The organism is Candidatus Aquicultor sp. (assembly GCA_036504445.1).
In the GTDB taxonomy this organism is placed as follows: Bacteria; Actinomycetota; Aquicultoria; order Aquicultorales; family Aquicultoraceae; genus DASXVE01.
In genome coordinates, this window is sequence record DASXVE010000030.1 from 57,672 (window position 1) to 115,342 (window position 57,671).

Below are 57,671 nucleotides of genomic sequence, written 5' to 3' on the forward strand. Positions count from 1 at the left end.
TCTCAACGTCCTCGGGGTCGACAACCGCCGGGTCGATTATAATCTCAACTACCTGCTGTTTCCCGGTAACGATCGCTTTAACAGCGCCGCCGCCGGCACTCGCTTCTACGTTAGTTTCGGCGAGCTCCTGGTCAACTTTGGCCATATCGGCCTGCATTTTTTGGACTTGTTTCATCATGTTGCCCATATTCCCCGGCATTTTCATCTATTTGTCCTCCTGGCTTTTTTCCATATTATCGATGGAAATATCCTCAACAATTTTGGCGCCAAATGTATTCTGCACTAGTTTAACATACTCGTCGACAGCCAAAGTGTGCCCTTCGGGGGCATCGGTTTCAACGACGGCAACGGTCTTGGTGCCGCCGTTTGCGAGCTCGCAGATAATCGGAACATCGATACCGCTCGCAACTTTTACCGCATCTCGCAAGAGCCGCATATTCTCGGGACTCTCGACAAACGTCTTATCGCTTTCTTTAAGCGCAAGTACCAACCGACCCTGCTCGATGCGCATGAGCTTAGCCGCTGCAAAGAAATTGTAGCGCGTTTTCTTCTTCTCTTTAATTATCTTTAGCACCTGCGGCCACGCTCGTTTCATCTCCCCTATATCCAGTGTCTCAATCGCAGGCGCTTCACCCGCGTGCGCTGCTGCGCCGCCGGTTTGCTTAGCGGTTGGTGTGCATTCCGTCTTTTTTGTCCGCACAGAAGCCGGTGCGCTGTCAGTCGCTGGCGCGTTACCCTTAACGGCTTGCGGTCCGGCAGCCTCCGGTGAAAGCTGTACGAACGCAGACGCCGTTGAGCTGGTTGCTGACGCCGGATTCTCGCCGCTTGCAAGTGTTGCTTCCAAACGCTCGATCCGGTGAAGCATCGACTCCGTCGAAACGTCATCGCTCGATCGCACCATCTTAAAGAGCGCGATTTCTAAGCTCAAACGAATATCGGCCGCCCATCTGGATTGGTTATATACCTCATTTAGGGTGTTGATAAAAAACATGAGCGAGCGCGGATCAACCGCCGCAGTCTGCGCTTTAAAGCGCTCGTAGAGTTCATCGGGTATGGCGCCGATGCGCCGGCCCGGAACGGTCTTGGTCAGGAACAAATCGCGAAGATGGCGCACGAGATCAAGCACGAACTGGCGCAGATCGGTTCCGCCCGCCACGAGCTGTTCGATTAGCACCAGACCGCCTGCTAAATCGCTGTTGACCAACATGTCGGTACACGAGATCAGCAATTGGCTGTCGGTTACACCTAAAAGCGCGGTGACATCGGCGAGGCTGATCTTTTCTTTCGAATACGATGCGAGCTGGTCGAGCACGCCAAGCGCGTCACGAAGCGCCCCCTGGGCGTGGTTGGCGATCAGCGTGATCGCATCATCGGAAATTGCAATTTGCTCCGCCTCGGCGACTGTCTTTAAGCGCTCTTCGATATCGGCTACGGAGATGCGCCTGAAATCGAACCGCTGGCAGCGCGATAATATCGTGGGAAGCACCTTATGGGTTTCGGTGGTTGCCAGCACGAAGACGACATGCTCCGGCGGCTCCTCCAGGGTCTTTAGCAGAGCGTTAAACGAGGCCGGTGAAAGCATATGAACCTCGTCGATGATATAGACCTTCTTGTTTCCTTCTGTGGCGCTATAAGGGATCCGCTCCAAAAATTCGCGGATCTCATCGACTTTGCTGTTTGACGCAGCATCGAGCTCAAGCACGTCCATCGAGGTGCCGTCGTTAATAGAGACACATGATGTGCATTTGTTACAAGGCGTAGTCGTCGGCCCTTGCTCGCAATTAATCGCTTTAGCAAGCACACGTGCCGTTGTTGTTTTGCCGGTACCGCGCGGCCCGCAAAAAAGGTATGCGTGCGCGATCCGGCCCTTTTCAATGGCATTCTTTAACGTCTGGGTGATATGGGGTTGCCCGGCGATCTCATCGAAGGTCTGTGGTCGCCATTTGCGATACAGTGACATATACGCCAAGGTAAGCCTCCGGTCGGCTCAAAGGTTGGACAAAAATACCCGCTCCGCAAGCGAATTTAAGAAAGAAAATATGACGACCGTGCACCTGCTGTTGACATCCGGCCCCAAGCGTTGCCGCGTAGTTGGCTCCAGCCAGGCTTCCCTGCGGCACACGAAATGGCCCGCTTACCGCTGCTTCCTCCCGGACCTCACGGGGTTCACGAGTTTTCGTTGCGCAGGACCCAGCTTTCAACACCACTTGCGCCACAACCGACCTTACAACCGGGTAGCCTCGAGCAGGAATTCAGCCTCGCTATAGCGGATTGCGAGAACAGGGCACCGCTGCCTCCCCACCTAGCACGGTCATCGGCGGAGAAGGAGGGATTCGAACCCTCGAGGCGGGGTTACCGCCAACGCGATTTCCAGTCGCGCGCACTAGGCCGAACTATGCGACTTCTCCGAACGCGAATTAAATTATTAAATTTACCACGCAATTTTATCATAGACAGCCTTGATTTCACATATCTTGGCAAGAGCTTGGCTGCCTTTCTGCCGCGGAAAAAAATAGAGAGACATAGTCTCCCTGTCTCTCTATTTTGCGGAGGAGGAGGGATTCGAACCCTCGAGGCCCTAAAGGGCCTAACGGTTTTCGAGACCGCCGCACTCGACCGGACTATGCGACTCCTCCAACATATAGCAGCGGGGCGATGCCACCGCCTCGCCCCGACGCGTAATAATTCTATCAGGTAATGTAGTGCAACACAATGACGCACGAACCGGTCGGTTATCCTTCCGGTTCTTCCTTTTTCCTGCGCTTTCGGAAAAAATCCTGAAGGAGTCGGACGTTTTCATCTTCGAGCACACCGCTCGTGACCTCAAGACGCCAGTTAAGACGCTCATCGTGAACTATATTGTAGAGCGAACCGGCGGCTCCTGATTTCTGATCGGATGGGCCGTACACAAGCCGCTTCATCCGGGCTTGAAAGATGGCACCGGCGCACATCGGGCATGGCTCCTTTGTCACGTAGATCGTGCAGTCGCTCAAGCGCCAGCGACCGAGTTTCTTCGAAGCCGCCTCAATCGCTAGTATCTCGGCATGAGCGGTCGCTACCTCACGCTCTTCACGTTCATTTCTAGCAACCGCTACAACCGCATCACCGCATACAACAACGGCGCCAACCGGCACCTCATCGGCTTCGGCAGCCATTTTTGCCTCATCAATGGCCATACGCATGTAGATAATGTCATCATCCATTTTGCACCCGTTTTCAACGCGCTCTGTCCTACCTTAGTATCAGCCGCATGTATTGTAGCGTTACCGCCCCTAGCGTATCACGGTCACGATTACGGTTCTACCCTTTGCAAAAGCTGTCGCAGCATCACCGGCGCCACACCCGGCTAAACCCTCGATACAAGGTAAATATGATCATAGAGCAACTGCGCGTAGCTTGACGCGAGCATGGATACAATTATTCTGCTTTGGGTAACGGTAACCGGAGGAGGATATCATGAGCAGATTACATCCATTCATTAGGTGGGTCGGCACACGGTTGGTTTTATCGGCATTTATCCTCGTGGGCGCCCAAAGTATCGCATGCGCCGATTCGGTCAGCCCGACAACCACGGACATACCCGGCCCGGAAGCCACAGACACAGTGACAGCGCCTGGAGCCATATCACCAGAAACGTCGGTATCACCAGCCGTTCCCATAGAGCCGCCCAGCGCGCCCCTACCACCTCCGATGACCGTACCGACAAAGCCGCCGGTATCGCCAGTTGCACCGTCATCGCCAAAGGTGCGCTCACTGCCGGAGCAGGCTACGCTAATCGCCAAGAAGTACAAGATTCCCCCGAAGCTATTTCTTGCGCTGGTGCGGCAAGAATCGAGATGGAACTACCGGGCGGTTTCAAAAAAAGGGGCTCTTGGGCTTACGCAGGTAATGCCGCATAATGTAAAAGCGCTTGGGTATAAGCTCTCAAGGTTCAAGACATCACCGGGCGCACAGCTCGAGGCAGGGGCCCGAATCTTAAACACCGAGTATAAGCGATTTTGTCGTTGGGATTTGGCCCTGGCGGCATATAATGCAGGATCCGGTGCCGTACGTAAATATGCGGGAATACCCCCGTATCGGGAAACCATAACGTATGTGCGCAGAATCATAGGTGCGGCGAGCTAGCCGTTCTCTACGCTAGGCGCAAAGACGGTTGTCATCCAAGAGAATTCGCTCGATCTGGCTGGCGGGTACCGGTTTGCTAAACAAGAAACCCTGCATCTCATGGCAGTGCAGCGACCGCAAGAACTCAAGCTGTTCGTGCGTCTCGACGCCTTCTGCGACCGCGCCAAGGTTGAGACTGCGCGCCATGGCCACAATCGCCGTAACAATCGCGGCGTCGTTATCACTGGTTTCAAGCGTACGGATAAACGACCGGTCGATTTTTAGTTTTCTGACCGGGAATTGTTTAAGGTAGCTTAGGGATGAGTAGCCGGTCCCGAAATCATCTATTGAGACGTGAATACCCATCTGGTCAAAGCATTTCAGAATCGCGATTGCTCGATCTGCATCACGCATAACAATGCTCTCTGTGATCTCGAGTTCGAGATATCTTGGGTCGAGGCCTGTATCGGCAAGTACCTGTTCGACCGTTTCCACGAGATCCTTCAGCTCAAATTGTTTTACTGAAAGATTTACCGATACCTTAATATCCGCATGGCCTTTATCCTGCCACTGCTTTAACTGTCCACATGCCTCGCGAAGTACCCACTCCCCGATCGGTACGATAAGACCGGTCTCCTCGGCTGCCGGAATAAAATCCATCGGCGGCACAAGACCTAATTCTGGATGATGCCACCGCAGTAGCGCTTCCATACCGAACATCTTACCGCTCATGATGTTGACCTGCGGTTGGTAGTAAAGGATGAACTCCTGATTCTCAAGGGCTTTGCGCAAGCTATTCTCAATCATAAACTGCTTGCAAGCCGATTCGTTCATCGATGATGCGTAGAAATGGTAGTTGTTTTTACCTTGCTCTTTCGCCCGGTGAAGGGCAGTATCGGCATTGCGTAACAGCGATTGTGCATCAGTGCCATCAAGCGGGTACAAGCTTATTCCGGCGCTTGCCGCAGTATATATCTCATGGCCATCTATCTCAAATGGCTGCTCGATCACCCCTAGCACATTTTGTGCTATTTTAGCTACACCTTCGGCATGCGCCACATCAGATAACAATAGAACATATTCATCGCCGCTGACGCGTGCAACGGTATCGCCCTCATGGATATATCCCGTGAGACGCTCGGCTATGTTTCTCAGAAGCTCATCGCCTGTGCTATATCCGAGCGTATCGTTTATAGTTTTTAGATTATCGACATCAAGACAAACTATCGCCAGCATGCCGCCGTCTCGCCTGCAATGCGCAATTGATAATTCGAGATGATCATTTAGAAGCATTCGGTTTGGCAAACCGGTTAATGCGTCATAATAGGCCATGAAGCTGAGCATTTCTTCTGCTTGCTTGCGATCGGATATATCTCGGACGATGCTTGCTATGACCGGTTTACCATTCCACTCCAGAGATCGAGCACTGACTTCAACCGGCATTACTGTTCCGTTTTTCCTTACATGCCCCGTTTCGAACACGTTGCCGCCGCTGGCATAAAGTTCATCCAGGTGCTGCTTCTTTTCGCCCTCTTCTGCCCGCGGCAAATTATCTAGGTGCTCTAGCGGCAAATTAAGAAGCTCTTCCTCCGTATACCCTCGTGTTGTGTACGCCGCTTCATTGACATAAAGCATATTACCATCAAGATCGTGGACGATTACGGAATCTGTCGCCGTATCAAGAAGCTTAGACTTAAATTTAAGCTCTTCCTGCGCTTTTTTGCGTGCCGAGATATCCCTAACCGACGCTAAGATATGCCTACGGTTGCCAATTGAGAACGGTCCGGCGTGAATTTCGACAGGTACCGTCTTACCGTCTTTTGTTCGATGTGTCGCCTCGACCCTCATCCATTCGGTCTCGATTACCTTGCGCCACGAACCCCACCTTGAAGCGCTTGGGCCTTTATGCTCTAAATCCTGAATACCAAGAGCGAGAAGTTCGTCGATTGTGCAACCATACATATCAGCGGCCTTCTGGTTCGCCGCAGCAATACGCCCACGCGAATCATCATGCGCCTCCAGGATAAATATTGCGTCGCCCGTCTTATCACATAAAAGTTTGTAGCTTGCATCAAGATCAAGTATAGCGCATGCTGCTAGATTATCTCGCATGCAGCCGGTATGCAGCACACCGTCGGCGCTTAAGCGTGTTCCACCGCTTGTGCCGGCAAGATCGGCATATGACTCGATCCGATTCCTGCCGCGGTGTTTTGCGCTATAAAGAGCAATATCCGCATATCTAATGAGATCTTCACTGGTTAAGCAATCAGCCGGGTACGAAGCGATACCAAGCGAGATCGTTAGCGCCCCGAGAGGCTGAAGCTCCTTACCATGAATATCCGCATTGTAAACGCGATCACGCAAACGCTCGGCTATTACACGTGCGCCCTCATTGCCGGTCGAGGGGAGGATCACGCATATCTCCTCGCCGCCGTAGCGATATACCATATCGGCCTCGCGAATAGCATCGCGTATAATGTCCGAGAGCCCACAAAGTAGGTGATCGCCCGCCTGGTGCCCGTTCCGGTCATTATAGTATTTGAAATGGTCGACATCGAGCATTATGAAGGACAGCGCGTCACCATAGCGGCGTGCCCGTGCAAGCTCTGCAGCAAGGTCACTGTATAGCTTACGACCGTTGAAGAGTTTTGTAAGCGGGTCGATCAGGGTTAATCGCTCGGTGTCCTCATGCAGGCGGCTTACCGCCCGGCCGATCCAAAGCCATCCGATTATAGCGATAAGTAATAACGGTATAAAAATTATTGCTTGGTGCGTGAGCTCCACAGCAGCGCGATCATGAACAACATTCTCGTCTACTCCGACCCGGGCGTACCATGGTGCTTTGGCTCCTGAGGCAAAGCCGACTATCCAGTCGATTCCGCCAAGCTGAGCGACTTTTCCAACACCCTCACGCTCGCGCACCATCTGTGCAAGGTTGACTTGCTTTGCCATGTTCTTGCCGATCCATTTTTGTGGGTCTTGGCTCCTTGCTAGAATGGTCCCGTTTTCGTCCAGAACTCCGATTACAAGTTTATTTGGCTTTGCTACCTGCATAATCTGGTCTTGCAACCTTGTAAGGTCAAACCCGGCCGCCACGAAACCGATTTTTTTGCCGGCATAATTAAATACCGGATAGGTAATATGAACAATCGGCCTTGTTTTATTGCTGCCAATGCTTTCAAAAACCGTACAACCAATCGAGATGCCGTTTCCTGCAATGCCCCGCTTATAGTACATCAGGTTGCGAACATTTTTTGGCTGCGGGCTGCTAGAATTGGCTGCGCCGAGTGTTGCAATTGCCTTGACGTCACCGTTAAGGCCGACAAACTGAATCACTGTAAAGCCGGGATGCCGGCCAATAATATTATTAAGTAAGTTAGTTACTTCCGGGAAGTTTTGCGTGCGCACTTCTTTGCTTTGAGCAATTGGTAATAATATGTCGCCTGTTGCCGTAACATAACCGTCAACCTCGTGAGCCAGGTTTTTCGCGATCTGTAAGTTCTGATCTTTCGCTTCCTGTTCAAATTTTTGGTGGATATCATAAGCCTTAAATATAAAAAATGCCACGAACGGTAAGACCGTTACCAGCAATAGTACGATTAATCTGATTCTTAATGAGAATAAATGCTTAGCCTTATCGCTCTGATTAACAGACACGCTCCCAGCTCCTTCCAACTGCATCTTTGTTACCTATCGGCATATGGTTGGATGCCTATGAGCACGTAATTTTAAATATCTTGTCAAAGAAAACGACGGTCTGCGTATTAAGCGCGTCATCTCAGTGAACTATGAATTGTGCGGAAGCTAATTAGAGGGCTAAACCATATAGTAATTATTATTGAAGTATGATTTGGCGGTACTTCTATCAACGCATTTGCGGTTTATGCTATGCGAGAGAAGATAAAAATAGAGGGCTGAAAGCCCTCTATTTGAAATCCTTTGGCGTGCCCGGAGGGATTCGAACCCCCGACCTCTTGATTCGTAGTCAAGCACTCTATCCGGCTGAGCTACGGGCACAGCTGTTCTGTTTTCACGCGAGGGTCGCCTCGCGCTGGCGGAGAGAGAGGGATTCGAACCCTCGAGGGAGTTTATAACCCCCTACTCGCTTAGCAGGCGAGCGCCTTCGACCGACTCGGCCATCTCTCCAATCAGGAAATTCCTGATGATTGACAGATAAATACTATACATGAGACTTTGAGTTTTGTCCACCCGCCATCGCGGCCACATCACTGCTCCCACGAGACGCAAATAAGCGTGCTACGTGCTCATCTTCCTGAGCCGTGCGATGCATTGCCCTGCGGCTTACGGCTTGGTTGTAGCGAACCGTTTTTTATCGTTGCGGCAGAGCACTTGTATAAGATTACGCCCGGTCATCAACCCGACCGGAACACCACCCGGGATCGACACCCATTGGCCTACCATGTAGAAGCTCGCGAGGCCGGGCAGCTTGTTGGGTATGCCCTTGCCCCAGGCGATTTTGTTGGCCTCGGGTGAATCAAACCAGCTCATAAACGAGCCTTTCCAGGTGCCGGTGTAGCGCGTATACGTAACCGGCGTCACTACGTCAACGGTCTCAATCTGCTCAGTGATCCCGGGGTAGCGTGCTTCGATTTCCCCGATAATCGCCTTAGCGATCGCTTCTTTAGCGGCTTGATACTTTTCATCACCGGCTGCTTTAAGCTTATCCCAGGAATCGTAATCGCACGGAATAATCGCGGTGATTACCGATTTTCCCGTCGGAGCCATAGTTGGGTCGGAGCAAAAATGGCGCATCATAAGATAGTCGCGGCGGGTTGCACCGACGACCAGCGGCTCGCGCAATGGGAAGACTTGGGAGTGCGGCTCGTTTGAGAGATCGCGTGCAATACCAAGTGAAATCTGCACTGCCGATTGGTATGGCGTGAGCGTTTTATAGAGGGATTGAATTTCGTCGCCCACGTACTTGCCGTCGAGCATGTCGAAGATCGTCGCCCGGCCGTCGGCGGCCGACACGACGATATCGGCCCGGTGCTCGGTGCCGTCGGCAAGACGCACACCGACCGCACGATCATCCTCAACGAGAATTTTTTCGACAGGAGATTTGTACTGCACATTACCGCCAAGGTCGAGATATCGCTGCTCAATCGCTTTGGAAAATTCAAGCGAACCCCCTACCGGATACCCTCCGGTTTTCAAGTTAAACGTTACCAAAGTCATTACCAGACCGCTCGCCGCCTCGTCTGCCACGCTGAAGAAGTTCAAGAACGCTTCGCGAACAAACTCGTTGGTAAAACGCTGTGCAAATTGTTCGAGCGTAATGCCGGTGTATTTATTGAACGCCCGGATATACGGAACACCGTCCGGCAACATCTTAATCATATCGAAGAGCCCCATCAACTCTCGCGGTTTGCCCATTGGCGGTACGTGCTTCGACATGGTTCGCACATCGCGGGCAAGCTCTTCGATAACGGCGCTATCCTCCGGCGCCAGCTCTTTGAGGTGCTGCTCGAATTTGTCGATGTCGCTGTAGACGTACATGACGTTGCCGTCGCGTCCTTCAAACCGGATAAAGTACTCGCTGTCGATGATGGTGCGGTTTTGCAACGCGCCGAGTTCGAGCCACCAATCGTAAAAATCCATTCCCGGACCGGAGCCGGTGAGCCAGTGAATACAACCGTCAAACGTGTAGCCGTTGCGTTTCCATGCCGTACAGAGACCACCCGGTTTGTTGTGCATCTCGAAAATCTGCGATTGGTAGCCGTTCATCTGCGCGTAACAACCCGTGCACAACCCCCCAATACCTGCACCGATGATAATTATTGATTTGTCCGACATAGCGACTCCTTACTTATGAGGCCCTCTACGATATATGTTGTGGTTGATACTCTGTAACATTGTCTATTCATTAGCGTAGCATAATCCCATGCTTATTCGATATGAATTTGAGGCAACGTAACAAGTGGAAAAAATAAAGCTCCCTTGCTAGAATCGGGGGCTTTATTAATATGGCGGAGAGAGAGGGATTCGAACCCCCGAGGGACTTACGCCCCTAACGGTTTTCAAGACCGCCGCATTCAACCGGACTCTGCCATCTCTCCATGTAGCGGCATGAAGCGCCGTATTTTTCAAACGGTAGTGTACCACATTTTGTCGTGGTTGAAAAACATATACCAACTGCGCCGGCACAAGTTTTCTTTCAGCCGCTCGTTTTTAGAACTTTTGCGCTCGGATGTGCTCGGCACCGCCCATATACGGTTTAAGTGCTTCCGGGATGAGAACAGTGCCGTCTTCTTGCTGGTAGTTCTCAAGCACCGCGGCAACGGTTCGCCCGATGGCAAGCCCGGAGCCGTTCAGCGTATGCACGAACTGCGGCTTTGCTTTAGGGTTCTCACGGAACCGGATGTTGGCACGGCGCGCTTGAAAGTCGGTAAAATTCGAGCATGACGAGATTTCCTTGTAACCGCCAAAGCCCGGCAGCCAGACTTCCAGGTCATACGTCTTGGCCGCTGAGAACCCTAAATCGCCGGTGGACAGCGCCACGACGCGGTACGGAATGTCGAGTGCTTGCAGGATCGCCTCGGCGTTATTCGTTAGTTTTTCCAGTTCATCGAATGATGTGTCGGGATGAACGAACTTTACCATCTCGACTTTATTGAACTGGTGCTGCCGGATAATACCGCGCGTGTCTCTACCGGCGGCGCCCGCTTCGCTTCTGAAGCACGGCGTGTAGGCGCAGTAGTGGCGCGGCAGATCGTCGCCCGAGAGCACCTCATCGCGGTGGATGTTGGTGACCGGAACCTCGGCGGTCGGAATCAAATACAGGTTATCGTCTTGAATTTTAAACAGGTCTTCCGCGAATTTCGGCAGCTGACCCGTGCCGATAAGGCTTGCGTCGTTGACCAGAATCGGCGGAAACACCTCGGTGTAACCATGTTTTTGCGTATGCATGTCGAGCATGAGGTTAAGAAGCGCCCGCTCCAGCCGTGCGCCCAAATCCCAGTAGACGACAAAGCGCGTGCGCGTAATTTTTGCCGCGCGCTCGAAATCTAAAATACCGAGGTCGATACCCAAATCCCAGTGCGGCTTTGGCGTGAAGCGAAAATTTTGTTTCTCGCCCCAGGTGCGCACCACTACATTGGCGCATTCATCCACACCGACGGGAACGCTCGCATCGGGAACGTTGGGAATATCGAACATGAGTTTCTTAAGCTTGTCCTCGAGTTCGGCAAGGCGGTCGTCGAGTTCTTTTATGCTGTCGCCAAGCTCGCGCATGGCTGTGATCTTTTCTTCGGCCGGTTGACCGGCTTTTTTCAATGTGGCGATCTCGCCGGTTACTACGTTTCGCAGGTTCTTAAGCCGCTCCACCTCAACGATAAAGCGGCGGCGCTCTTCATCGAGCGTGCGGAAACGGGTAAGGTCTAGATTCGAGTTGCGGTTCTTCAGCGCTTGTTGTACGGTATCTAAATTATCGCGGACCCATCTCATGTCTAACATTTATTCAGCCACCCCATTTGCCATTGGATACGATCCTAAAACCTTTACTTCCCGCACTTTGCAACCCAAGCACTTAAGCGCCGGCTTAATAACATCGTCTTCGATATGCCCGGCGAAGTCGATGAAGAAACAGTATTCGCCGAGCGCCTTTTTTGTCGGCCTCGACTGAATTTTTGTCAGGTTGATATACCGGTAAGAGAATTCCTGCAGGATAAGAAGCAGGCTGCCCGGCCGGTCTTCGTAGATAAAACAGACGATTGATGTTTTATCTTTGCCGGTGCGCTCTGCCGGCTCTTTGCCGACGAGAACAAAACGCGTCTGGTTGTCTTCAAAATCCTGAATGCCGATGTCGAGCACGGTAAGCCCGTAGATCTGGGCGGCGAGCCGCGGGCCGATTGCGGCTTTGGTGCCGCCATCTTCGGCGACGAGCTTTGCCGCACCGGCATTACTGCCTGCAAGCTCGATTGTCGCATGCGGTAAATTCTTTGAGAGATAATTGCGGCACTGCGCAATCGATTGCGGATGCGACACCACGGTTGTGATATCGGAGAGTGTAGCCCCCGGTTGCGTCATCAAGCTATGGTTGATCGGCAGGATAACTTCCTTTTCTATAACCAGATCGATGGCCTCGAACGCGAGCACGTCGAGTGTTGCCGTAACCGAGCCCTCGATCGAGTTTTCAAAGGGCACGATGCCCTTCTCGACCTCACCGCGCTCAATTGCGCGAATTACGTCGGCTTCAGTCGGGTATGGGACGATATCATCATCGCTAACCAGCATAAGTTTTAAAAGGGCTTCCTGCGTATAGGTGCCCCGCGGCCCCAGAAAGCCGATTTTCTTGCCCACTGTATTGCGCAAAAGCGCACATCCTTTCTTTATCCCTGCCCAGTCTAAGCCCTGTTCGGTACAGTGCCGAGCGCCTGAGAGATGGCCTGGCGTTCTTCACCCGAGAGATTATATTCCGAGTCGCCCTGACGAATCATCTTTGCATAGCATCTGCTTTCCTGGCGCCCGTTAATGGCGCAGATAACCATGCCGTCCCCATTATTATCGAGCAGTGCCGCCGCAAAGCTTAGCTTTCCGCCGGTATCCTCAAAGGCGTCGAAACGCACTACCCCGACTCGTTGTACCGCTCTTTGAAGCAGATGACTGAGCTCTACCTGTTCGGATTTTATAGCATCGAGCTCGGTGCGTACCGCGGTGAACTCGGTCAAACTCTGTTTAACCGCGCCGACAAAGTCCCCGTTCTCACCGGCTTGCGCGATAGCTTTTTCTCTTGTAGTAATCTTTCCTACACGTATACTAATGACAAGGATCCAGATCGCCAAAATTAGCCAGCCGGCTGCGGAGATTGTTGCAACAAGACTACCATTAATTGCTTCCATTGCCACCCCTTTGGTCGCAGAGACTATTACGTCATAATTGTCACAGATTATACACTAGATATCCGCTATTTGCATCATGGGAACTGGTATATAAGCAGCATAAGGCATACGTCAATTGGTAGGAGGCTTTTTAACATGAAAGTTGCATATATTGACTGTTTTGCAGGTGTGAGCGGCGACATGTTTGCCGGTGCGCTGCTTGACGCGGGATTGCCGATCGGCGTCCTCGAAAAAGAGCTCGCGAAACTCCCCGTCGGCGATTACGAGATATCGGCGAAAAAGGTGCTCAAGCAGCATATCAGTGCGACCAAATTTACAGTTACGGTCGGGGAACAGCATATCGTTCGAACGTGGCGCAATGTACGCGAGCTCATCGAAGCGAGTTCGCTCGATTACGCGATTAAGGTAGACTCGCTCGCCGTCTTTGCGCGAATTGCAAACGCCGAGGCGAAAGTGCACGGCAAACCGGTTGAACAGGTTCACTTTCATGAGGTCGGCGCGGTCGATTCTATCGTCGATATCGTCGCCGGTGTTGTGGGCGTACATCATTTAGGCATCGAGAAACTCTATTCATCACCGGTGGCAACCGGCACCGGCATGGTTAAGACCGAGCACGGCACTCTCCCCGTTCCTGCTCCGGCAACGCTCGAGATACTGGAAGGCGCGCCGATCTATGGCGGCGGTATCACCGCCGAGCTGACGACCCCGACCGGAGCGGCGCTGCTCATGCACTTCGCCACGTTTGTTGAAGATATCCCGCAGAACAAGCTTGAGGCCACCGGCTACGGCGCGGGCAGCAGCACGCTTGAAATACCCAATGTGGTACGCATCCTCGTTGGGGAAGAAGAGCGGGTCGCAGAACAAGACGTAGTGCTTCTTGAGACCAATATCGATGACGCACCGGCCGAAGTTTTGGGTTACACCATGCAGGCGCTCTTTGAGCTCGGCGCGCTCGACGTTTGGTTCATCCCGATTGAAATGAAAAAGAGCCGCCCAGCGGTGATGCTGAGCGCTCTTACCCCGATGGGCATCGAAGAGCAAGCCATCGATGTCATATTCGCCGAAACCTCGACGCTCGGCGTACGCGTACGCCGACAATCGCGACGGATTGCCGAGCGAGAAATAATAAGCGTGGACACGCCTTTTGGTAAGGTGCGAGCTAAAGTGGGCACATATAAGGGAAAAATTATCGCCGTTTCGCCGGAATATGAAGATGTAAGCAAGCTCGCCCTTGCAACAGGGCGTCCTTTCAAGGATATCTTTGACGCCGCCCGGCAAGCGGCGAGTTCAATTAGAAATAGGTGATCGTGTATGCCGGCATGGCATATCTTTATGGAGGCGGCAAAAACACTTGATGATGCCGGAATCGATTTTGTATTATGCGGTGGAATCGCGGTGCGGCTCTATGGTCGAGTTCGAGAAACCACCGATGTTGATTTTCTGATCAGCGAAGAGGACGTGGACCAAGCGCTCGAATTTCTCGGTGAAGCCGGGTTTAAGATAAAGCGAACCGATCCGAGGTGGCTGTTCCAGGCATTTAAGGATACCTCCAAGGTCGACCTCATCTTCGAGGCGATGGGTGCCGTTCGCCTTTCCGAGGAAGTCAGGGAGCATGCCAAACCGGCTGAGATTGAGGGCTACACCTACCGCGTTATCGCGCCGGAAGATCTGCTCATTATGAAGGCTCATTCGTTGAGCGAAGAGCGGCCGCGCGATCTGTTCGATGCGTTTTCGATTATTAAAGAGACCGATGGGAAATTGGATTGGCATTATTTTCTCGACCGCTCCCGCCCCCGGGCACAGCGGATGCTTGGCCTCCTGCTCTTTGCCAAATCCGAACATGAAATATCCGCATTTGTGCCGGGCTGGGTAATCCAGCGGCTGGTGAGCTATCTTCCTACGTAACGGCGAGTCATCGCCCTGCTCACTAATTATTTACTGAGGGGAAAGATACCGTACGGACGCCCCATGGTCGGCAAAGCGACATTTCGAACCGGCACGCCGCCAGCCGTAATACCCTTCTCGCTGCCGTAGTGCGCGTGCCCGTGAAAGACCAGGTCGGCCCCGAGTTTGTCGATCGGTTCGGCCATAATCGATGCGCCGAGGAAAGCGTACACCTCGGGGGGCTCGCCGAACAGTGTATCTTTGATCGGCGAGTAGTGCAGCAAGACAATGCGATAATCGCTCTCCAGAGACAATAAGCCACGACGGATGCGCTCCGCTTCGTTGACGCCTTCCCGATACATCAAGCGAAATATCTCTTCACCAAAATCGGGAAGCGCCCTGATACCGAACCCGCCGCCAAAGCCCTTGGTTCCTACAAATCCGATCGTTTCATTATCTACCTGGATAACGGTGGTTTGCCCGTCGAGAACGGTAATGCCCCCATCAAGAAGAACCTGGGCGATGTCTTCTTGTTGGCGCATATGGTAATCGTGGTTTCCCAGCACGGTAACCACCGGAATCCGTGCGTCCGCTAGGGATTCGACCAGATATTTTGCCTCGTCGGCAAGGCCGTGCGCGGTGAGGTCGCCGGCAATCGCCAGCACATCGGCCTTGGTATGAATATTTGTAAAGCCCGCCTGGAGCATTTGCACATTACCCCGCTGGGCATGCACGTCACCGACGGCGGCGATTCGCACCATACATTGCATTCCCCCACACAAATATTCCACTTCGTAAGCATATTAAGGCGTCCTGAGCGAAAACCGGCTAAAAAATATAGGCTTGCTCGAGGGTGAAATTACGCGTTAAAAAAGGGCCGCATGCGCGACCCCTGTGCGAGAAGGGGGACTTGAACCCCCACCCGGTTACCCGGACTAGACCCTGAACCTAGCGCGTCTGCCGATTCCGCCATTCTCGCGAGGATAACCTATGTAATAACCATTTACGAACTTGCGTTATGCTTGTAGCCTTTTGTTTCGTGTAGATTCTGCTAACATAGAAGCTGCGCAGATTAGAATATACCATTTTACCGACTTTCGCAATATGGGCAAGGACAAAGCCCTTATAACATCGAAGTAGTATTAGATGAACTCTAAGACGGACGACCTCCTACTAAACCGATACGAAATTATCTCTAAGCTCGGTAGCGGCGGCTTCTCCGATGTCTACAAAGCTTTTGATACCCGCATGGAACGAGAAGTCGCTATTAAGCGCATCCGGTTGCAGCGAAATTCTGCCGAGCGGGTATTGCGCGAGGCGCGAACCGTTGCGCTCTTAAACCACCCCAATATCGTCACCATGCATGAGTTTGAGGAAGACGGCGACGCGTGTTATCTCATCATGGAGCTTATCGAGGGCGTACCGCTCTCCGAAGTAATCGCCCAGGAAGCGCCGCTTGCCCAGCACGAGACGATCGCCATCGCCATTGAGATCTGCAGGGCGCTCGAGGCGGCGCACGCCAACGGGATCGTCCACCGTGATATTAAACCGGATAATGTGATGATTCTCTATGACGGGCGCTTGAAAGTTATGGATTTCGGAATCGCCCGTATCAAGGGCGCTTCAACCGCGACCAGCGGAGATATCATCGGAACATTCGCCTATATGTCCCCCGAACAAACGCGGGGCGAGCTTGTTGACGAGCGAAGCGACATCTTTTCGCTCGGAACGGTTTTATACGAGATGCTGACCAAACGCGCGCCCTTTAGCGGCGGTACTGTCCCCGAAACGTTGCACTGCGTCCAGACCGTCGAGCCGCCCCCGCCGAGCACGTTTAACCAGGCGGTCAGCCCCGAGCTCGACGCCTGCGTGATGACGGCTTTAGCGAAAGATATATACTCGCGCTATCCAAAGGCAGCCGATTTAAGAGAGCATTTAGAATACATCCGAACCAGCATTACGCCGGCCGATGTTATTCTCGCAGGATTGGCCGACCGGTGCGCCTATGCCGAAGACGAGGACCAGATTGATTTAGATGACATTGAGACGTGGCGGACCAGATTGTGGCATGGGATTAGCGAGCGCTCAACCGTTATCGCGAGAACCTCGGTCGCCGCGGCGCTGGCATATCCGTTTTTACCGATACTGCACGAATGGTTCGGCATACCGACCGGTGTCGCCGGTTTTGCCGCGACGATTATTTTCCTTGCGGTGCTCCTGCACCCGGAATACGGTATCGGTATTTCGTTTCTCATGCTGGCGCTAGCCACGCTGCGCCAATCCTTTGGCTTATCTATTATCCTGGCGCTCACCCTCGGGCCATACTGGTACGTTATCTCGCGCCGGTGGCCGCTTATCTCCGTTGCGCCGGTCGGCGGTGTAGCATGCGGGCTCCTTAAATTGCCGTTTGTATTTCCGATTCTTTCAGGCTTGCTCGCCCGCCCTCTCGCGGCGGCAGCCGGCGCCGGCCTTGGCTGTTTACTCTTTGAACTGACGACGATTTTCTTGCCGCATAGCGCAATGCCCGAACTCATCAAAAGCTACGGCGTGTGGGAGGCGATCCGGGGTGACTTCAACCCGGTGCATGTCGCGAGCTTGATTATAGCACCATTTATTAAATATCCTCTTTTGCTTCTACAGCCGTTTCTCTGGGCCGCCGTCGGCTGGTTTACGTCGATAGTGCGCGGCTCACGCCGTTGGGCCAGCGCGACCATTGCGGGGTTCGTCGCCCTAGTTATGGGTTACCAGAGCTTGCTAAGCAAGTTCGGTAGCAGCCAATTTGATACGGGCGCCTTGATGCAGGCTCTGTCATTTTCACTTATAATACTTTTACTGCTTCTCATCTTCCGGCCCCCGGCATGGGAAGCAGATGTGGAACCGGAAATTGTGGACGAATACGCTGATGAGTCCACGTCGGAGGTAGTTTCGTGAGTTTGCTTCGCGATTTTGAAAACAGGCTCGAATCGATTTTCGAGGGATTTTTCGCCAAACAATTTAAATCCGGCGTGCAGCCGGTGGAAATAGCAAAAAAGCTGGCGCGGGAGATGGATTCCAACCGCACCATCAGCGTTTCGAAACTCTACGTACCCAATCGCTTTACGATTACAGTTAGCGAAGAGGACGCCAAGCGTCTCAAGCAATTCGAAAAAGACCTGGTGGCCGAGTTGCAAAGTTTCCTCTTCTCGCACGCCGAAGAAGAAGGGTACGATCTCCTCGGGCGTCCGCGAATCGAGTTCACGCCATCACCTGAACTCTCACTCGGTGAAGTAATAATTTCAAGCTGTCTGGAAAGCTGCGACACCAATGAGGTTGCCGTGCCAATAGAACAAACGCGCGTGGTAAGACCTATCCCTTATCGTGAGAAACAGGCATATCTAGTCCGGGTAACGAATGACGGTGAGACGAAAATCGCGCTCGATGATAGAGCGATGCGCATAGGGCGCTCGGCCGATAACCATGTCGTCATCCCCGATCCTAATGTTTCGCGGCACCATGCACAAATCGATGCCAACGGTGAGAGTTACGTGCTGCGCGATCTTAACAGCACGAACGGCACGTTAGTTAACGGATCGAAGGTGGTCTCGCATGTGCTGAAAGCCGGTGACCAGGTAACAATCGGCATGACCAAGTTCATCTTCAGGAGCGATGCGCATGTTTAATGAAGTAACGCTCGCCCTGCAAGCAGCGCTGATTGTGCTTCTTTATCTCTTCGTGTTTGTTACAGTTCGAGTTATCGCACGCGACACGAGCTCCATGTCTCAGGTCGCGCCAAAAGCAACGAGGGTTATCGATGAGCAAGCTGATCTTTTGGTGACCAATGCCGGCAACGGGAGTGCAAGCTACCCGATTTACGAACAACTTCTGATCGGGCGCAGTCCCGATTGTGATATCGTTCTTGAAGACAGCTTTGTCTCCGGGCACCACGCGCGCGTGTACCGCACGTCGTCCACGTATTGGCTCGAAGACTTGCATAGCACGAACGGTACGATGTATAAAGGTACGCAGATCGAACAACCTATCGAACTCGCCAAAGGCAGCGAGTTCAGTATTGGCCAAAACGCGTTTCAACTTATATGCTCATGAGATTCTTTGCAGTTACTGACGTCGGTAAAAAGAGAACGCTAAACGAAGACAACTATATCGCTGATGGCACGATTTTTGCTGTCGCTGACGGTATGGGCGGGCACCGTGCGGGCGAAGTGGCAAGCGCGATGGCGCTCGATGCCTTGCACTTTGGGCTCACCAAGCGTAGCAAAGAATCGGTCGGGGAGCGGCTCGTCGAATCCATCAAACGAGCGAATAAAAAAGTACACGAGACGGCGGTGCGCGATACCGACCACCGTGGTATGGGTACCACACTTACCGTTGCAGTCGCGCACGATGATGCTACGCTCTATGTCGGCCATGTCGGCGACAGTAGGCTTTACCTGCTTCGCGATGGTTTATTAAAGCAGCTTACCACCGATCACTCACTGGTTGCACAGATGGTAGCGAGCGGGCACCTGAAACCGGAAGAGGCCGAAGTCCACCCGCAGCGCAGCGTGATCACCCGGGCAATCGGCAGCGAAGTAGATGTTAAGATCGATACCTTTACCCAAGAAGTGTTGCCGAATGACCGCTATTTGCTCTGCACCGATGGGTTATCGGGCATGCTCACAGACGATGTGATCGCCGAGGTTCTGCGCGACCACAGCGACATCCAAGACGCCGCACGGGAGCTCGTATCCTGGGCAAACGATCGTGGCGGCAACGATAATATCACGGTAATTATGTTTGAGCCGGGAGAAAATCAAACAAGTTTTTTAAGCCGCCTTCTACGGCCGGGACGGTGATGTACCCTGCAGCGCCGTAACATCGAACTCATCCTACTCGTCATCGTACTTTTAGTTATAGCTACCGGATTATTCCTAAGCTCCCAGACCATGCATGCGCCTATTGTGCCTGTTCTTGAGCTCGTCGGCTTTCTCGCAGCCGCCTTTATCGCGATACATATCGCGCTACGCATTTTTCTTAAAGAAGCCGATCCTGTCTTATTACCCTTGGCTGCGTGCTTAACCGGTATCGGCCTGACCATGATCTGGCGCTTAAAGCCCGATCTGGGACCGGCACAATCTACATGGCTGCTTACCAGTACGGTAGCGCTGATTGTGGCGATCGGCTTTTTTAAGCGCTACCAAACGCTAAAAGATTATAAATATACCTGGGCGATTCTCGGTATTATTCTGCTGTTTGCACCGATTTTCGTCGGCGCCGAGCGCGGCGGCGCCCGGCTGTGGATCGATTTCGGGCCGATTTCATTTCAACCGGCGGAGATCGCCAAAATACTGTTTGTACTGTTCTTAGCTGCCTACCTGGGCGAAAAGCGCGAGCTGCTTTCGGTTTCGACCCGGCGGGCGTACGGCATGTGGCTGCCCGAGCCAAAACACTTAGCGCCAGTGGTCATCATGTGGCTTATATCGCTCAGCATCCTCGTGCTCGAGCGCGACCTTGGGACATCACTCCTGTTCTTCGGCCTGTTTCTTGCCATGCTCTACGTTGCGACCGGCCGGACGATGTATGTAACGTTTGGGCTCGTATTGTTTGCCGGTGGTGCGCTTGCGTGCTACTTTATGTTTTCGCACGTGCAAACTCGTGTCGATATCTGGCTTAACCCGTGGGCCGACCCGGCGGGCAAAGGGTATCAAGTTGTGCAATCCCTGTTTGCAATCGCAAGCGGTGGGCTCACCGGCACCGGGCTCGGGCTCGGCCATCCAACACTCATCCCGGCGGTACAAACCGATTTTATCTTCTCGGCGGTCGCTGAGGAGCTCGGGCTTCTCGGCGGGCTTGCGGTTATCGTCATGTACCTGCTTTTTGTCGCCCGAGGCCTCAAAGCCGCCCTGGTGGCACACGATGATTTTGGGCGCCTCGTCGCCGTCGGGCTCTCGTGCGTTTTTGGTCTGCAGGCCTTTTCAATCATTGGCGGCGTTACCAAGTTTATCCCGCTTACCGGCGTGACCCTTCCCTTTATGAGTTACGGCGGAAGTTCCATTTTGATGAACTTCATCCTGCTCGGACTATTGTTAACCATCTCGGCGAGGGCGGGTGTGCGCTCATGAATAAACGCATAGGCCGCCTGGCGGCGTTTTTCTGTGCGTTGTTTTTAATGCTTATCGGCAATCTAACGTATTTGCAGTTTATCGCCGTGCGCGATCTTACTACCAGGCCGGAGAACGTTCGCCCGCTCCTGGCGGAACAACGCATTCAGCGAGGCAACATCATGACCGCAGACGGGGCGATTCTGGCAACCAGTAAAAAGACCTCAGACGGATACCTGCGCCTCTATCCAGAGGGGAAAATCACCGCACCGATCACCGGTTTTTACTCGAAAAAATACCGGCGGGCGGGCCTCGAGCTTCAGTGTGACGATTATCTAACCGGCCAATCAAAACTGTCTTCAATCGATGACTACTTTATGCGCCTTCTTGGTAAGGAATCGCCCGGTGATAGCATAATATTGACGCTTGATATGGGCTTGCAGCGCGCGGCGTATCGCGCGCTTGGCAGACAAAAAGGCGCGGTGGTCGCCCTTGATCCCCGAACAGGTAAGGTCCTTGCCCTGGTAAGTAAACCAAGTTACGACCCAAATGATATTGATACGCAGTGGAAAACGCTGGCGATCGATCCGTCCGGGCCTCTGGTAAATCGGGCAATTAAGGGTAAATTCACACCTGGTTCATCGTTTAAAATCATTACAGCGACTGCAGCGCTTGAAAGCGGGAACGTTACAACGGAAACCGTATTTAAGGGCCCCGGCAGCCTCCATATCTACGGTGGGAAAGTTACCAATTTCGAGAGCACGAGCTACAACTCACTTACCTTCGCGCAAGCGTTCGCAAAGTCGGTAAACACCGCGTTTGCGCGGATTGGGACGGATTTAGGTGGGTCCAGGCTTGTTGGGGCGGCTGAAGCGTTTGGGTTTAATGATAAGCCTCCGTTTGACCTGCCAACCGCGCAGAGTAGCATACCACCGGCATCGCAGCTCGACGAGCTTGAAGTCGCGTGGTCGGCGGTCGGGCAAGGCCGCATACAGGCAACACCGCTTGAGATGGCGCTGGTTGCGAGCGCGGTCGCTCATAACGGGATCATCATGCGCCCGTACCTCATCGACAAAATTGTGCGGCATGACGGTGAGGTTGCGTTCACACAAGAACCGGAGCGCTGGCGTAGCCCCATGACAAAGCAAACAGCACAAACGGTAAAAGACCTCATGGTAGGTGTCGTCGAGCACGGGACAGGCACGCGGGCGCGCATTAATTCGGTTACGGTCGCCGGTAAAACCGGTACAGCCGAAGTTGGCAGCAGAGCGCCGCACGCCTGGTTTGTAGGATTTGCACCGGCAGAGAATCCGCAAATTGCGGTCGCGGTAGTTGTCGAAAATGGTGGAGTCGGTGGGCGTATTGCCGCGCCGATTGCTAAAGACGTGATTGAAGCAGCATTATGCAAATAACGTTGAGTCTGGTAATATAAAGACAATCCGGACCCTGCAATACCGACAAAACGGCATATAAAAGCATGCGCCATAAATGACAACTTTTTACGCAGGAATATCGTTAGTATATGAAAAAGTATTAGAGCTAATAAAGGTGGCGTCCTGGAGAACACATGGAGCAGCAGACATTCAACGATAGGTATAAAGTTATTGCGAAAATCGGAGCGGGTGGCATGGCTGAAGTGTACAAAGCCATCGATACCGTTCTCGACCGGCCGGTTGCAATAAAAGTATTACACCGGCACTTTGCTGAAGACGAGGATTTCGTCTCCCGCTTTCGGCGCGAGGCGCAAGCGGCAGCCGGCCTAAATCACCCCAACATCGTTAGTATCTACGATTGGGGCAGCCAAAACGGTACGTATTTTATCGTTATGGAGCTGCTTGAAGGGGAAAGCCTCAAACATTACATCAACTCAAAGGGCACGCTAGAGCCAAGTGAAGCAATGGAGATTGCTAAGAAAGTGCTCTCAGCGCTAAATTTTGCCCACAAACACGACATCATCCACCGGGACATCAAACCCCATAACATTATTTTGACCAGCGAAGGCGAAGTCAAAGTGACCGATTTCGGTATCGCACGGGCCGGAGCGTCGACGATGACGCAAACCGGTACCATCCTTGGTACTGCCCACTACCTTTCCCCCGAGCAGGCGCGCGGCCAGGATGTCGGGATAACGTCCGATATCTACTCTGCAGGTGTGGTACTCTACGAAATGGTTACGGGAAAAGTGCCGTTTGATGGTGAAAACCCGGTCGCTATTGCCCTTAAGCATGTGCATGAGATGCCGGTTCGGCCTCGCGAGCTAAATCCGCACCTACCTGAGTCGCTGCAGACTATCATCGCAAAAGCAATGGCTAAGAACCCTGATAGCCGTTATCAGAACGCGGCCGAGATGCGAAGCGACATTATGCGTTTGATGGAGGGTATGCCAATCGTTGCGCTCGCCCCCGATGAGCAGGAAACGATGATTATGGCTCCGCCAAGCAAAACCGGGCGAATTGAACGCCCCGCATATCGTGAGCCGGTTCGCCGGCGGAGGAGGGGCGCGGCGCCCCTCCTGGTTGTTCTCATCCTGCTCATTATGTCGGCGGGTGCGGCCGGGGGTTGGTTCGCATTAAAATCCGGCTTCCTCAACATGAAGCCGGTAATCGTAATGCCTGAATTACGTAACAAGACGGTTGATGAGGCGCAGCGTATGCTCCGTGAGCGTAAGCTAAGACCTAAAGTTTCCGAAGCATATAGTAATACTCTTGGCGCAGGCCTCGTTATCAATCAAAATCCCGACGTCGGCGAAAAGGTCTCCGAAGGTGATACCGTTGATCTCACGGTAAGTAAAGGGCAAGAGACAAAATCGGTTCCCGATGTGAGCGGTGATACATCTGCAGCCGCGGCAACCACATTGGTTAAGGCAGGTCTTGACGTCGGCGATTCGAATTATGAATACAGCGATGAGGTCGGCGAGGGCACAGTCATCCGCACCGAGCCGGCAGCCGGCGATAATGTCCCGGTTGCGACTAAAGTCAATCTCATTATCAGTAAAGGCCAGGCAGCGGTCCAGGTGCCGGATGTATACGGCAAGCCCTCAGCGGATGCCGAAACCACGCTTAAAGAGGCAGGATTCCAGGTCACATTATCGGAAGAGTATAGCGATGACGCAACTAAGGGTATGGTAACGCGCACCTCGCCTGCAAGTGGGAATGAAGCGAAAAAGGGCTCGAACATTACGGTATACGTAAGCAAGGGGCCGCAAATGCTCACCGTGCCCGACGTCAGAGGCAAGTATGAAGATGAGGCCAAAAATGCCCTACAAAATGCCGGCTTTACAGTAAAAGTCGAGGTTATCGAGAATGTAAGTCCTGACAATGACAGTAAAGTCATAAGCCAAGAGCCGAGCAGCGGTGAGCAGATGAAAAAACGTGATGCTGCGGTGACAGTCTTTGTCGGGCAGGCGGCGCAACCATAATAAACTGCATGTAAGGGGCCCGAAAGGGCCCCTTTTTCGATTCTCCCTCTATATATGTGAACAATTAAAAACCTTAAGCGCATATTACGCTTTGCCGATACAAGTCATGTGGCATTTTACCACGTGAAATCGATTCTACTCGGCGGAGAGGTAATAAATGGATCTTGCAACGATTATTGGTATATTACTTGCCTTAGGCTCACTACTAGTTTCGGTTCTTTTAGAACAGGGAAACCTGATTGCGCTGGTAAATGTACCGGCTGCCGTTATCATTATTGGCGGCACTTTTGGCGCAACCATGGTCTGCTTTCCGATAAGCGCGGTCAAACTGCTTCCGAAATGGTTTCTGATCGCCATAAAGGAGCGCAAATCCGATACGCACCAGATGATCCATAAAATCGTTGAGCTTGCCGAGACTGCGCGGCGTGAGGGTATCCTCAAACTCGAAAACATGGTGGAAGACCTTGAGGATGAGTTTCTGCGTGAGGGCATAACGCTCGTTATCGACGGTACCGATTACGAGATAACAAAAACTATTCTTCGCACCGAACTTGAGCTAATGCAAGAGCGCCACCGCCTGGGGGCTAAATTCTTCGAAGCTGCCGGCGGCTTTGCACCGACCATGGGCATTATCGGTACGGTTATGGGCCTCGTCAACGTACTCGGAAACCTGTCCGATACGGCGAGCCTCGGTGGCTCGATTGCGACGGCATTTATTGCAACACTATACGGTATATCTACCGCCAATATATTTTGGCTCCCTCTTGCGTCAAAGCTCAAGGCGCGCAGCGAAAGCGAAGTATTCGTCCGCGAAATCATCATTGAGGGCGTGCTTGCCATCCAGGCCGGTGAGAGTCCGCGTATCATCGAAGATCGGCTCAAATCGTTCTTGCCGCCGCAAGAGCGGGAGATCGAGAAGCAGGAAAAAGTCGCCACACCTGCGTAGCACGCCAAGGAGTAGAGCATGGAACGAGGTAAACCCAAAGATGAAGGCCATGGCCCGAGTATGGAGCGATGGCTGTTAACATATTCCGATCTTATTACGCTATTGATGGCGTTTTTCGTCATTATGTACGCCATGTCGAATGTCGATGCGGTAAAATATGCGTCTATGGCCGACTCGCTTAAAGTCGCGATGGGACTTCAATCCCCAGGTTCACAGGTTGTCCCCAACATGATGAGCGGCGGCAAGACTAAGGATAAGAATTCGCTTAAGAATACCAAAAATACGGCTACACCATCGCTGAGCCAGGTTCGCAACTTCCGCGATGCTAAAGAGGAACAAGCATTTGCCGCGATGCTCAAAAAGATCAAAGACTATACCAAGAAAAAAGGGGTTACTGGTTTAGAGGCAAACGAGGACGCCCGCGGTGTTGTTATTAACCTCTCCGATAAGGTTCTATTTGATATCGGTAAGGCCGATCTTGCCCCAAGTGCCCAGGCAATCCTAAGCGACCTCGCAGGGATAGTTCTTCCAACCGGAAAACAGATTAAGGTCGAGGGTCATACCGATAATATCCCGATCAAAAACGACCGCTACCCGTCAAACTGGCAGCTCTCAACCGATCGCGCTACCAACGTCATCATGTACTGGATCAACCGATTCCCAAGCGTAAGCGACAGGCTTTCAGCTGCTGGATACGGTGAGTACCGTCCGGTGGCATCGAACTTAACAGCTCAGGGACGCGCGAAAAACCGCCGCGTTGAAATTATTGTCCTTCGCGATATGCTTAGCATTGCCGAGCCGACTGCCAAAACCGAGACGAGCAAATCAACTACCAAAACGACGACCTCGTCATCAGCCCTCGGTGAACAGCTCCCTAAGAAATAAAAAGAAGCCACATGAACTTGTGGCTTCTTCCGTGAGCGGGCAACGAGACTCGAACTCGCGACCCTCAGCTTGGGAAGCTGATGCTCTACCAACTGAGCTATGCCCGCCTGCTATGTTTCGCGTACATATTATACCCGATTCGCCTGTGTGTGTTAAGACGTAGCGTGGGCTTGCTTTAACTGCTAACAGTCTATCGCGTCACCTACAAACCAAGCTCCTCCTCGAATGATTTCGGCTCCGGCGCGACCGGACGCGGCTTGCGGGGCCTATCTCGCCCGCGCTTTTTGCGCATTGAAGGGTCAAATAAGCCTGCGACCATGCCCAGCAATGCCGAACGAGGTGGCGATTGGTCAATTGGCTCCGGCGGGTTCTCATGGAGTTCCATATAGCGAAGAGCCGCTTCTACGTCAACCAGGCCGGCCCCTTGCGCATAATCATCAAGCTCTAGATCATCTGCAGTATGTAAAAGTGCTTCTCTTATAAGCTGCGGCGTTGAGATCGGCTTCGCTTGAAGCAAGAGAGCCACAAGCCCGCTCACATGCGGCGTTGCCATACTTGAACCGGTTGCAGAGGTATAGTACGTATCAACCGGCTTTCCCGCTTTGGTGCCCTTCGCTCGTACCGATACAATATCGACACCGGGCGCTACGAGTTCCGGTTTAAGCCGATCGTCCAGAGTCGGGCCGCGTGATGAAAACTCTGCAACAAGACGAGTCGTCGTAGCTACGCCCACAGTCAATGCCCGCCTGGCGGCGCCGGGGCTTCCGACAGTCCTGCGGTTTGGACCATCATTGCCGGCGGCCACACAGACAACAATCCCTTTATCGACCGCAATATCGCACATCAAAGAAAGCGCATCGCTGCCGGCCGACGGGCTCATTGTGCCAAGCGATAAGTTGATAATATCCGCACCGAGCTCGTACGCCCACTCGATAGCCGCCATACAATTACTCATCCGCCCGATACCGTCGGCTTTAAGCACTTTACCTGCGATGATAAGCGCCTCTGGGGCAACACCCTTATACATACCGCTTGAGCGGAAACCGCTGCCGGCCGCTACGCCGGCGACCAAGCTTCCATGCCCGTTATCTTTGAAGCCCTCGAGTGTAAAATCCCGCTCGGCAACAATACGCTCGGCAAAATCGGGATGTGCCATATCGATGCCCGTGTCCAAAACCGCGATTTTTACACCGCGACCGGATAAACCGTTCTCACGTGCGTATGGCGTACCGATTAACACACCGGATTCATCCAGTACCGCGTAGACGAGCTCATCCTCTTCAATGCGCTCAACCCACGGTTCGTGGGCGAGCTCTTCTATGGCGCCCGCAGGAATGCTGATCGCAACGGCGTTTGCCATGCGGACAACGTGCCGTATACTCACCGCCGGTAACCATAAAAGTTCTTTGATGAGATCCTGCTCGAGTACGCGCAAGGTCACAATGACGTCGATAAGCTTATCCTGCGGCATGTGTGAAATCGTTTCTGCTAGTCGAGCCGCTAGTTGCATAAAACCTCCTTGGGTTCGTTCCTGCAGATATTACTATTATTGCTAGTCCATTACAGGCCGGATACAACGAGTACGCTACCGATTAATGATGCGACGACCCAGCATATCGCCAAAAATGCAATTGTTTTGCGATACCCGAGCCAGCGTTTCATCGTAATAATCACCGGAAAATTGATAAGCGGCGCTGCCAGCATAAATGATACCGCCGCTCCCAATGTCATGCCTTTGTCGAGAAACACAAGCAGCAGCGGTATATCGGCGCCACCCGCCAGGTAAAACGGCAAACCTACAAGCGATGCCTTTACGGCGGATAGGTTGCCCGCAAAGAGCCCTTGAACTGTGCTTGACGGCATAAGGACATTAATCAGCGTTGCGATGGCAATGCTTAAGAATAACCAGGGCGCAGTAATCCGGACAAGCTGTACGATATTACACCATGCCCCGCCTATTGTCGGTTCATCCTCGCCGTCAAGTTCACCGGCTGCAATCTCACAAAACTCGCGGCTGCAAAGTGGTGCAACTTCGGCGTCCATGGCTGCTGCAGCAAAGCGCGGCTCGACAAAGCGGGTAATGATAAGCGAGAGAACGAGTGCAAACAACAGTGCCATAACCAGACGCAGAAGGGCAATGCGCCACCCCACTAATACAGTCATAAGTATTGTTGCGGTGCCGGCACCGGCACCGGCACCGATAAATGAGAGAACGGGCGTCCAAGAAGCGCCGCCTCTACGGGCAAGTGCGGCCATCGGCACCCGGCTCGCCGGCGTTGCGGGAAACAGTATGCCGAAGAAGACCGATATTAGCACCTCGCGCTTTTCGTTTTTCTTGATGAGGGTATCGAGCGTTCGCGCTGGAAAATACTCGAGCGCGACCGCGGCGATCAAAATCGCCGCCGCAAAAAATGGAAGAATATCAAGCGTGTAATTGTAAAATGTCCGCAGTATTTGTATAAAGATCAAGGCGCCCTCTCGTGTTATACATTTCCTCTAAGTGTACCTGCTTTTACTTGCGCCTTTCAACTCGTATTCATCGATTTGCATCGAGGTTACCGGGGCGTGGTACAATAGAGCTGTAAATCACATGTTCACGTATCCGCGCATTCTGTCAGCTGCTGCGCGTGATTGCCATGGACAAAAGGAGCGAATATGTCGCCGAAGCACGCGTTGCGCCGCATTACAAGAGCCAAGCGCGATCAACTCTGTGCGGACGAACGCCTCGAAAAGGCGGCTGCCATTGAGCAGCGGCTCTTTGCCGAACCGGAATTTGGCAAAGCCGGTACGATTTTGTTTTACGCCGCCTTCGGAAGCGAAGTACCGACTATTGCGATGATGAACGATGCTCTTATGCTCGGCAAAACCGTGGTGCTCCCTATCACGGATACCGCCACCAGTAGCCTGGTATTGCGGACAATCACCGATTTAGACCATCTAAAGCCGAACCGGTATGGTATTCCAGAGCCTGTCATCGAAAACACCGCATTGTTTGATGCGACGGCGGTAGACCTGGTAATCGTTCCCGGCATGGTCTTCGACGAGCATGGCGGGCGCATCGGCTACGGGGGCGGCTACTACGATCGCTTCCTTCGCCAGATCGATCCCGCGGTGCCGTGGCTCTCGATTGCTTTCGAGCTGCAAATCGTGCCCCGCATCCCGTCTGAGAGCCATGACCTACCGGTCGATAAAATTATCACCGAAGAGCGCGTGATCGGCTGCCGTGATAACCGCATCGAGCGCATGCGCGATATCCTGGGGTATTAATATTAGATACCTAACGTTAGATAAGATTGAACGCCCGGAATACGGTAACTGTAATTCCGCCCGAAACGAGCGAACCAACGATGAGCTGCGCGAGCGAGTGTTTTTTTAAAACCAGGCGTGCCCAATAAACAAGCGGGACGAGCAAGATGGCCGGCAGGGCATACCAGCCGAACATAATCAGCAATACAACCGTAATCGGGGTAATGCCGGCGGCATGCAGACTTACCTTCCAAAACCGGGTGATTATCGTAATCCCCGCACCAGTCAGCACCACAGCCCAGACCACCGCTTTGATCAGAGTGGGCATGCCAAACGCATACGCCGCGATAAGGCCTGCCACCGCCGCTCCGAGCGAGAACAAGAACGGCTTGATGCGATCTTCGCGCCGGCTGATGTGGGCATCCGCTACCATACCCCGTTTAATCCGCCGATTGATATCCCACATCGGCAAGAAGCTAAGAAACAATGCCAGGATAAGCCAGTAGAGAAGTCCCCTAATTATACTTCGGGTCGCGACTAAGGCAACGACTAAGAAAAACGGTGCGGACGCATAATAGGGGTTAAAGACATCGGAGACTTTATTAGCAATTCTAACGCTGTCCTTTTCGCGGTTCAAAAATCTTCACACCGCCTTTTTTTTGCTTGACGTAGACGACATTGATTTCGGCGCCAAGCAGCAAGAGAATCGACGAGATATTGAGCCAGAACATCGAGATAACAATTGCGGCCAAACTACCGTACACAAAACCATACCCACGGCTGGCAAAGACCTTAAGATAAAACGCCAGGACAAGTTCGATAAGCTGCCATGCCACGCAGGCGACAACCGCACCCGGCAAAACGCTTCGCACTTTAAGCTTTACGTTAGGCACAAGCCGGTAGATGACGAGGAAAAGCAGAAAAGTTGAGATAAAACCAATCGCATATGAAAAAAACGAACCGGTAAATGTAACGATTTGCGGTGGTAAAAAATCTCGTAACACCCGGTCGCGAAGGATCGAGGCGATGGAGGTCGCACCAAATGACACCAGCAGCAAGGCCATGATGACGATAAATACGAATAAGCCCATAAGCCGTTGGATGACGACATTACGCGTTTCTTTTACCCCGTAGACGGCATTAATCGCCCCGGCAAGGCCGCCGTAGAGTCCGGTGCCCGCCCAGAGCAAGCCGACCAGAGCGATAAGCCCCGCGCTTCCCTTTGCTCGAATAAATGACTCGATCGTGCTTTGCACGACACCGCTGAGTGCGGGAAAGCTCTGAAACACATAGGATAATATCTGGTCGCGGAGTGCGGGATTTTCTAAGAAATAGCCGAGAACAACGCCGAGTGCAAGCAAGAGTGGAAAAATCGAAAGAAACGTAAAAAACGCGATTCCCGCTGCAAGCAGAAACCCGTTGTCTTGGAGAAACTTAAAATATACGGTTACCAGAAACGAGTAGACGCGTTTCAAAACGCCCACTTGTGCATCACCTTCGCCCACTTGTGCTTAATTCTGCTTTCCGCACCTTCTTCCCTTTAATTAGATGCCGTTCAAGCCGAAATTCTTGTTCGGTACCCATCATCGTTAAGCTATCTATCGCTATAAGCCGTTTACTTGTCCGATCGATATGAAGCAGGTCAAGCGTATACGGCAAGCTATTATCTTGCTGAAACGAGCGCAGCCCCGCCGCCCCTGTCGTCCCTGCGTTGCTGAGAACATTGCCATTTCGCTCGACGAGCTCAGGTTTATGCGTGTGCCCCACAAGAATAACCGGTACGGTTCCGATAAGATCTTCAGCCATCGCCGGGTTATGCACCGCTAAAATGAGCGGCTTTTTAGGCATCGTTGCAAGCAGCTTGGCCAGCCTATCCCGGTATGGGGCAAGCGTACCGTGCGGGTCCGGCTCTCCCATGATCGTTATTCCCTTAACAGTAACCGGCGTATCGCCTGCCAGCACTACGTTTTTAATTTGTTTCATGAACGCGATCGTTTGCGTCGAGTCATGATTGCCCGATACGAACACATATGGCACCGGCAGTTTTGAGATACCCTGAATAAGCTTTGTTTCAACCGGTGTGCCGAAATCGGTGATGTCGCCGGTGTCGATTACAAAATCGACGTTAAAATCGCGAACCACATGCTTGATCAGGTCGATTGCAAGCGGATTGTTGTGAATATCGGATACATGAAGAACTTTGATGGCATTACCTTGAAGCGGCTGCCATGCATCCATTTTTGCATAAAAACCGTCGACGTTGCGCACGATGTCTTGGACCTCGTTTCGAAATGCCTTGATATCCCCGAGGCGTTTTGCAACCTCATCCGTCACCCATGGGGCGGCCGACAGCGCGCCGCTGTAGCGGGGCTGTTTAAACGCATCAACGTTGAATGAGTAATAGGTGCCCGCCAGCATTGCCCCGATACAGATTGCCCCGATAAACATTCCGGCAACCGCCTTCCATATCCGCCAGCCGGGTAAGATGAGTGCCCCCAATATGCCGCCGAGCACCGCGAGCACCAGAATACGAATGACAAACTGCCTAAAAGCCCGCTTGCCTTCCATTTCAACCTTGGCGACGAGCTGCTTGCTGTCGGTAATATTATTGGCAACCTGGCTGATTTCGTTTGGATAAATACGCTCGACGGTTATAATCAGCTGCACCGGCGTTTTGTGCGTTGCCGCCGTAAGCTCGCCGAACGGCGGAACCGCAAGCTCTGTCTCACCGCGGAGCGCCGGATTGAGTGTGAATCCAAGCCGCAGCCCATCGACATCATATGATGCATGCCCGAGCACTACCACAACAAATACGCTCGCGGTAATCGCGAGAACAAGAGCAAGCGGCCATGAAATATAGGCTTTTTTTAGGAAAGCAAGCATCAAATCACCAACATATATGTACTATGTAAACTAGTGAGCAAGCCCAGGGCGTGCCCGTGTTGCTGGAATCTTGAGCCCGTCGAGCGCAAACTGGGTGTTAACCTGCCACCCAACGAGCGCTTTAAGCTCAAGCCGCAGTAATGGAAAATGAGGGTCGTCTCGCATGATGTAAAAACCGTTTTGCAGGTAAAACTCTAACGGACCAGGGGGATTTATCTCTCTTCGGGTTGCAAACACCTCGACGGCGCGCACCTTTCTCTTAACTAAACTTGCCTCCATGGATTGCAAAAGAACCCGGCCGAGACCTCGCCCGCGCGCATACGGCACAACGTGGAGACAGGTCAACAGAACCGCATCATTGCCAACCGGGCCAGCTGAGAACCGTTGCGCCCCAGGCCAAAACTTAGCGGGCGCGTACTGGGCAAACGCCAGCGCTTCGCCATCAACATAGGCGATTTTGCCGCATCCGCCCCACTCTTTGATAATATAGCGCATATGCGCTTCTTTCGTATTGCCGTTGCCGGCGCTACCGATCCCGCCCGCCGGTAATTCCCAGTAGGTACAGGTTGCACACTCCAGCCCAGAGCGCTCAAGTGTTTTTGCGGTAGCCGGTACAATTTTTCTGCGCATATCCACCACACAATCGAATCTGCTTCTATAATTGATTGTATGCTTTCCCCGCTTAACTGCAAGGTCGTGCGCTTGCATCTCTGCGGAATAGAAAAACCGCCAGCAATTCGGTTAACCCTATTGCTGGCGGTTTGTTTTACAGATTAGTGAGACCGGAGCATGCTTTAGACGCCCTTGCCCTCTTTCTTTATTTCTTCCGTTTTTTCTTCTGCTTTAGAAGTGGCCTGTTGTGCTTGGTCTGCACCCTCGCTGATCTTCTCTTTCATCGTATCCGATGCCGATTCGACGCCGCGCAGAAGACGACCCCTCGCGTCTTCGATGCGACCGCGAATGACTTTACCTTGCTCTTGCGCCATTTCAGACATGTGACCGCGCTGCTCTTCATAGCGCTCACGGCCTTCTTCTATCATTTCATCGGCTTGCTTGCGAATACGCTCCCTGGTATCCTCGCCGGAACGCGGAGCCAGCAGCATACCGCCGATTGCGCCGATTGCGCCACCGATAATAAAAGCCATGAACCGGCCAAATCCACCTTTTCCCTCAGCCATTGAAAACAACCTCCTCAAAGAATATTAAATCCGCTATCTTACTGAGATACCCATCTTTTATGCTCTTAAACGCAGTGCGTCCGTTTCAAAGCGAATCCAACCAGCATCTCGACCAGGTCGGCAAATTCGATGCCCTTGGCGGCCGCTGCCATCGGCAGGAGGCTGGTTTCGGTCATGCCCGGGCTGGTGTTGAGCTCGAGCACATAAGGTTCACCGTCTTCAGTTACCTTTATGTCGATTCTTGAAACATCACGGCAGTCGAGCACGGTGTGCGCTCCAATTGCAATCTGCTGAACGCGATCTATCAGCTCGGCGGGCAATCGTGCCGGTATAAAATATTCGGTCTGGCCCATAGAATACATGGAATCGAAATCAAAAAACTCCTTTTGTGTGCTGATCTCGATGACGGGAAGTGCTTGCGGCTCTTCATCGCCGACAACGCTCACGCTTACCTCCGGGCCCGTAATGTACTTCTCTAAGATAACTTTATCGTCATAAGAGAGCGCTCCGATAAGTGCGCCTGGTAGCTGCTCCTTAGTGTGCGCAATTTTTATGCCGAGTGCCGAACCTTGCCCCGCCGGTTTAACGATGATCGGTAGGCCAAGCTGGTCGACGATGTTATCGAGCACCCCGGCCGCACCCATTTCGCGAAAGCTTCCTGCTGTGAGCGTAAAGTAATCGGGCGTCGGAATGCCTTTCCGCTGGAAGATCTCTTTTGAGAGTGCCTTATCGAAGCTCACCGTGCTTGCATAAACGCCGGGGCCTGTGTAAGGAATACCCATGATCTCGAGGAGTTCCTGCACCGTGCCATCCTCGCCATATTTGCCGTGTAGCGCAATATATACCAGATCGACCGGATCGGATTTAAGATTCACTACCAGGTTTTCGTCAACGTCCAGTTTCGAGACCGCAAAGCCTTTCTCGCGCAATGCTTCGTATACTCGATGCCCGCTTTTAAGCGAGATGTCGCGCTCGAGCGAGCGACCCCCCATGAGCACTGCAATTTTTTCTCTCACTGCCCTCTCCTCCATTTCACGGCACGAACCGTTAATCGTTACAAGCAGCCACACTACTATGTGTAGCATGCTTGTTACATACCATTATAGTTGTTACGTATATCTTAACAACCGTTATCAAATAGGTAACAACTATGCGTTTACCAGCAATAATATATGCAATTCAAGCGCACCCTTGAAACTTTATTTTTGCCGAGGCTTATAACCCTTAAGCAGCGACTGGTACAGAGCGAGCTGGCGCTTTGCTACCACCCCGAGGCGTTTTACGCCCTCATCTATCACATCGGGTGTACAGTACGAGAAGTTAAGTCGCATGCTGTGCGTCGGCCCATTTTTAAAGTAACAAGCGGCCCCCGGAATGTAGGCCACTTTGGCCTCGCGAATCGCCTCCGCGAGCATTTCGCCGGAATCGAGACCGTCGGGAAGTGTCGCCCAGATAAAGAGCCCGCCGCTTGGACGCGTCCAGATAGCCCCTTCCGGTAAGTATTCTTCAAGCGCTCGCAACATCGCATCGCGGCGCTCGCGGTATACGCCGGTTAACATCTCCGTGTTTGCGCGCCAATCAAAGGAGCTCATATATTCCTCGGTCACGTGCTGGACAAACGAGCTAGTACATAGATTAGCGGCCTGCTTAGCGTTGATAATCTTCTCCAGGATCGCCTTGGGGGCGATAATCCATCCCAGGCGCATGCCCGGGGCAAATATCTTCGAAAAGGTGCCGAGATAGATGACGTTCTCATCCATCGAGCGCATTGCCGGTTGTGCTTCACCCTCAAAACGCAGCTTTCCATACGGGTCATCCTCGATTACCAGGAAGCGATATTGTCCGGAGAGCGCAAGGAGTTCGTGACGCCGCTCTTCGCTCATCGTAACGCCGGCCGGGTTCTGGAAATTGGGAATGGTGTAGACGAACTTTACCCGCTTGCCGTCGGCTGATAATTTCTCAAGCGTTTCGGTTAAAAGATCGATGCGCATGCCGTCATCGTCGAGCGGGATTGCGATCACGTTCGGCTCGTAACCGGAGAACGCCTGCAGCGCTCCGACATAGCTCGGCGCTTCTACGATGATGATATCGCCTTTACTGATGAAGATCTTTGCCAGAAGCTCGAGCGCCTGCTGGGCGCCATCGGTGACGATAAGATCATCGATACCGACATCGACGTTGAGCTCGTCCATGAGCGCGACGATATGGCGTTTAAGCGGCTCGTGCCCTTCCGAGGGGCCGTATTGCAGTGCCGCCGGGCCCTCGCGCTCCATAACATGCTGCGTCGCCTCGACAATCTGGTGCATGGGGAACATTCTCGTATCCGGCAAGCCGCCGCCAAACGAGATGATGTCCGGTCGCGCCGTAACTGCCAACAGTTCACGAACCGCCGACGATTTCATATGTTTTACCCGGGAAGCATAGAGATCCTTCCATTGATCAAATCTAAAATCAGTCATACTCCCAACCTCACAACCTACGACATATAGCGTGCAATTTTGGCCCTAAAAACAAAAATGCCCTCATCCCATAACGGGACGAGAGGCACAAATTCCACTCGCGTTACCACCCATTTTCGCCGATGCCTCGCAGCATACGGCCTCATGAAGTCACACGACTCCGGCTATAACGGTGCCACCGGCTCGAGCCTATTAATCGCGTTAGCGCGTTCAGCCCGGCTGCTCCAGGACGGCTTCCCGACGTAAACCCGGTACCGGCTCGCACCCTCCACCGGCTCTCTTTGACCCTGGTCTACCCGTACTCTTTCCCTTCATCACACAGGTATTTTCTATGCTTAAGAATTAATGATAGAGCAGCAAAGCGGTAAAGTCAAACGCTGCCCGGTATATTTGTGAGGTTTGTGAGCGGCTCTGCCTGGCTTAAATACGCACTACAGCACGCCGATTTGCCCCTCCGCCAAACTTGACGATACAAATCCGCAGCTTTATACTCAGAAAGGTAAATTTGTTGCCTCCGTAGCTCAGGGGATAGAGCACAGGTTTCCTAAACCTGGTGTCGCATGTTCGATTCATGCCGGGGGCACAAAATAGGCGCCTTCCTTTCGGAAGGCGCCTATGGCGTTTTTCTACCGCCTACTATGGCTTTTCATAGCATTCTTTAGGGCTTTCGCTTTGATTTTTTCCCAAAGCCGCAGCTGTCAATTATGCCGCATCAAGCGCTGCAAGCTCTGTCGAGTTCAGCATTCGGTCGATATCGAGCAGGATGGTAAGCCTGCTGTCTTTCCGGCCCATACCGGATATGAAATCGACCGTTATACCTGATGAGAAATCGGGTGTTAGCTGTATCTCATCCCGGCTTAGATAAATTACATCCGAGACGGCGTCCACGATCGCGCCCATTGTTCTACCCTGTATCTCTAGAATGAGGATAACGGTAAACATATCGTACTCGCGCTCATTCATATTGAACTTCAAGCGCAAATCGGTAACCGGGACAACCGAACCTCTCAGGTTTAGGACGCCCTTCACGAAGGCCGGAACGTTAGGTATCTTGGTCGGCTGCTGATAGCCGATGATCTCCTGAACCTTCAGCACCCCAACCGCATACTCTTCATCCCCGATTGCAAACGTTACGAATTGGTTTACCTGTGCTGCGGAGTTGGTATCGTTTAGCTGTGCTATCTTTTCCACGTGCTCCATCTCCTTTTTAGAAATCTTCGAACCCGTCGTCGGATGATACCGGCATGTCTTCTGCGCCAGCTGCTTTTTTAGTGATCTTAGCGGGTGCTTTTTTCGTAATGCTGGTCACCTTGGCATGCTTGGTACTTCTCTTAGTCGATTTTGCCTTCTCGCGTTTCTCGTCCTGAGAGAGCTTGAATTGCTGCATCAAGCGTTAAAGCTCTTCTGCTTCCATTGCAAGCGACTCGGATGCCGCTGCACTCTTCTCAACAAGCGCGGCATTGGATTGTACTACCTCATCCATCATGGCTACCGCTTTATTTACCTGGTCAATTCCAGTGGCTTGCTCTTGTGAAGCGTATGATATCTCAGAGATTGTCTCCGCTACATTCTGCACGGAACCAATGATCTCTTTTGCGGCTTCCGCACTTCTTTGGGCGAGGTTTCTAACTTCCCCCGCTACAACGGCAAAGCCTTTGCCTTGCTCGCCCGCACTGGCCGCCTCGACTGCAGCGTTTAGGGCTAAGAGATTGGTCTGGAATGCGATTTCATTTACGACATCGATGATATCGATTTGCTTGACCGTTGCCGTCATCTGCTCAATCGTCGATGCGGTCTCTTCAGGGGCTGCAGCTGTGTATGGTACCGCCTAGTCATAGCTCAATTTAACGAGACTGGCATTTTGCCGTGTCTTATTAGATAATCGAGCTGAAGCAAGTTTGATTCGGGCAACTTGTCTTATAGAGCGCCCGCCAGCACAGCATAACCGGATTGTAGATGAATACACCTTTACTGTTAATTACGGCTCTCACAATAAGTATAATCTGTGGGATTTGTGTAGTGTGGACACGCACAAGGCATCGTCGTGCGCTCGGCACCCTCTTGTTGATAGCTTGTGCGGCCGTAACTCTTGCTGGGTGTGGGAATAACCTTGATAACTTACGTCTACAAGCGCGGGACGAGATAAAAGGCATCATTTCGACCAACGACACTCAGAGCAGTGAGCGGACTCCGCCGGAAGAAATCCAAGAACCGGCCCTCATTAACGGCGAGATTTCACAACCCGTAGCAGTGCCTACCGATTTAGGAACGACGCAATCGTTCGATACGTCGCTAGCCGAGCAAGCAGACATGATTACCTATACGGCATCGTATAAAGTAACGGTCGGCAAAAGCCAAAACACCTTGCTGGAGAAGTTGCCTTGGGGGCACAAATCAACGGCAACAATAACCTGCTTGATTCCAAAAACGATCGCAAAGCGACAGGATGTGCTCGGCATACAGTTTTCAGTGCAGCCTAAACGTGTCTTTGACCTGGGCAATAATCGCTATGCAGAGTTTGTGGTTGATAACCCGAAACAGGATTTTACCATCCAGATTACGAGCAAGCTTAAACTACTTCGCTACGACCTTGCAACCGCACAGAAAAACCCGGATGCAACACCGCCTGGAAACCTTAATAAGTACCTCAAGGACGAAAAATACCTCGAGGTAACCGGCCCGTCTATCCAGGCAGCGGCTAAGCGGCTGCAGGGTACAACTGAACTAGATACGATCAAGAAAATTTATGATTTTGTGTTGGCCGATCTCACCTACGATAACGCAAAAGCGCAGAGTGGCGATTTGCGTGCAATCGGGGCTGCTCGTGCGCTAACCATAAAAACGGGTGTGTGCGTAGAGTATTCCGATCTGTTCGTCGCATTATGCCGTGCCAAGGGAATTCCGGCACGCTGCATTGGCGGCATCCCGACGGTGAAAAACAACTCGACTAAGGGTCATGCCTGGGCTGAGGTATACATCAAAGGCTTGGGCTGGGTGCCGTTCGACCCGACATGGGGCGAAACGAAGGCGGCGACGTTCTACGAACTCAAGCCGACGTATATTTATCTCACCGACATACGAAACGATGAGGCGATCAATAACTCCGACATCTACGGATGTGAGTACACCGGCACCCCGATCGATGGCGATTTTTCTATCGCCATCGATTCGGCACGAACGAAATATCTAAACGGCATTCTCGGCAGCATTAACACGAAAAAATCAGAGCTTGCTCAACTAAAGAGCCAGCTCGATGCACAGTATGCGCAAATCAATACGGCAAAAACAGAGCTCGACCAGCTTAAAATCCAGCTCAGCCAGCTGCGAGGCAACATCGAGGGCGATATCACAAGCAACCCGCAAGCATATAATGGCTTAGTTAAAAACCACAACGAGTTGATCAAAACATATAATCAAAAAGTGGCCGATTACAACAAGAAAATTGCCGCGTATGAAAGCGTACGAAAAGTCTACGAGGTGAGGCTCAAAGAAGAAAACGCGGTAATCGAACAGTATAACCGCTTAAACTAGGTGCAAATTGAGTTAACCGGCTTGGATAGATTCAGCAAAAGGCCTGCTAAAGCAGGCCTTTTGCGCACAACAGTACTATTCGTATCTGCTTTACGGTAAACCGCGAAGCAGGAGTTCATCGTTATAATCATCGGCAGTGCTGCCGGTGGCATCGGTATGGTTGCTGGGGCTTGTCGCCCGCCATACCCTCGGATTATGGCAATCAAGACAAACACTGTCCAGATCATGGACGGTATAGGACATACCGCCTATAGTTCGTGCCTGGCCGGCGGAAACCGGGCTGCCATCAAAGTTGATGCCGAAAAGATCATCCTTGAGCAGCTTCCACCCAAGCGTTCTATGCGGCCAACTAAAACCATTATCAGAACACGTAGCGGCTATATTACCACCGGAGCTATACTGGGTAATGTACCCCTGGGCGTCATATACCGGCGCGTTGACATTGGGCGAGAGCCTCCAGCCCGAATCCCACGCAACCGTGCGCGACACCCTATAGAAGCCGGTCACACCGTTCATGTTTGCGGTGCTTGAGGCCGCAAACGCATTCGAGTCGCCGGTGCTTGTCCGCGTGACGATGTACGTTGTTAGATTCTGCGAATTGTCAGAGGCAGTCACTGCGTTATCGGTATAAGCAACCGCTCCCGCGTTATGACACGTCCCGCAGGCGCTTGACCCCCTATGGCAGTTTCGACAATTCGGGCCGTAATCAAGATTATCTTCCGGGTTGAACAGCATTTGGCGCTGGCAGGTGTTGCGCGACTGCTCGTCGTGAGCATAGCCTATGTCGTAGCTGCCCTTCCAATTAGCAGTGGTGCCGGTGCAGACGCTGCCGTTGCTGCTACCTGTGGTTGTCTGGCCACGCAGCGCTCGATCTTCGCTAAACATCGGAACGGCAACGTTATTGAGGCCGGCATTACCGTCATGGCAATCGGTGCAGAACTCGGTAACACTCCAGAAGCTATCCGTCGTGTTTCGGGTAGTGAAACCGGTGCTCGCGACTGCCCCGGAAGCGGCGCCGACCGGATTGCTCCAATCGATGGCAATCTTGTTAACCGGATACATATCAACGCTATCGAACTCATTAAGCCCCGCCGTCACAACATCGGGTATCTCGCCGTTGATGGCCCAGCTTACCGCAGGATCTCCTGTAATACCGCTGCTCACGCTTAAGCCCGTACTGCTGGCGATTTCTTGGTCCGGATCCTTAATGAGCAGCCAGCTGCCGGAGAGGTATACCGGCCTTGAGGCAATATGTGTTGAGTCAACGGCGGTAATGCTATCGTGACCCGGGTCGGCAATTCCGTACCGCTTACCATCGGTGCCCAATAAGCCAACAGCTATACCGGCACTATTGTAGCCAAGCATCCGCTGCGGGTTGGCGTGCGGGCTGTGACAGTCGAAGCAGGAGAAACCACCGAGATAATAGTTGGGGGTAAATGCCGGGTAGGTATCATCGGGCGCTTTCCACTTACCGCTGTCGATACCGTAGCCCAAGGTATGGCCGACATTGTACTCCGTGGTGTAGAGATCGTTATTGTCCATTTCGATATTGTGGCCTGAGCCGGCACCGGTGCTGTGGCACCAGTCGCACGCCTCAAACCTGGTATCAGAGCGTAAAAGCTTGAATCTGCCGGACGCGCGGTGGACTGCGTGGCACTCACGGCACCGGTGCGTCGTGGTCAGATATCCGCCGTGCGGGCCTGCCTGGAATAGAGGATTGCCGGACGCAAAATCGGTTTGGTCTCCGGCCCCCACATAATCCTGCGCATCGTTATAATTGTAGCCGTCGACGCCAGCTGTAAATGGGCTGTTCCATGTACCGTAGACATGGGTGCTCGTTGCATAGCTTTGAAAAGCTGCTCCCTGGGCTTGGCCAAGTTCGAAGTATCTGTAATCCTTGGCCGCCCCGTTGGCGCCGACCGGTGTAAAGGTGTTGGCGACAATATTGCCCTTATAAACTGTAGCGGGCGGCGATGGTGGGTCTTGTAGGGCGAATGCTACAGCGCTCATGCACAATAGGATTACTGCAGCCATTACTAGTATCACTATTTTCCTCACGTATCGCACCTCCTTTAAGCGGAACGTCTTTCTTTGTATCGCATCCATTGTTTCACCCCCTTTTGGCGATATCAGCGATTGTGTTTTCCCCCGTACAGAGGCACATAAACTGGATAAGGGTAATAAATCGAGCTGTATCCAACCGGTTTGAAAGCACATCAAGCATATTTCCTGCTTATATACGTATAGGGGTATAATCTGATTTTCAATAAAATATGACTTGTTTATTGAGTCGCCATGCGTATTTAACATGGAGTTCCAAGCGTCTACGCAAGGGGAAAGCCATAGATGATAGAACATAAGAAGGCCTATGGAAAAAGAGAGGGTGTAGCTAAGATTATTGGCTTGAGATTACAGGGTTAAATAATCAACAGCGAGTGACCTGCTTTTTATAACACTTCCCGATGATATGTCTTGTGTGCCGTACGCACGCTGTTCAAGATGCCTTTGGCAATGTCCGCCTGTTTCGCGGTTGCATCATCGGTGAGGATGACCCGAACGGTATAGGTCACCGCGCCCATGTGCGCTGGGCGGCATACATCGACCCGGGAGATGTTGCCCGGAAGTGGGGTTTGCGAAAATTGTACGCAGCTACAATGCCCTCTTTTTACCTATCGATCTGAATGGTCGAGCGCGTATGGCTCCATGCCGACGGATACGCGACGGAAAAATCTTCGCGCGATAGGCCGACCATGAAAGCGACCGTTGTGCGGCCTGCAAGGTTGGTTGTTTTCTGCCAACCATAGTATAGACCAGCGCCGTACAAACTACAGCAGCTATAAGCTACCCATTAATAAAATTATACAACTGTTAAGCACGGCCTTACTGCGGTGCGGGAGCCGCAGGAACTTCCGTCCTTCGCACGGTATGCGCCTGGTAAATGGCATATGCGGCAGCCCCGAGACCGAATAGTATATACAAGAAGCGGAGTAGCGCGCCCAGAAACGGGATCGCTCCGAGCAACATGACTATTAAAAGACCGATGAGCAACGCAACATAATTGCCGCCGCCCAGTTTGAAATACTCGGTAATGAACCGACCGGCGGTCAAACCCACGAATATCTTTGCGGTGTATAGCCCAAGCGCATAAAGGAACGCCAATACCAGGGCAATTGGTATAGTGATGACGAATACGAGAAGAATGATAATCGCGATCGGCGCTACAATCAGCAGCACGAAACCAATCAGCAGGCTGATCCACGGCTTGGTTCGAATGGTATCTGCGATTTCGGTGACCCGGACCGGGAACAGCGCCAGCAGCACGATACCGAAAAGAAGGGCGGCCAGGTATGACACGATAAACCCAATTATGTATGAAGCGGCCGACCTACCTCGTTGCTGCTGTTCCACCCGGTGAAATGTAGTTTTACCGTTCACCTTGGAACCGGATTCGAACGTTGCCGTTTTTGGAGCGGAGTAGGTGAGATTGCCGTTGATCAAGGCATTTTTCGTAAGCGTTAAGGTGTTGCTGACTTGAATTTGGGCGTTGCCCCCCACGCGGTTGTCGAGGGTAAAATCGCCGCCCGCACCAGACAGGTTCCGTACGGTCTCGGCACCCAAGCGAACCGTTCCGCCGGAGATAACCGAGTCGCGCCCGATTTTGGCCTTTGACGCCACGTCGATGGTGCCGCCCGCCACAACCAGGTCTTGCCCCGTACTACCGTTGATCAGCAGCGTGCCACTGCCCGCACGGATAGTTTGTCCGACATTACCGTTAATCGTTACATTGCCGCCGCCTATCATGACGTCGTCGCGCACCGGACCGTTGACCGTCACGTTGCCGCCGCCGATGAGCAGATCACCGTTTATAGTGCCGTCGATAACGACGGTGCCGCCGCCGACATAAAGGTCGTCATTAATCGTCTGCCCACTCGGAATCGTTACGGCATTATTCGCTTTAAATTCCGCAGCCAGCGCAATCTGGCTGGAGAGAACGACAAGCACGATGATCGTTATAAACAATGCAATCTTCTTCATAGTTACCTCCGGGTCAAAAATCCGACATATGATGGTATGACAGAATTGGATTACGATTACCCAATGAAACCATAATAAAAACGTGCTGTTGATATAGAATGCGGTCTGGGCGCGACCACTAAGCTTCTTTGGCGCTAGCTTGTAACACTACTGTAGCAATAAAAAAGGCTGCCGTGCAACCGGCAGCCTTACAAGCGTATTGAACCTATTTTGCCTCAGATTCCCAGCGGAAGAAGACAATTGATACCGCGAACATCACCGCAGTGACCGCAAGCAGTATTAAGAGGTTGCTTTGCTGTGTGGCAAGATCCTGCCCCCGAACCATGACATCGCGCAGCGAATTAGCTAAATATGTTAGCGGAATTACTTTGATAAGCGGCTGAATCCACGCCGGTGCGTTATCGACCGGGAAAAACACCCCGCCTAAGAACATCATCGGCATGCCGATGATGTTGCCGAGCGTCGATGCGGAATCGGCGGTCTTGGCAAAACTTGCGATTACAAACCCGATGGTGATAAAGCACAGGCTGCCGACGGTAACAACGACTGCGAGGCTTATCAGGCTGCCGGTTAAGTGTACGCCGAATACAAAATATCCGACTGCAATAAGCAGTGCCGATTGCAGTATCGATACGATGAGCTGATTGATGATCCCGGCGCCGATGAACTCTCTAAGCGGCATCGGCGTAAGTTTAATGCGGCGCAAAACGCCCTTTTCACGGCGCGAGACGGTCGCGGTAGCGATACCGTAGAGCCCCGAGTTCATCAGCGACATTGCCAGCACGCCGGGCAGCAAGAAATCGATATAGTTAAGCTGATCGGATTGCACGCTTTTACTTATTACTGCGATCAGCGGTGGAGTTTTAATCATCGCGCGCTCCATCCCGGAGAGCACTGCGCTCACCGTTCCCCGCATCATTTGCGATTTCGTCGATGATGGATCGTAATAGAGTTCTATCTGGGCGGGACGCTCTGGAAAACCTTTTGCGAACCCTTTGTTGAGCACAAGAACAGCGTCTACTTTGCCGTTTTTAAGACGGTCGATTGCTTTGGAGCGGCTTTCCTGGGTAACACTGAGCTTATCCACCTTTCCAAGACCGTCCGTTATTGATGTGGCGAGAGACGAGTTGTCCAGCCTAACCACTGAGATGCTTGCGTTGCCCTGGTCGTTACTAAAAATAACCCCAAACAATAGGATAAAGAGAATGGGGAATAAAAACAGGAAAAATAATGCCTGTCGATTCCGCACCGTCATTTTAATACTGGCAAGTGTCATTGCGACAAATCGCATTACTCGCGCAGCCCCCTTCCGGTCATGTGTAAAAATACGTCCTCGAGGTTCGCCCCGGTGACGTTGAGGTTTTCAACTCGCACGCGCTCGGCCTCAACGAAACGCAAAAGTCCGGTGATGCTCGCTTGAATATCACCCGTATAGAACATATAGCTGGCGTCATCCCGGCCCACTTCCGAAACTTCGGGAAGCTGTGCCAGGCGCCCCTCATCGAGCGCGCTCTTTGCGGTAAAGGTTACCTTGGCATCGGCGCCGAGCGATCGGATGAGGCCGTCGGGCGTATCGAGCGCGATAATACGGCCATTATCCATGATGGCGATGCGACCGCATAAGACCTCGGCCTCTTCCATATAGTGCGTGGTCAACACCACCGTTTTTCCTTCTGTGTTGATTCGCTCGACCGCCGACCAGAGCTTACGCCTGGCTTGCGGATCGAGGCCCGTGGTCGGTTCGTCTAAAAAGATAACCTTGGGGTCGTTTACCAGGGCAAGAGCAATAGAGAGCCGCTGCTGTTGGCCGCCGGAAAGCTGATGTACCATCGCTTTTGCCTTCTCGGTCAATGCCACCTCGTCGAGAAGCGCGTCGGCTGCTTTGTTTGAGATACGAATCCCATAAAACGAGCCGAACAGCCGCACGAGTTCGCGCACACTAAGGTGATCGAGCAGTGCGGTGGTCTGGAGCTGCACGCCGATAAGGTTTTTGATTTTCTTAGGGTTCGGCCATACCGGCACGTTATCAATGGTAATAGTGCCATCGTCGGGTTTTCGTAAACCTTCGACCATCTCTAGCGTCGTTGTTTTACCGGCGCCGTTCGGTCCCAGAATACCGAACACCTCGCTGCGGGCGACGCTGAGCGAGATGCCGTCAACGGCCTTCGTGCCCCCATACGTCTTTACTAAGTTTGCGATCGTGATGATATTATCCATACTCTTCCCTGCTTTTTTAGGCCCCTACCATTTAATGTCTATGCACTTGCCGGTTCGGTGACGGCTGTCGGCTCCCGGTACCCATTAAAGCGCATGATGAAGTATGCGATAGCGCCGAGCATGACAAAACCGATGAGCCCGGCGATACCGCCGAGAAGCGGCTGGGTGTTGACTACAATGAGCCGCCAGATCCCATAGCTTTGCGAGTTAAACGTGCCGTGAATCCAACCCGCAAGAATAACGCTTTTGTATTTTAGCGTGAGCTCGTTGATTATTATTCCGATCAACGTGGTAAAGATGATAAACATAAATATGCCGAGCACCGGATAACCGGGATAACCAAACCCCATAATCACGAGCGGCGCGTGCCACAGGCCCCAGATCACGCCCATCAACGAGTATGCCTTAACTTTGCCAAGCGGCATGAGCCGGGGCAGCAGAAACCCTCGCCAGCCGATTTCCTCGCCGAGCGCAACCAGGCTGTTGAAAAACGGTGACACGAAGACCGATATCAACAGCAGCACGGCCGTCACTTGTGCCGGGTTAAACGGCGGCAGTTTTTGGCCGCCCGCCGTTTTCTGCACATCGCTTATGAATGTTTTAAGTCCCAGATCAAACGTTCCCACACCGAGAAGAACCGTCAGCGCGTAGACAACGGCGTAGATGAGGGGCATGGCAATAAGAATAAAGATATACGGTTTGATCGGCCCGATGTGCCAGCCGTAGGGGACGACTTTTTCCCGGTAGACTCGAGCGGTTATCAAAGCTGCGAGCGCCGGGATGAGCATGACGCCGGCGACCACCAACTGCGCATACTGCGGCGGATAGCCGATAAAGGAGATGCCGTTCGTTATAAGAACTGCTTCTATCCCCCAGGTTATTAGAAAAGTAATTGCGAGATAGGTGAAAACCGGCTTCTTGTCTATCATGGCTGCCTCCATAACGTCGGTTGTGCCTGCGAATATTTGTTACGTAAAAGCGTGCGTGACCGTGAAATGAGCATATCCTTAACACAGTCGCTTTTCAATATTTTTTTATAGGCGCTCCCCCGCACACCTTGCGTGCGGCCTGTTACAAAAAACCCCCGTGCGGGAATGAATTCAAGAGACTGGTATAATCGGCCGGCGCTAGCAAACTGTGCAACAACGCGGAGGTGGGCTCTATGAGGCCTAAACAGACGGACGAGGAAATTCACAGACAAGAGCAAGAACATGATTATATTCCGGACAGCGGGGACAACCTGGTCGGTTACGCCGCAATCAAGTATGCGGCAATCGTTATAATTGTTATCGCCGTCCTATACTTCCTTGCAGTATACGTCATGCCGCCATTGGGACGACGGTAATAGAAGCGGTAAAGCACCAACGGGAGGTCGAAATGAAACAGTTAATCTCAGTCACGGCGGATCAAATGGAAGAGATCGAACGCCTGGCCATCTATAATTATGGGTTCCAGATTACGCAGATTGTTGAAAACGCCGGCAGGGCGCTTGCCCGTGTCTGCCGGATACTCTCCGACGGTTCGGTCGAGAGCAGGGATATTGTAGTACTTGCCGGTGACGGCAAAAATGCCGGTGGCGGGCTGGCAGCTGCTCGTAACCTGCATAATTGGGGCGCGAATATACGAGTTGTGCTCGTTGCACATGAAGGTTCACTGAAGCGTTCGGCGCTTACCCAGCTCAACATTCTTAAGTCTATGGATTTACCAATAGAGAGCGGAGACCGCCTTAACCTCGCGTATCTCAGCAAGTTCGATTTCATAATCGATGCGATCCTTGGCTACAGCGCAAAAGGTGCGCCCGCCTCTGAATTTGCGAGCGCAATTGCAACAGCAAACCGTGCAAAGCGCCCGATTATATCACTCGATGTACCATCGGGGCTAGATGCGACAACGGGGCAGGTACATGATGCGTGCATCAAAGCAAGCGCGACCATAGCTCTTGCGTTGCCAAAAGAAGGTACGCTTACCGATACCGCGACCGAGTATGTAGGGGCGCTCTGGCTTGCAGATATCGGCATACCGCCTGAGGCATACGCTCAGCTCGGTCTGTCCGGTGACAACCCGTTCATAGATGATGATCTCGTGCTGCTTCGCCGCCAAGAACGCGCGATAGGCATAACCGCGTAGGCATGGTTCCGTGAAACAAAATGAAATTACATCCGTTTGAAGCGATAACCAACATGGCGTACTGTCTCGATTAGCGCAGCATATTTTGATCCAAGCTTTGAGCGCAAACGCCTGATATGTACATCAACGGTACGGGCGCCCTCAATGTAGTCGTAGCCCCATATGCTTTTCAGCAATTGGCTTCTCGAGAATACACGCCCTGGTGACATGGCTAGATGGCGTAGCAGTTCGTATTCTTTAAATGTTAAATCGAGCGGCTTTCCGTCAATGCTTACCTCATAGTTGCTGAAGTTGATGTGAAACCCGCCGAGATCTAGGACGTCGTCATCGTAAACGATCTGGTTGCGAGACGCAGTAAGCCGTATGCGCGCTATTAGCTCTTCTGTGGTGCATGGGTAAAAGATGATATCCGCAACATCGACAAACTCATTGATTGCAAGCTCGGAGCCCGATTGCACGATCGGGATAATTACATGCTCTTCCCGTAAGCGCCGGTATTGAGCAGGCAGCTCGTTTGAGGCGCGGCAGTCTAGCAAGATTAGATCTGCCGTCTCGCTCGCACCATTATTATCAATTACTGAAATTCCATGCTGCACAAGTGCTTGCCGCATATCGTGCGCAAAAGCAGAATCAAAAGTTATAATGCCGACTTTAATTGTGCTTCCACCTTCCGTATCCAAGGGGCTTATGATTAACAGTAGTCCTGATTTGTTACGATTAGGTTACGCACAAATGAATTTTACATTAAGTCGCTGCACAAGACAGGGGCTTGTTCTTTGATAGCGCCACTTACTGAGCGTTACGCGCACGAGCGGCGGCCGATTATTGTCCTCTGTTGATCCCAGCGTTCAACAAGGTACGGTTTAAGGCGCTCGTAGACCGAGGCCGTTTCGAGAACACCGGCTTCCGCTTCGGTGTCGCTCATGACCTCCGTTTCCATGACAAACGAAGCGGTGCGCCCAAAGTAAAGCGGCATGAGCGCGTCGATCACTGCGCGTCGATCAAAAGCGCTAAAGTTGTACGCGCACGCGGTGTCATAGACGACTTTAGCCCAGAGATCGGTGGGAAAGCTAAATATATGTTGTGAAGGGCGGCTGAGCGCCTCGACTTCGGCAAATGTTTGCGGTGCCAGGATTTTCGCTAGCAGTGTATCGTTGGCATGAAAGCCCTCTTTAAACTTTTTAATGAGACGGTACATGTCGACCGCAAAGTGCTCGGGTGCCGCCTCGACCGTCCGTCCGTAGATATTAACCGGGGTGCTTCCCTCGACTACCTTCCACTTTGCTTCATAGCGGCACATCAATGAAAATATCGTGCCGACGACCTGGCGAAACATCGGACCCAGATCGGCTCCCGGGTCTTTGGCGTCATGCAATTTTACACCCATGGCCGATTGGCAAATCCGAAATCCCTCGTTAATCGCCATGGTTGTCATCCAGATATCGATGCCGAATTGGTGCACATTCTCCTCTTCCCAGATATCTTGCTGGCTGTAAAGCTTGGCGAGTGCCCGGCAAACGCCGAAATCACCGCCGATCGGCTGGCGGACCTGTTTGCCGTAGAGCGACTGGGTCAGCGGATAGGCGATGGAGTTGGTGATCGTCCCGTCATATTTATACCGCAGGTAATATGGTGTGACATACCCATAGTTGTGCCGGTAAATCGGGTCACCCAACAGTTTGATCCACTCCGGCGTGATGCTTCGAAGATCGGAATCTACCACGACGATTACTTGTGCGGCTAAGCGATCGGCGATTTCGAAAATGGTCTGAAACGCACTCCCTTTGCCCGCGGGACCGCGGTACGGTGTCACGATCTTCTCAACGGTTTTCGGCACCGGGGTTGCTAGAACAACATCGCGCGTCCGGTCTTCTGAGCCGCCATCCGAGTTGATAAGCACGGGTTTTAGCTCGGGGAAGTATGTTGTCATGCCGAGTGAAGCCTGCTCAACCACGTGGGCGATAGTGCTGGCGTTTCTAAGGCTTGGAATCCCGACAATTATATCGGCGGTGCCGATGCGATCGATCTGCTCGAGAACATCGGGATGGAGTACGGTTTTTTCTGTCATGGTTATCACCCTTACCTTCGCAGCTGTCCTACCGTCTATATCGACCGAAGATTCGAAAACTATATGCGTTATTCAGCGGTTGGTTAAACATCTTTTGATTTACACCGATTCGATCCGGGCTTTTAAATCGGGCGCCGCGGTACTACAATATAGTGTAGGTTTTAACATTGCGGGGTGTAAATTAAAGGAACGCTGCATATGGGATTGAATTTACTTGAGAAGCTTTCAATGGCTGACTATATCGAGCCGTGGCCGGTAGAGCTTATTGACTTTATGGCGCCGGAAACTCGGGTAATATACAGCGACGTCGACGGGACGCTGCTCGGGCCGGGTGGCTGTCTCTTTAAGGATGAGCGAAGTGTCTTTACCGGCTCCGTCGCCCAAGCAGTGCTGCAGTGTCATCTGAACAGTATCGACGTCGTGCTCGTCTCGGGGCGCAACCGCCACCAGCTTTTCTCCGATGCTCGAATTTTGGGCTTTACCAATTGGATCGCCGAGCTTGGCTGCCAGATCGTCTACAGCCGCGGCGAAGTCGTGCTCTTAAATGTAGGGGATTTTCCGATCACCAAGAGCTCGGTTTGGCATGAGATCGACCGGTGTGGCGCGCCTAAGCTTTTACTTGAAACCTTCAAAGGCCGCCTTGAATACCATCTACCTTGGTCGGAAGGACGCGAGTGCACACACCTGCTTCGCGGGCGCATCGATTGCGGTGCGGCGAACGCTCTTCTTGCCGGCCACGGGCACGGCGAGCTAAAAGTAATCGATAACGGCCTGGTCCACCGGCGCAGTTCTGCACTGGCCGCAGACATCCGGGAAGTTCATGCGTACCACCTGTTGCCTAAGGCCAGTAGTAAGTCATCGGCCGTGCGCAAAGACCGCGAAACCCGCGATATTCCAAAGGACCTCACGGCGGCCATCGGGGATTCTATCGCCGACCTCGAACTCGCCAATGAAGTCGGCGTGCTGTTTTTAGTGCGCAATGCGGTGATCGCCAACCCTGAGCTACTCGAGCGCATTAAGGATTATCCGAATGTTTTTATCACTCATGAGGCGATGGGGTTAGGTTGGGCTGAGGCGATAGACTTTCTCATCGGCCGGAAATCCCATTAGGGGTTAACGAGCGCTTATCGTTTTTCCGCTAGATTTGCTATCAAAACGATCTTCTCACCATTTAGCGCCGCCGCAAGTGACGCGTCATTTTCTTCGATAAGGTGCCGGAACTCTTCCGGGGAGTACTGGATGTATTGGAGTTTTCTCCCGAGTGTTGTCTCAACATCAGGCACAATCATGTCAATCTCGTGGCGGGCTACCGTTCCAATGATTACGGTATCGATGCTTTCGGCCCTGTCGTGTTCCGGGCCAGCAAACTCACCGTAGATAAATGCAAGTTGTACGCCATCGAGTGCCTCCAGGCGCTCGCGTAAAAACTCGGCCGCCCCATCGGTCTTGGTGTAGAGGCGCCGCAGTTCAGGCAGTATGGGAAATTGCTGTTCGAGGGTAAAGTACTTGTGGTTGCCGTGACGACGGGAGCGAATTAAGCCAAACGCCTCGAGCCGCCCCAATTCTCGCTGAACCGCGCTTGCCGGCTCATCAATAGCGCGACTTACCTCCCTCAGATATACTTCCACTGAAGGTTGGCTAACGAAGTAGGTAACCAGTTTTGCGGTAACCCGTGACCGAAACAGTAGTTCAAGCATTCCCTCACCAGATCCGTTGTGTTCATGATTTGTTAACAGCTTGTTCAGTAATAGTGTACAACTTCCTGGGGTAAGTTTCCATAAGTGATATCTTCAGTAAAGGGATAGATGCTAGTTTAGGCGAGCAGCGCTGCCGCGAGTTCTTTGCCGGCTTGCTCGAGATAGCGTGCCGGGTCGTGCATGGCGGCGTCAAGCGAAGGAGCGATATCTGCTAGGGCAACGATTCTAACCGGGCCGTTTCGTTGGAACACCTCGTAGCCCGACCCAAGTCTTCCCACAACAACGGCGACCGGCACCCCTGCTTCCCGGGCGAGCTGCACCACATAGGCCGGCGCTTTGCCGTGTGCGCTTTGCCCGTCGAGCTGACCTTCTCCGGTTATAACAAGTGCAGCTTCCTCGACTTTCTCCGTCAATTTCAGCGACTCGCCGATGAGTTGCGCGCCCGGCACCAGGCGTGCGCCGAGCAATGCAACCAAGCTGGCGCCGAGACCGCCGGCGGCTCCTCCACCAGGTAGCTCAGAAACGTCGATATCAAGATCGCGCTTTACTATATGCGCAAAGTGAATTGCCCCCTGCTCGAGCGCAAAGACGGTTTGGGCATCTGCTCCCTTCTGGGGCGCAAACGCGTGCGCGGCACCGAGCGGGCCGTACAGCGGATTGTCAACATCAACCGCCACGAGAAACTCGGTGCCCCACACCCGTGGGTCGAGAGCACTTACATCGATAGCGCTGATTTTTATGAGTTCGCCGCCGCCGAAGCCGATCGGGCTTCCGTCCGCCTTTAACAGTTTGACGCCGAGCGCTTGGGCGCACCCCACACCGGCATCCACAGTTGCGCTTCCCCCGATACCGATAACGATACGCTTCGTGCCCGTATCAAGTGCCATATCGATAAGTTCGCCGGTTCCGTAGGTGGTAGTTATGAGGGGATCGCGTTTATCCGGCGGCACGAGGACAAGCCCGGATGCTTGCGCCATCTCGATTGCCGCACTGGAATCGGACAACACGGCAAAGCCGGCTTTAACGGGCTCACCTAACGGACCGGTTACAACCACATTGTGGCGCACGCCACCAACCACGGCAAGCAGCGCATCAACGGTGCCCTCGCCACCATCGGCCATCGGGGCAGTGAGGATGTCGGCGTGCGGTATGACGCTTGCTATGCCGGCCGCAAGAGCATGCGCAACCGATGTTGCGTCGAGTGTCCCTTTAAACTTATCTGGAGCGATAACGATTTTCATGGTTTTAAAGTTATTCTGGTGTCAACGTTAGATTTACAATGGTTTATATATATCTACCGGTATTACTAATAACACACTGGTACATATAAAGAAAAAGGCCCGAAACGTTTCGGGCCATAAATTGCTATTCTACTGTTACGCTTGCGTAAGAATTCCGCTTGTCTCCATCTCTTGCTCTTCGAGACGGCGTAACATTTCAGAGATCGGGATAATCTCAAATCCTCTTGCATGCAAATGATCGATTACTAGGCCAAGAGATTCAACCGTATTCTCACGGCTGGCCCCTTCGCGACGAACAAGCGCACCGCTATCGTGAAAGAGCAAAATAGCGCCGGGCCGCGCAAAACGGGTGATTCGTCGCAGAATCCGCTGTGGACTCAAGCCTCGCCAATCAACACTGCTTACTGTCCACAGAATCAGGTTGTAGCCTTCCTCGTCGACAATTACCTTGCGAACTGCGGTACTATAAATCCCCCGCGGCGGACGGAACAGTTTGGTATTAGCGCCCGTTACCTGCTCGATAATATGATTTGTCTTCCGTGTTTGTGCGAGCACCATGCGGCGCGTTGAAGGCACCATGTCTTTATGGGTGTATGTATGATTGCCGATGTCGTGCCCTTCATCGACAATACGTTTGGCGACCTCAGGGTACTTCTTAACGTGGCATCCGACTACAAAAAATGTGGCCTTGACGCCTTTTTCTTTTAAGACATCCAAAATCTTCGGCGTATATATGGGGTTCGGTCCGTCATCAAAGGTAATTGCGATGACGTTTTCATGCGGACCGCGCCGCATAATGCCATCCTGACACCCGATCCCGTGGTATTCGTAATAGCTTACCATTGCTGCAACTATTGGTATGAGCAGAAAGATACCGCCAATAAGAAGATTTAATGCATCGGCATCTCGAAACCACTCCCAAAATTCCGGTGAGCGCAGGATAGCTATTGCGAATATCCCGATGAGCGAGAGAACTATTGCGCTGGTGGCAAGCTGAATCGGTTTTCTCATTCCCATATCACCCCCAATAAATTTGGCAAACTTCTTATTTTACTAGGATGCAAACATTATTATCTGTACCCAAAGCAAATCAGCATCTATTGTACTATAAATCATGCTCGCCCTACAGTCTCTTTTTTACAAGTAGTGGAATTGCTCATGGCAGAGTTCTGAGGGGCGCATAAAAAAAGCGACGGAACTTGCGTTCCGTCGCTTACTATTTTTCAAAACGCGTTTCTTACTCGACCACTTCTGCTTCGGTCGTTTTCTCAAAACGTGATGCGAGTTTTTCCATAACCTGCGGCATAGTGGTGTATTCCATCTCATCGAGCGGCAGGCGATGCGGCTCAAACGGACCGTGTGTGCGAAAGTAATCGGCCACATTAAGTGCAAGCCTGCGGGCGTTATCGTAAGAGACGTCGCCGAGCATGTCGCGTGGCCCTACGAGCTTGCCTTTTGCAATCTGGAAGCCAAGACCGACAACGCGCGGTGGGCCGTCAAAGCGGGTTGGTGTATCTTGCGTTACCGATACCGGCATGAGTGGGCCGTGATGGCTTCCCCTCATCCAACCGGCAACCGCATGCGGGAAGGAGAACGGCTCGAGCGCCTCGCCTACGGCCGGCAGACCGCTCTGGCAGCGAATGATCATGACCGGATCATCTTTACCAACGTAACGGCCGGCAAGCTTGTAAAGTTTCTGGGTCGATGTCGCCGCTGCGGGCTCCATATCCGTCTTACGGAAGACGTTCTTAACTACATAGCGGCTCGGAGCGCCGATAAATACCAGCATCTCGTAAAGCTCTTCTGGAAGCTTGAAGAAGATGCGTGTTTCCTCGACGAGGTCGTGCACTTCAAAAACAAATCCGTCGTGCATATTCGGGTCGATAACGAGGCCGATTGTGTTAAACGGATCGGCGAATACCTTATAAATTGGGAAGTTCCATGCACCTGGCTCGGTTTTGTCGGCTAAGAATACAAGAACCGGTTCACTCTTTCTCTCTTCAAACTCCATCTCGGCACAACCAGGACCCATACCCTTGACATTGCCGGAAAACGCATCCGCTAAAAGGTCTTGACCTGCACCATACTGGCCCAGTTCTTTTGCTACCTCAGTGCATGCCTCAAATGTTTCCCATGCGAATTTGTGGACGTCAACATTGTCCATGCCGTGCTTGTGCGTCATGATAAGGGCGATGTCATCGCCAACCTTCTGGCGCGAGTAATCGATGATAAGGCCCTCTTTTTTAGCTGCTTCGAGCCTTTCCTCGGCCCTCTTAAGAAGCGCCGGGTGAACGTCACTGTGCCCAACGTAACCGCCGACATCAGCCTTAATGACGCTCAGAGTAATTTTTCCAGGCATTAATAAACCTCCTTCTAAATTTCGCTTAAATAGCGGGCAATAGGCTACTTAAGCAACCGAAACTGTTTTGTGCGCTTGCTTCAACATTGCTATCTAATTGTTGTTTAAGTGGGGTTTCCTGCTACAAGGAGAACGCAACAATGCGCCTTATTGTAGCCCAAGGTCTTACCTAGGATACAGTATAGCACACAACAACCAGCTGCGTGTCAATTGTTACAGAATTTAACCGCAAACACTATATTCCTTCTTAAGTAGCTTTTGAGCGCCAAGCCAAACGGACAGCTAAGTTAGTGTAGTAAGCGGACTATAAAGAGTACGGGACACGATTCAACCCCGCATATTTCGTTCCACAAAATTTCACAATCTAAACAAGTTTTAAAGGATTAGGGCTTCATATTTGTTTTTGGTCGGCAAGATAGAGCTGCTGCGGCTTTGGGCACACACAAAATAGCCTGTAATGGCCGGGGTTATCTTCATGATATTCCGGCAAGCGCTGCTAGCGTACAAGGGGAAACAATGGCGCAACCGGCATGGCACACCAAAGCCGTGGACGAGATTATTGCTGAGCTTAGAACGGATATCACAAGCGGTCTCCCGGAAGATGAAGCGTGGCGGCTGGAAGCATGCGGACCGAATGCGTTGCCGGAGAAAGCGCGGCCGACGGCGCTCGCCCTGTTTTTAAGCCAATTTAACGATTTCATTATATGGGTGCTTGTGGCGGCGGCATTGGTATCCGGTTTATTACTGCGCGAACTTACAGATACGCTGGCCATTGTGGCGATACTGCTCCTTAACGCCGTCCTTGGATTTACGCAGGAATATCGTGCCGAACAGGCACTGGATGCGCTCAAAAAACTCACGGCACCGCAAGCAAGGGTTGTGCGTGGCGGCGTCGAGGAACGGCTACCGGCTCGCGACCTTGTGCCCGGTGATATCATCCTCATAGAAGGCGGTGACATCGTACCGGCGGATGCGAGACTGGTATCTGCGGGCGCGCTCTTGGTCGGTGAGGCGGCGCTTACGGGTGAATCGGAAACGGCGGCAAAGACCGCAACAACCATCAGTGACCCAAATATTCCGATTGGCGATCGCGACAATATGGTGTATTTAGGAACAATCGTTTCCGCCGGGCATGGCCGGGCGGTAGTTGTTGCAACCGGATTAGCGACTGAAATGGGCAGGATAGCCGAGCTTATCCAGGGAGGGGCGGAGAGGACCCCCTTGCAAACCGAGCTTAACTCGGTTGGACGGGGAATTGCGGTCATCGTTATCGCTGTTGCCGCTATTGTTTTTGTGACCGGCCTTCTCCGGGGATTTAGTCCGGTTTTTATGTTTCTGGCTTCTGTGAGCTTGGCTGTTGCCGCAATCCCTGAAGGACTTCCTGCAATTGTCACCGTGACGTTAGCGCTGAGTGTTCAGGCTATGGCGCAACACAATGCAATCGTGCGCCGCCTCAGCGCAGTAGAAACACTCGGCGCAACCACGGTTATCTGCACAGATAAAACAGGCACGTTAACCCAAAACCGGATGACGGTCGAGCGTATTTATGTAGGCGGGCACATGTCCTCTCTCGCAGACGGACATATTACCGGCGAGGCCGCGACATCTGCTGATGATATCACTAAGTTGCTGACAATTGCTACGCTCTGTAATGATGCGCACAGAATCGGCGATGGGAAGCTTACCGGTGACCCGACAGAAACCGCGCTTATATCGTTTGCGGATGCCTTAGGGCAGAGAAAAGAACTCCTCGAAATCGAGCATCCACGTGTAGGCGAGATTCCGTTCGACTCGGAGAGAAAACGGATGACAACGATAAACCGGGATACTAACGGCTTCCTGGTGCTTACAAAAGGCGCCCCGGAGGTTGTACTTTCGCGATGCGAATACCAGCTCGTCAACGGGCATGTGCAACAGCTTTCAGCGAAAGCGCGGTCGCACATTATTGAGACCACTAGCACGCTCTCATCCGAAGGGTATCGCAATTTGGCGCTTGCCTATAAAACAATAGATGCGAAGCCTCGGGCGGCAATTGAGGCTACAGATAAGGTTGAGCGTGATCTCGTTTTTGCGGGGCTGATCAGCATGGCCGACCCTCCGCGACCGGAAGTTGCCACGGCTATTAAAACCACACAAACCGCTGGTATGCACGTCGTGATGGTCACCGGCGACCATAAGCTTACCGCAAGGGCGATCGCTGAACGAATTGGTCTTCTGGACAACAAGTATGTGCTTACCGGCGCTGAGCTTGGCGCAATGGACGTAAGTGCACTTGCCGCAACTATCGAAAATATCGCCGTGCTATCGCGCGTTAATCCGGAGGATAAGGTAAAAATTGTGCAGGCGTTTAAGCAGCGAGGAGACATCGTTGCTATGACCGGTGACGGCGTTAATGACGCGCCTGCCGTCAAAAAGGCCGACGTTGGAATTGCGATGGGTAAAGTTGGAACCGATGTCA

At 52.5% G+C, this 57,671-nt stretch carries 50 protein-coding genes, 8 tRNA genes, 1 other RNA gene, 1 pseudogene and 1 other annotated feature (2 of these 61 cut by a window edge); of the genes and pseudogenes, 19 read left to right on the forward strand and 41 right to left on the reverse strand.

Going from position 1 to position 57,671, the window contains the following annotated elements; translation table 11 throughout:
- The 6 genes from VGK02_10505 to tadA form a co-directional block, all read right to left on the reverse strand.
- On the reverse strand, positions 1–205 hold the 5' portion of the coding sequence (locus VGK02_10505) for a YbaB/EbfC family nucleoid-associated protein (protein ID HEY3375477.1). Its footprint begins 134 nt before the window's first position; only the first 205 of its 339 coding nucleotides appear in the window; the start codon lies at positions 203–205; the stop codon falls past the left edge of the window.
- Positions 206–1,960, reverse strand: a complete 1,755-nt coding sequence (gene dnaX / locus VGK02_10510) for a DNA polymerase III subunit gamma/tau (protein HEY3375478.1) — start codon at positions 1,958–1,960, stop codon at positions 206–208.
- An 86-nt stretch (positions 1,961–2,046) separates the two neighbouring features.
- An RNA gene (gene ffs / locus VGK02_10515) (signal recognition particle sRNA large type) lies at positions 2,047–2,311 on the reverse strand.
- A 7-nt stretch (positions 2,312–2,318) separates the two neighbouring features.
- Positions 2,319–2,408, reverse strand: a tRNA-Ser gene (locus VGK02_10520).
- 139 nt (positions 2,409–2,547) lie between these two features.
- A tRNA-Ser gene (locus VGK02_10525) sits at positions 2,548–2,636 on the reverse strand.
- Positions 2,637–2,732: 96 nt separating this feature from the next.
- Positions 2,733–3,203 (reverse strand): tRNA adenosine(34) deaminase TadA, encoded by a 471-nt coding sequence (gene tadA, locus VGK02_10530; GenBank protein ID HEY3375479.1) that lies wholly within the window; start codon positions 3,201–3,203, stop codon positions 2,733–2,735.
- A gap of 253 nt (positions 3,204–3,456) precedes the next feature.
- Between tadA and VGK02_10535 the strand changes: the two genes are divergently transcribed.
- Positions 3,457–4,125: a lytic transglycosylase domain-containing protein gene (locus VGK02_10535; GenBank protein HEY3375480.1), complete on the forward strand. Its 669-nt coding sequence runs from the start codon at positions 3,457–3,459 to the stop codon at positions 4,123–4,125.
- 12 nt (positions 4,126–4,137) lie between these two features.
- On the opposite strand, the gene VGK02_10540 is transcribed toward VGK02_10535, so the two are convergent.
- The 8 genes from VGK02_10540 to VGK02_10575 all read right to left on the reverse strand — a co-directional run bounded on the left by VGK02_10540 (position 4,138) and on the right by VGK02_10575 (position 12,962).
- Entirely contained in the window at positions 4,138–7,761 is a 3,624-nt protein-coding gene (locus VGK02_10540; protein ID HEY3375481.1) for a diguanylate cyclase, read from the reverse strand.
- Positions 7,762–8,044: 283 nt separating this feature from the next.
- Positions 8,045–8,121 (reverse strand) — tRNA-Arg (locus VGK02_10545).
- A gap of 35 nt (positions 8,122–8,156) precedes the next feature.
- Positions 8,157–8,250 (reverse strand) — tRNA-Ser (locus VGK02_10550).
- Between the two features lie 156 nt (positions 8,251–8,406).
- Complete coding sequence (locus tag VGK02_10555) at positions 8,407–9,918, reverse strand: NAD(P)/FAD-dependent oxidoreductase (protein ID HEY3375482.1); 1,512 nt, start codon at positions 9,916–9,918, stop codon at positions 8,407–8,409.
- Positions 9,919–10,089: 171 nt separating this feature from the next.
- A tRNA-Ser gene (locus VGK02_10560) sits at positions 10,090–10,181 on the reverse strand.
- 112 nt (positions 10,182–10,293) lie between these two features.
- Positions 10,294–11,577 carry a serine--tRNA ligase gene (gene serS, locus VGK02_10565; protein ID HEY3375483.1) on the reverse strand — a complete coding sequence of 428 codons (1,284 nt, stop codon included), beginning with the start codon at positions 11,575–11,577 and terminating at the stop codon, positions 10,294–10,296.
- Complete coding sequence (gene pheA / locus VGK02_10570) at positions 11,578–12,435, reverse strand: prephenate dehydratase (protein ID HEY3375484.1); 858 nt, start codon at positions 12,433–12,435, stop codon at positions 11,578–11,580.
- A 32-nt stretch (positions 12,436–12,467) separates the two neighbouring features.
- Positions 12,468–12,962: a DUF4446 family protein gene (locus tag VGK02_10575; GenBank protein HEY3375485.1), complete on the reverse strand. Its 495-nt coding sequence runs from the start codon at positions 12,960–12,962 to the stop codon at positions 12,468–12,470.
- Positions 12,963–13,097: 135 nt separating this feature from the next.
- On the opposite strand from VGK02_10575, the gene larC reads away from it, so the two are divergent.
- On the forward strand, positions 13,098–14,267 hold the full coding sequence (gene larC / locus VGK02_10580) for a nickel pincer cofactor biosynthesis protein LarC (protein HEY3375486.1): 1,170 nt from the start codon (positions 13,098–13,100) through the stop codon (positions 14,265–14,267).
- A 6-nt stretch (positions 14,268–14,273) separates the two neighbouring features.
- Entirely contained in the window at positions 14,274–14,867 is a 594-nt protein-coding gene (locus VGK02_10585) for a nucleotidyl transferase AbiEii/AbiGii toxin family protein (protein ID HEY3375487.1), read from the forward strand.
- A gap of 26 nt (positions 14,868–14,893) precedes the next feature.
- Here the strand turns inward: VGK02_10585 and VGK02_10590 are convergent, their stop codons facing one another.
- Both VGK02_10590 and VGK02_10595 read right to left on the reverse strand, forming a co-directional pair.
- The gene (locus VGK02_10590) at positions 14,894–15,607 is read right to left on the reverse strand and encodes a metallophosphoesterase (GenBank protein HEY3375488.1); all 714 of its coding nucleotides are present in this window, start codon (positions 15,605–15,607) and stop codon (positions 14,894–14,896) included.
- 134 nt (positions 15,608–15,741) lie between these two features.
- Positions 15,742–15,825: transfer RNA gene (locus VGK02_10595), tRNA-Leu, on the reverse strand.
- A gap of 167 nt (positions 15,826–15,992) precedes the next feature.
- Between VGK02_10595 and VGK02_10600 the strand changes: the two genes are divergently transcribed.
- The 9 genes from VGK02_10600 to VGK02_10640 all read left to right on the forward strand — a co-directional run bounded on the left by VGK02_10600 (position 15,993) and on the right by VGK02_10640 (position 26,172).
- Positions 15,993–17,777 carry a serine/threonine-protein kinase gene (locus tag VGK02_10600; protein ID HEY3375489.1) on the forward strand — a complete coding sequence of 595 codons (1,785 nt, stop codon included), beginning with the start codon at positions 15,993–15,995 and terminating at the stop codon, positions 17,775–17,777.
- Positions 17,774–18,505, forward strand: coding sequence for a DUF3662 and FHA domain-containing protein (locus VGK02_10605; protein HEY3375490.1), 732 nt, complete (start codon positions 17,774–17,776; stop codon positions 18,503–18,505). The genes VGK02_10600 and VGK02_10605 overlap by 4 nt, the downstream gene beginning before the upstream one ends.
- Complete coding sequence (locus tag VGK02_10610) at positions 18,498–18,929, forward strand: FHA domain-containing protein (protein HEY3375491.1); 432 nt, start codon at positions 18,498–18,500, stop codon at positions 18,927–18,929. Before VGK02_10605 ends, VGK02_10610 begins: the two co-directional genes overlap by 8 nt.
- Positions 18,926–19,678, forward strand: a complete 753-nt coding sequence (locus tag VGK02_10615) for a Stp1/IreP family PP2C-type Ser/Thr phosphatase (GenBank protein HEY3375492.1) — start codon at positions 18,926–18,928, stop codon at positions 19,676–19,678. The genes VGK02_10610 and VGK02_10615 overlap by 4 nt, the downstream gene beginning before the upstream one ends.
- A gap of 105 nt (positions 19,679–19,783) precedes the next feature.
- The gene (locus tag VGK02_10620) at positions 19,784–20,944 is read left to right on the forward strand and encodes an FtsW/RodA/SpoVE family cell cycle protein (protein ID HEY3375493.1); all 1,161 of its coding nucleotides are present in this window, start codon (positions 19,784–19,786) and stop codon (positions 20,942–20,944) included.
- Positions 20,941–22,335: a penicillin-binding protein 2 gene (locus tag VGK02_10625; protein ID HEY3375494.1), complete on the forward strand. Its 1,395-nt coding sequence runs from the start codon at positions 20,941–20,943 to the stop codon at positions 22,333–22,335. The genes VGK02_10620 and VGK02_10625 overlap by 4 nt, the downstream gene beginning before the upstream one ends.
- A gap of 155 nt (positions 22,336–22,490) precedes the next feature.
- Entirely contained in the window at positions 22,491–24,341 is a 1,851-nt protein-coding gene (gene pknB, locus VGK02_10630) for a Stk1 family PASTA domain-containing Ser/Thr kinase (GenBank protein ID HEY3375495.1), read from the forward strand.
- Between the two features lie 157 nt (positions 24,342–24,498).
- Positions 24,499–25,287: a flagellar motor protein gene (locus VGK02_10635; GenBank protein HEY3375496.1), complete on the forward strand. Its 789-nt coding sequence runs from the start codon at positions 24,499–24,501 to the stop codon at positions 25,285–25,287.
- A gap of 18 nt (positions 25,288–25,305) precedes the next feature.
- Complete coding sequence (locus tag VGK02_10640) at positions 25,306–26,172, forward strand: flagellar motor protein MotB (GenBank protein ID HEY3375497.1); 867 nt, start codon at positions 25,306–25,308, stop codon at positions 26,170–26,172.
- A 34-nt stretch (positions 26,173–26,206) separates the two neighbouring features.
- Here the strand turns inward: VGK02_10640 and VGK02_10645 are convergent.
- From VGK02_10645 to VGK02_10655, 3 genes are all read right to left on the reverse strand, one after another.
- Positions 26,207–26,279: transfer RNA gene (locus VGK02_10645), tRNA-Gly, on the reverse strand.
- Between the two features lie 95 nt (positions 26,280–26,374).
- On the reverse strand, positions 26,375–27,682 hold the full coding sequence (locus VGK02_10650; protein HEY3375498.1) for a S8 family peptidase: 1,308 nt from the start codon (positions 27,680–27,682) through the stop codon (positions 26,375–26,377).
- 50 nt (positions 27,683–27,732) lie between these two features.
- Complete coding sequence (locus tag VGK02_10655) at positions 27,733–28,641, reverse strand: permease (GenBank protein ID HEY3375499.1); 909 nt, start codon at positions 28,639–28,641, stop codon at positions 27,733–27,735.
- A gap of 186 nt (positions 28,642–28,827) precedes the next feature.
- Here VGK02_10655 and VGK02_10660 point away from each other — a divergent pair, with 186 nt between their 5' ends.
- Positions 28,828–29,439: a 5-formyltetrahydrofolate cyclo-ligase gene (locus VGK02_10660; GenBank protein ID HEY3375500.1), complete on the forward strand. Its 612-nt coding sequence runs from the start codon at positions 28,828–28,830 to the stop codon at positions 29,437–29,439.
- 16 nt (positions 29,440–29,455) lie between these two features.
- Here VGK02_10660 and VGK02_10665 read toward each other — a convergent pair whose 3' ends face one another.
- The 7 genes from VGK02_10665 to VGK02_10695 form a co-directional block, all read right to left on the reverse strand.
- Entirely contained in the window at positions 29,456–30,055 is a 600-nt protein-coding gene (locus tag VGK02_10665; GenBank protein HEY3375501.1) for a hypothetical protein, read from the reverse strand.
- Complete coding sequence (locus VGK02_10670) at positions 30,030–30,902, reverse strand: YihY/virulence factor BrkB family protein (GenBank protein ID HEY3375502.1); 873 nt, start codon at positions 30,900–30,902, stop codon at positions 30,030–30,032. Before VGK02_10670 ends, VGK02_10665 begins: the two co-directional genes overlap by 26 nt.
- Before the next feature lie 7 nt (positions 30,903–30,909).
- Positions 30,910–32,301, reverse strand: coding sequence for a metallophosphoesterase (locus VGK02_10675; protein HEY3375503.1), 1,392 nt, complete (start codon positions 32,299–32,301; stop codon positions 30,910–30,912).
- Positions 32,302–32,331: 30 nt separating this feature from the next.
- Entirely contained in the window at positions 32,332–32,931 is a 600-nt protein-coding gene (locus VGK02_10680) for a GNAT family N-acetyltransferase (GenBank protein HEY3375504.1), read from the reverse strand.
- 164 nt (positions 32,932–33,095) lie between these two features.
- Complete coding sequence (locus tag VGK02_10685; GenBank protein ID HEY3375505.1) at positions 33,096–33,479, reverse strand: YtxH domain-containing protein; 384 nt, start codon at positions 33,477–33,479, stop codon at positions 33,096–33,098.
- 65 nt (positions 33,480–33,544) lie between these two features.
- Positions 33,545–34,495 carry a D-alanine--D-alanine ligase gene (locus tag VGK02_10690; protein ID HEY3375506.1) on the reverse strand — a complete coding sequence of 317 codons (951 nt, stop codon included), beginning with the start codon at positions 34,493–34,495 and terminating at the stop codon, positions 33,545–33,547.
- 183 nt (positions 34,496–34,678) lie between these two features.
- A complete protein-coding gene (locus VGK02_10695; protein HEY3375507.1) occupies positions 34,679–35,938 on the reverse strand; it encodes a PLP-dependent aminotransferase family protein in 1,260 nt (419 codons plus the stop codon).
- Positions 35,939–36,009: 71 nt separating this feature from the next.
- Positions 36,010–36,262: a binding site (T-box leader), on the reverse strand.
- Positions 36,263–36,448: 186 nt separating this feature from the next.
- Between VGK02_10695 and VGK02_10700 the strand changes: the two genes are divergently transcribed.
- Positions 36,449–36,521: transfer RNA gene (locus VGK02_10700), tRNA-Arg, on the forward strand.
- Between the two features lie 119 nt (positions 36,522–36,640).
- On the opposite strand, the gene VGK02_10705 is transcribed toward VGK02_10700, so the two are convergent.
- The 3 genes and pseudogenes from VGK02_10705 to VGK02_10715 all read right to left on the reverse strand — a co-directional run bounded on the left by VGK02_10705 (position 36,641) and on the right by VGK02_10715 (position 37,724).
- Positions 36,641–37,129, reverse strand: coding sequence for a chemotaxis protein CheW (locus VGK02_10705; protein HEY3375508.1), 489 nt, complete (start codon positions 37,127–37,129; stop codon positions 36,641–36,643).
- Positions 37,130–37,145: 16 nt separating this feature from the next.
- Positions 37,146–37,325, reverse strand: coding sequence for a hypothetical protein (locus tag VGK02_10710; protein ID HEY3375509.1), 180 nt, complete (start codon positions 37,323–37,325; stop codon positions 37,146–37,148).
- A 6-nt stretch (positions 37,326–37,331) separates the two neighbouring features.
- Positions 37,332–37,724, reverse strand: a pseudogene (locus VGK02_10715) (methyl-accepting chemotaxis protein).
- 233 nt (positions 37,725–37,957) lie between these two features.
- On the opposite strand from VGK02_10715, the gene VGK02_10720 reads away from it, so the two are divergent.
- Positions 37,958–39,469 (forward strand): transglutaminase domain-containing protein, encoded by a 1,512-nt coding sequence (locus VGK02_10720; GenBank protein HEY3375510.1) that lies wholly within the window; start codon positions 37,958–37,960, stop codon positions 39,467–39,469.
- A gap of 90 nt (positions 39,470–39,559) precedes the next feature.
- On the opposite strand, the gene VGK02_10725 is transcribed toward VGK02_10720, so the two are convergent.
- The 6 genes from VGK02_10725 to VGK02_10750 all read right to left on the reverse strand — a co-directional run bounded on the left by VGK02_10725 (position 39,560) and on the right by VGK02_10750 (position 46,650).
- Positions 39,560–41,527 carry a hypothetical protein gene (locus VGK02_10725; protein ID HEY3375511.1) on the reverse strand — a complete coding sequence of 656 codons (1,968 nt, stop codon included), beginning with the start codon at positions 41,525–41,527 and terminating at the stop codon, positions 39,560–39,562.
- 607 nt (positions 41,528–42,134) lie between these two features.
- The gene (locus VGK02_10730; protein ID HEY3375512.1) at positions 42,135–42,293 is read right to left on the reverse strand and encodes a hypothetical protein; all 159 of its coding nucleotides are present in this window, start codon (positions 42,291–42,293) and stop codon (positions 42,135–42,137) included.
- Between the two features lie 56 nt (positions 42,294–42,349).
- Complete coding sequence (locus VGK02_10735) at positions 42,350–43,504, reverse strand: hypothetical protein (GenBank protein ID HEY3375513.1); 1,155 nt, start codon at positions 43,502–43,504, stop codon at positions 42,350–42,352.
- Positions 43,505–43,709: 205 nt separating this feature from the next.
- On the reverse strand, positions 43,710–44,795 hold the full coding sequence (locus tag VGK02_10740) for an ABC transporter permease (GenBank protein ID HEY3375514.1): 1,086 nt from the start codon (positions 44,793–44,795) through the stop codon (positions 43,710–43,712).
- Positions 44,795–45,721 (reverse strand): ABC transporter ATP-binding protein, encoded by a 927-nt coding sequence (locus VGK02_10745; protein HEY3375515.1) that lies wholly within the window; start codon positions 45,719–45,721, stop codon positions 44,795–44,797. Before VGK02_10745 ends, VGK02_10740 begins: the two co-directional genes overlap by 1 nt.
- A 38-nt stretch (positions 45,722–45,759) precedes the next feature.
- Positions 45,760–46,650 carry a CPBP family intramembrane glutamic endopeptidase gene (locus tag VGK02_10750; protein HEY3375516.1) on the reverse strand — a complete coding sequence of 297 codons (891 nt, stop codon included), beginning with the start codon at positions 46,648–46,650 and terminating at the stop codon, positions 45,760–45,762.
- Positions 46,651–46,883: 233 nt separating this feature from the next.
- Here VGK02_10750 and VGK02_10755 point away from each other — a divergent pair, with 233 nt between their 5' ends.
- Together VGK02_10755 and VGK02_10760 are read left to right on the forward strand one after the other, a co-directional pair.
- On the forward strand, positions 46,884–47,066 hold the full coding sequence (locus tag VGK02_10755) for a hypothetical protein (protein ID HEY3375517.1): 183 nt from the start codon (positions 46,884–46,886) through the stop codon (positions 47,064–47,066).
- 32 nt (positions 47,067–47,098) lie between these two features.
- Positions 47,099–47,848 carry an NAD(P)H-hydrate epimerase gene (locus VGK02_10760; protein ID HEY3375518.1) on the forward strand — a complete coding sequence of 250 codons (750 nt, stop codon included), beginning with the start codon at positions 47,099–47,101 and terminating at the stop codon, positions 47,846–47,848.
- Between the two features lie 26 nt (positions 47,849–47,874).
- On the opposite strand, the gene VGK02_10765 is transcribed toward VGK02_10760, so the two are convergent.
- Both VGK02_10765 and VGK02_10770 read right to left on the reverse strand, forming a co-directional pair.
- Positions 47,875–48,528, reverse strand: coding sequence for a response regulator transcription factor (locus VGK02_10765; protein ID HEY3375519.1), 654 nt, complete (start codon positions 48,526–48,528; stop codon positions 47,875–47,877).
- A 119-nt stretch (positions 48,529–48,647) separates the two neighbouring features.
- A complete protein-coding gene (locus VGK02_10770; GenBank protein HEY3375520.1) occupies positions 48,648–49,916 on the reverse strand; it encodes a cell wall biosynthesis glycosyltransferase in 1,269 nt (422 codons plus the stop codon).
- Positions 49,917–50,114: 198 nt separating this feature from the next.
- Here VGK02_10770 and VGK02_10775 point away from each other — a divergent pair, with 198 nt between their 5' ends.
- Complete coding sequence (locus VGK02_10775; GenBank protein HEY3375521.1) at positions 50,115–51,026, forward strand: HAD hydrolase family protein; 912 nt, start codon at positions 50,115–50,117, stop codon at positions 51,024–51,026.
- 14 nt (positions 51,027–51,040) lie between these two features.
- On the opposite strand, the gene VGK02_10780 is transcribed toward VGK02_10775, so the two are convergent.
- From VGK02_10780 to fbp, 4 genes are all read right to left on the reverse strand, one after another.
- The gene (locus tag VGK02_10780; GenBank protein ID HEY3375522.1) at positions 51,041–51,613 is read right to left on the reverse strand and encodes a winged helix-turn-helix domain-containing protein; all 573 of its coding nucleotides are present in this window, start codon (positions 51,611–51,613) and stop codon (positions 51,041–51,043) included.
- A gap of 116 nt (positions 51,614–51,729) precedes the next feature.
- Positions 51,730–52,854, reverse strand: a complete 1,125-nt coding sequence (locus VGK02_10785; protein ID HEY3375523.1) for a glycerate kinase — start codon at positions 52,852–52,854, stop codon at positions 51,730–51,732.
- 135 nt (positions 52,855–52,989) lie between these two features.
- Positions 52,990–53,871, reverse strand: coding sequence for a polysaccharide deacetylase family protein (locus VGK02_10790; protein ID HEY3375524.1), 882 nt, complete (start codon positions 53,869–53,871; stop codon positions 52,990–52,992).
- A gap of 220 nt (positions 53,872–54,091) precedes the next feature.
- Complete coding sequence (gene fbp / locus VGK02_10795; protein ID HEY3375525.1) at positions 54,092–55,213, reverse strand: fructose-1,6-bisphosphate aldolase/phosphatase; 1,122 nt, start codon at positions 55,211–55,213, stop codon at positions 54,092–54,094.
- Positions 55,214–55,729: 516 nt separating this feature from the next.
- Here fbp and VGK02_10800 point away from each other — a divergent pair.
- Positions 55,730–57,671 carry the 5' portion of a cation-translocating P-type ATPase gene (locus tag VGK02_10800; protein HEY3375526.1) on the forward strand. It continues 749 nt past the right edge of the window, so 1,942 of the gene's 2,691 nt are visible here — the first part of the coding sequence; its start codon is at positions 55,730–55,732; the stop codon falls past the right edge of the window.

Excerpts from the sequence above, each read along its gene's own strand:
- fbp (HEY3375525.1), bottom strand. The coding sequence starts at position 55,213 with ATGCCTGGAAAAATTACTCTGAGCGTCATTAAGGCTGATGTCGGCGGT.
- VGK02_10650 (HEY3375498.1), bottom strand. The coding sequence starts at position 27,682 with ATGCAACTAGCGGCTCGACTAGCAGAAACGATTTCACACATGCCGCAG.
- pknB (HEY3375495.1), top strand. The coding sequence starts at position 22,491 with ATGGAGCAGCAGACATTCAACGATAGGTATAAAGTTATTGCGAAAATC.
- VGK02_10745 (HEY3375515.1), bottom strand. The coding sequence starts at position 45,721 with ATGGATAATATCATCACGATCGCAAACTTAGTAAAGACGTATGGGGGC.
- VGK02_10750 (HEY3375516.1), bottom strand. The coding sequence starts at position 46,650 with ATGATAGACAAGAAGCCGGTTTTCACCTATCTCGCAATTACTTTTCTA.
- VGK02_10790 (HEY3375524.1), bottom strand. The coding sequence starts at position 53,871 with ATGGGAATGAGAAAACCGATTCAGCTTGCCACCAGCGCAATAGTTCTC.
- VGK02_10675 (HEY3375503.1), bottom strand. The coding sequence starts at position 32,301 with ATGCTTGCTTTCCTAAAAAAAGCCTATATTTCATGGCCGCTTGCTCTT.
- tadA (HEY3375479.1), bottom strand. The coding sequence starts at position 3,203 with ATGGATGATGACATTATCTACATGCGTATGGCCATTGATGAGGCAAAA.
- VGK02_10600 (HEY3375489.1), top strand. The coding sequence starts at position 15,993 with ATGAACTCTAAGACGGACGACCTCCTACTAAACCGATACGAAATTATC.
- VGK02_10760 (HEY3375518.1), top strand. The coding sequence starts at position 47,099 with ATGAAACAGTTAATCTCAGTCACGGCGGATCAAATGGAAGAGATCGAA.
- VGK02_10575 (HEY3375485.1), bottom strand. The coding sequence starts at position 12,962 with ATGGAAGCAATTAATGGTAGTCTTGTTGCAACAATCTCCGCAGCCGGC.
- VGK02_10695 (HEY3375507.1), bottom strand. The coding sequence starts at position 35,938 with ATGACTGATTTTAGATTTGATCAATGGAAGGATCTCTATGCTTCCCGG.
- larC (HEY3375486.1), top strand. The coding sequence starts at position 13,098 with ATGAAAGTTGCATATATTGACTGTTTTGCAGGTGTGAGCGGCGACATG.
- VGK02_10680 (HEY3375504.1), bottom strand. The coding sequence starts at position 32,931 with ATGCGCAGAAAAATTGTACCGGCTACCGCAAAAACACTTGAGCGCTCT.
- VGK02_10775 (HEY3375521.1), top strand. The coding sequence starts at position 50,115 with ATGGGATTGAATTTACTTGAGAAGCTTTCAATGGCTGACTATATCGAG.
- VGK02_10555 (HEY3375482.1), bottom strand. The coding sequence starts at position 9,918 with ATGTCGGACAAATCAATAATTATCATCGGTGCAGGTATTGGGGGGTTG.
- VGK02_10535 (HEY3375480.1), top strand. The coding sequence starts at position 3,457 with ATGAGCAGATTACATCCATTCATTAGGTGGGTCGGCACACGGTTGGTT.
- serS (HEY3375483.1), bottom strand. The coding sequence starts at position 11,577 with ATGTTAGACATGAGATGGGTCCGCGATAATTTAGATACCGTACAACAA.
- VGK02_10610 (HEY3375491.1), top strand. The coding sequence starts at position 18,498 with ATGTTTAATGAAGTAACGCTCGCCCTGCAAGCAGCGCTGATTGTGCTT.
- VGK02_10625 (HEY3375494.1), top strand. The coding sequence starts at position 20,941 with ATGAATAAACGCATAGGCCGCCTGGCGGCGTTTTTCTGTGCGTTGTTT.
- VGK02_10780 (HEY3375522.1), bottom strand. The coding sequence starts at position 51,613 with ATGCTTGAACTACTGTTTCGGTCACGGGTTACCGCAAAACTGGTTACC.
- dnaX (HEY3375478.1), bottom strand. The coding sequence starts at position 1,960 with ATGTCACTGTATCGCAAATGGCGACCACAGACCTTCGATGAGATCGCC.
- VGK02_10635 (HEY3375496.1), top strand. The coding sequence starts at position 24,499 with ATGGATCTTGCAACGATTATTGGTATATTACTTGCCTTAGGCTCACTA.
- VGK02_10755 (HEY3375517.1), top strand. The coding sequence starts at position 46,884 with ATGAGGCCTAAACAGACGGACGAGGAAATTCACAGACAAGAGCAAGAA.
- VGK02_10785 (HEY3375523.1), bottom strand. The coding sequence starts at position 52,854 with ATGAAAATCGTTATCGCTCCAGATAAGTTTAAAGGGACACTCGACGCA.
- VGK02_10770 (HEY3375520.1), bottom strand. The coding sequence starts at position 49,916 with ATGACAGAAAAAACCGTACTCCATCCCGATGTTCTCGAGCAGATCGAT.
- VGK02_10615 (HEY3375492.1), top strand. The coding sequence starts at position 18,926 with ATGAGATTCTTTGCAGTTACTGACGTCGGTAAAAAGAGAACGCTAAAC.
- VGK02_10590 (HEY3375488.1), bottom strand. The coding sequence starts at position 15,607 with ATGGTGCGAATCGCCGCCGTCGGTGACGTGCATGCCCAGCGGGGTAAT.
- VGK02_10710 (HEY3375509.1), bottom strand. The coding sequence starts at position 37,325 with ATGCAGCAATTCAAGCTCTCTCAGGACGAGAAACGCGAGAAGGCAAAA.
- VGK02_10685 (HEY3375505.1), bottom strand. The coding sequence starts at position 33,479 with ATGGCTGAGGGAAAAGGTGGATTTGGCCGGTTCATGGCTTTTATTATC.
- VGK02_10640 (HEY3375497.1), top strand. The coding sequence starts at position 25,306 with ATGGAACGAGGTAAACCCAAAGATGAAGGCCATGGCCCGAGTATGGAG.
- VGK02_10660 (HEY3375500.1), top strand. The coding sequence starts at position 28,828 with ATGTCGCCGAAGCACGCGTTGCGCCGCATTACAAGAGCCAAGCGCGAT.
- VGK02_10585 (HEY3375487.1), top strand. The coding sequence starts at position 14,274 with ATGCCGGCATGGCATATCTTTATGGAGGCGGCAAAAACACTTGATGAT.
- VGK02_10740 (HEY3375514.1), bottom strand. The coding sequence starts at position 44,795 with ATGCGATTTGTCGCAATGACACTTGCCAGTATTAAAATGACGGTGCGG.
- VGK02_10735 (HEY3375513.1), bottom strand. The coding sequence starts at position 43,504 with ATGAAGAAGATTGCATTGTTTATAACGATCATCGTGCTTGTCGTTCTC.